This is a genomic window from Pseudomonas allokribbensis (assembly GCF_014863605.1).
GTDB classification, from domain to species: Bacteria; Pseudomonadota; Gammaproteobacteria; order Pseudomonadales; family Pseudomonadaceae; genus Aquipseudomonas; species Aquipseudomonas allokribbensis.
In genome coordinates, this window is sequence record NZ_CP062252.1 from 2,515,978 (window position 1) to 2,572,415 (window position 56,438).

Here is a 56,438-nt window from a genome sequence, read left to right on the forward strand (position 1 = left end):
TCATTCAAAAGTGCGCAACGGCTGGTCAGTGCCGGCCTGAAGTTTCCGGTACCACGCTCGGTGCTGGCCTACAGCCTGGGCAAAGCGGTCAAGGTTACCTATGTCATCGAGCGCAATGGTGTCTCGACCTCATCGCAAGTCTTGCCACTGAATATCCTGCCATTGCCCGCAACGGCGCTGATCCCGCCGAAAATTCTGGAAGCGGATGCTAATAACGTGCTTGACGTTATCGCGCTGGGCACGAAGAACGCCACGATTCACGCCTTGCTCTTTACGCTTATTGCAGATGGCATGCCGTGCTGGCTTTCGCTGGAGGGCAAGAAGGCGGACGGTACGGCGCACAATCTGGTCTTGTGGAATGGCCTGCCGGCGCGGGTCAATCCGACTTGGGTCAGTCAGGGTTTCTGGCCTGCCGCACTGGTGAGCAGTTACCTGAAGCAACTGGGAGATGGCACTTCACTGCGCATCAAGTTTGCGGTGTCGATGGACATGAGCAATGTCAGAGCGACGGCCTTGGAGTTTCCGGATCGGGTCTACAAGGTCAAGGCTGTGGCGCTCGTAGCGCCAACCATCGCCAACGTGAACGAGAACACCGCCACCGGTAAACCTGTTGCGAACACAGGAACCACCACGGCAACCACGCTGGTGATCAGCGGCAAACTGAGCCCCGGCCAGCAGGGCGAGTTGTACGATGGCAGCGGCGCGAGCGCGAAGCCGTTGGGCAAGGTGACCGCCAACGCGGCGGGCGACTATTCGATCACCATCACGGCCGCGCAGGGTGCCCATCGGTTTTACATTCAGTCGCTGTATCACCCCGGGACGGTGTACTCCAATGTCTGGACGTTGACTGTTGTTGCTCTCGTTGTACCGACCATCGCCAACGTGAACGAGAACACCGCCACCGGTAAACCTGTTGCGAACGCAGGATTCACCACGGCGACCACGCTGGTGATCAGCGGCAAGCTGAGCCCTGGCCAGCAGGGCGAGTTGTACGATGGCAGCGGTGCGAGCGCGAAGCCGTTGGGCAAGGTGACCGCCAACGCGGCGGGAGACTATTCGATCACCATCACGGTCGCGCAGGGCGCCCATCGATTTTACATTCAGTCGCTGTATCACCCCGGGACGGTGTACTCCAATGTTCATACCCTGACTGTGGTGGCACTCGTCAATCCAACTATCGAATCGGTGACTACGGAGCCAGGTAAGGTCGAAATTCCGCATAACGGACCAACGATAGCGGACACCGTCAACGTAACCGGTCAAGCAAGCGCAAATCTGCGGGTAGAGATTCTGGTCAATGGCCAATTGAAAGCGACGCTGACAACGAAGCCGGATGGTAGCTACTCCCAAGCATTGTCCGGATTCAATTACGACACGCGAACAGATATTCAGGTCAGAGCGTTATACGCTAACAATCCAGTTTCGGCGATCCGGTCATTTGTGGTTCGTCGCACCCTGCAAATCGATCAAGGCGACATGAACCTGAATGGATATAGAGTTGAAACCCCATGGCAGAAAAACGGCAACGCCTTCCCGGGCAATACTCAGAGACGCGCAGCTGTATACGGTGTGGGCCCTGTCACTTACAGCTCCAATAACCCGGCTGTAGTTGGTGTTAACTCAGCCGGTGACGTTACCGGATATCGTCACGGTAGTGGGGTAATCACGGCCACTGACGGAGTAACATCCCTGAGTTACCGTGTTTTCGTCACTAAAGTGTTCAAGTTGGAGTTCGGCGTTACCAAACTCAATTATTCGGAGTCGCTCAACTGGATAAGAAGCATTCCTGGCGCAGAACCCGTGGTCAACGCCTTGGGGGGCATGTCTGTGGTTTACGGTCCACCGCAATTCTGGCCGCTGCCGGCTGGCGTCGTTTATAGAGTGTGCAGTGATTCGGGGTGCCCGGCCAATACTTGCCAGCTTTGGATCGCTCCGGCAGGAGTCGCTTGTTATGCTGATCTGGATACCCGCTACGATGCATTTATTCTCGTTCCGATTTAGGCCAAAAAGGTGCCAAAAAGGGGACGCATTTATTTACCTGTTTATTTACCTGCAGCAAAGTCATGACCAATGACGTTGCTGATTACCCTTACGGCCCGCAGCGATGCGGGTCGTTTTGTTGTTATCCCCGATACTGTCCCGGCGTCGCCGCCAGATGCTGCTTGAACGCCCGCTGAAAATGCGCCTGATCGGCAAACCCCGCCTCCAGTGCCACATCCGCAATCAAATGCCCGCGACGCAAACACTCGCGAGCGAACTGGATGCGCTGGTTAACCAAAAACGCATGGGGCGTCATGCCGAAGTGCAGTTTGAAGGCGCGGATCAGGTAGGACGGTGACAGCTCGGCAGCGACGCAGATGTCGTCGAGGCTGAGCAGGTCGGTGCAGTGTTGGCGGATGAAGTCGGCGGCGCGTTCGAGTTTGAAGTTCGGTTCGCGCAACGGAGGTTCGATCGGGTTCAGGCGCAGTTGCAGGTCGCTGAAAAACTCCACCGCTGCGCTCTGTTTGCGCAGCACGTCTTGCTGCTCGTCGACCAACACGCCGTACAACGCATTCAAATCGCGAAACAGACGAGCATCATTTAAATGGGTATCGGAAAACCGCCGAAACTCAAGTTCCGCACTGAACCCCAACTGATGCTGCAGATCCGTCAGCCACGGCGTTTCCACATACAACATCAAATACGACCACGGCTGATCGTCGATCGGGTTGCACGCGTGGACGTCCCCCGGATTCATCAGCACCACGGTGCCGGCCGCCACTTCGAACGATGATTGCTCATGCACATAAGTGCTGCGCCCGGCGGTGATCGCGCCGATGGAAAAGTGCGCGTGGGAGTGCCGTGAGTAGCAGACCTCACGCCCATCGGCGATGGCCCGCGCTTCGATGAAGGGCAGGGCGTCGTCGCGCCAGAAGCGCGGGGCTTGTTCGGGGTTCTTGGCGACAGCTTTCATCATTGTGGTTCTCGGCAGGCCAGTGCCCGAGTGTATTAGCTCTGGCCGGCGAAGGCTCGTTCGAGTTCGGCGATGTCGAGTTTTTTCATCCCGAGCATGGCCTGCATCGCCCGTTGGGCCTTGGTCTGGTCGGCGTCGGTCATCATGTGCATGAACGCCACCGGCACGATCTGCCACGACACGCCGAACTTGTCCTTGAGCCAGCCGCACTGTTGGGCTTCCACTGGGCCGCCGGCAGACAGGTTGCCCCAGAAGTGGTCGACCTCTTCCTGGGTCTGGCAATTGACCTGAAACGACACCGCTTCATTGAATTTGAACACCGGCCCGCCATTGAGCCCGGTGAAGCTGTGGCCGTCGAGTTCGAAACTGACGGTCATCACCGAGCCTTCCGGGCGGCCGTGGAATTCCTGGCCGACCTTGCTGTAGTGGGTGAGGGCGGTGATTTTCGAGTGATCGAAGATCGAGCAGTAGAACTTGGCCGCCGCCTCGGCCTGATCGTCGAACCACAGGCACGGGGTCAGCTTCTGAAAGCGTTGCATGGCAGTCATCCTCGGCAGGTTGGACACGCTGGATTAATAGCGTAGTCAGTCTGGGCTCAGCTGGCGGTGCCGTGGATCGAGTGGTTGGCTGTTGTGAGGATGAGGTGTAGTCGTATTGACTTTGATTGGTGTCATAAAGACTCTTTTGTATTTGTGTCAAATTGACTCGTGTTTTCGCAACTGGCTGATATTGCTGGGCTAAAAATCTGGCACGCAAGTTGAATTGTTCAACGTACAAACTGATCCGCTCAGGAGTACGAAACATGTTCACTGTCTTCGAGAGTCCGCTGAACGTTCTGCACCTGTCGAGCAAAGTGCTCGTTGCCGGTCTGGTCATGTTGCTGGCCGGGATTTACGGCGCTTATCTGTATCAGGGCCCTATGCCGATTGCGTTGCTGGTGGCGATGCACGCCATGACCATCGTCGGCCCGACGCTGATCAAGATCGGCTATGTGATGCGCCTGCTGTCGCAGTATCGGTTGGGCCAGTCACCCGCACTGGCGGTGGCCTGAGATGCGCAGACTCGCGGCGGCGCCAGTGTTCAGCCTGGGCTTTCGGCCGCTGTTTCTGGCCGGGGCCGGATTCGCCGCTCTGGCGGTGCTGATCTGGGGCCTGTGGCTTTACGGCCATTGGTTCGATCTGCAACCGGCGGGCGGCATGCTCGCCTGGCATCGGCATGAGATGCCGTTCGGTTTCGCGGCGGCAATCGTTGCCGGGTTTCTGCTGACGGCGGTGCCCAACTGGACCGGGACTCCCGGCGTGCGCGGCGGGGCGTTGATCGCTTTGGTGTCGGCCTGGCTTCTCGGGCGCGTGGCCTGGTGGATGCCGTTGCCCGTTGGATTGATCCTCGCGCTGCAATGGGTTTTTCTGCCGCTGCTGGCGGTGATGCTGGCGCGGGATCTGATCGCCGCGCGCAAACGCGACAACTACCCGATTGTGCTGGTGCTCGCGCTGATGGCGGGTTGTCAGGCGCTGACCTTGATTGGCCTGTTCAACGACGACACCGGTTTGCAGCGCCAAGGCGTGCTGGGCGCGTTGTGGCTGATTGCGGCGCTGATGACAGTGATTGGCGGGCGAGTGATTCCGTTCTTTATCCAGCGTGGCTTGAACCATCCACCCGTGAAGGCTGCCAATCCACTGCCAACACGATTGCTATTGATCGGCAGTCTGCTGACAGCCGTCACTTTTGCAGCTGGTCTCAATGATTCGCCACGACTGTGGCTGGCAGCACTGTTTGCGCTCACCGGCAGTTTGCAAATACTGCGGCTGATCCGCTGGCATGATCGCGGGATCTGGCGCGTGCCGCTGCTCTGGTCGTTGTACCTGGCTTACGGCTGGATGGCATTGGCGATCTGGGCCATGGCGGCTTGGCATCTGGGACTGCTCGGCCAGCAAAGCCTGGCGACTCATGCGCTGGCCGTTGGCGGTGTCGGTGGCTTGATTCTGGCGATGATTGCGCGGGTCAGCCTCGGCCATACCGGGCGACTGTTGCAGCCACCGAAAGCCGTGGTGCTGGGTTTTGCGCTGGTGCTGATCGCGGCAGGTTGCCGGGTGTTGCTGGTGCCGTTTTCGAGTCTTGGCCTCGGCTTGTCTGTGGTGCTCTGGTGCGCGGCTTTTATTCTGTTCTTACGGCATTACACCGGGATTCTGCTCAAGCCAAGGCTGTAGCGTTTCATCCGCGGCGCTCGGCAATCATCAGCAACGACTGTGGCACAGGGCTTTGCGGATGTTGTGGCTCGCGCAGACTGCTCAACTGAAATCCGGCCATGTCCAGCGCATTCAGCCAACTGGACAAGGTGCGGAAATACCACGGCATCGGTTGCCACTGGCCCTTGAAACCGTCGAAGGTTTCCTCGCGCCAGCCATCCTGATAATCACCCGCTGCCACCGACCACGGATGCAGCGTCTGGATCACCAGCGCACCGCCGGGCACGAGCAGGGCGTTCATGGCGGCGAGCAGCGGGATGATGTCCTGATGCAGCAGGGAAAAGTTGGCGCAGATCAGGTTGTAATCGCGGCCGATGTCGACTTTCGCTTCTACCAAATCTTCATAGCTGGCGACCTGCACCGGTGACGATCCTGCCGCTTGCGCTGCCTCCACCAGTGTTGCATCACCGTCCACGCCGACCGCTTCGATCCCGCGTTCGGCCAGCGCCCGCAACAACCAGCCTTCGCCGCATCCCAGATCGAGCACGCGCTCGGGTTGGCGCCCCATGATTGCCAGCAGAATGGCCTGATCGGTGACCTGCCGACGGCTCTCGATGGCGCCGCTGCGCACGGCTTCGGTCCAGGCCAGGGCGTTGTGGTGCCAGCTCTGGAGCAGGGTGGATTCAGGCGAGGGCATGGCGAGCTCCGAGGATGCGGGTGCAGACAAGGATAGGTCAGGTGTAGTCGGCCAGACGAATCCGGTTGCGACCGCCACGCTTGGATAGAGCGCGCTGGTGAGCATCGTGAGGGGATCGAGCGCCATGAACGGACGGGTCTGCCTGGATAGTGGTAATGGGCCACGATTGTAAGCGTTCGCCCAGTGGGCTGCTATTTTCACTCACCGGTTATTCCATTTTCAGGCGAGGTGTTCCATGGACCGGTTTACTGGCGGTTGTCTGTGCGGCGAGGTGCGGATCGAGGCGTCGGGGCGACCTTACCGTGTCGGGATTTGTCACTGCCTCGATTGCCGAAAACACCATGGGGCGCTGTTTCATGCATCGGCGATCTTTCCCGAGGATGCGGTGGCGATCAGCGGCGAAACCCGGGACTATGCCGGGCGACATTTCTGCCCGCGCTGCGGGTCGTCGGTGTTCGGCCGCAGCGGCGATGAAGTCGAGGTGAATCTGGGCGCGCTGGATGCGCCCGATCAATTGCAGCCGACTTACGAACTCTGGACGGTGCGTCGCGAGTCGTGGCTGCCGGCGTTTCCATTGGCCAGACACTATGTGGGTAATCGCGAGGCAACGGGGAGAACCGAAGAGTAGCCGGGGGCAGGTATCGCACCTGACCCCGGCCAATAAAATCAGCCGCGAATAAAGGCCAGCAGATCCGCGTTGATCGTTGGCGCTTCTGTGGTCGGCATCCCGTGAGGGAAGCCCGGATAAATCTTCAGCGTGCTGTTCTTCAGCAATTTCGCTGACAGCACACCGGCGTTTTCATAGGGCACGATCTGGTCGTCATCGCCGTGCATCACCAGCACCGGGATCGAGATGCTTTTCAGGTCGGCGGTGAAGTCGGTCTGCGAGAAAGCAACGATCCCGTCGTAGTGCGCCTTGGCGCCGCCCATCATCCCTTGGCGCCACCAGTTCAGGACTACGGCCTCCGAAGGCTTGGCCCCGGGCCGGTTGTAGCCATAGAACGGACCGGCCGGCACATCGTGATAGAACTGCGCACGATTGGCCGCCAATTGGGCCTGAAGATCGTCGAACACCGACTTTGGAAGACCCCCCGAATTGCTTTCGGTTTTCACCATCAGCGGCGGCACCGCGCTGATGATTGCGGCTTTGGAGACCCGATCCTCGCCATGCCGGGCGATGTAATGGATGACTTCGCCGCCACCGGTGGAGTGGCCGACATGCACGGCTTTCTGCGTCCCCAGATGATTGACCACCGCCGCCACGTCGTCGGCGTAGTGATCCATGTCGTGACCGTCCCAGACCTGGCTCGAACGCCCGTGACCCCGTCGGTCGTGGGCCACGACCCGGAAGCCCTGAGCGAGGAAGAACAGCATCTGCGCATCCCAGTCGTCCGCGCTGAGCGGCCAGCCGTGATGGAAATGGATCACCGGGGCGTCTTTCGGACCCCAGTCCTTGTAGAAGATCTCGACGCCGTCTTTCGTTGTGACATAGCCCATGTTCGCTACTCCTGAAGAATGCGGAACGGAAACGTGAAGGGGTGAAGACAAGCGTTATGAACTCTAGGATTGAAGTGCACTTTAAGGTCAAGCAAGTTCCGAACGGTCATCGCTGGCGTGAATGGTGGGCCATAGCCGTTGTGCGCTTGACCTTAAAGTTTGGTTGAACCTTAGAGTGGCGCTGACCGGCCACCTGCCGGGCCACTCATCGAGAAAGGTCAGCGAACATGAGCAAGCGCTTTACAGAAGTCGAATTCGGATCGCACAAGGTCGAGGTGCCGGAGGGCGGCTACTACGACCGTTTTCGTATGAACCCCAATCTCGACGAAGTGGCCCGGGACAAGGCTGCCGGCAATATCGACTTCTTCCGGCGCATTCCCAAGCAGCAGGTCGCTTCGAGAGTCGGCCCGACCTGGGCGCCGAACTTCTATTACCGTTCCGGCAGCGTGCAGTTGCTGTTCCTGGCGCCGCTGGACCGTCTGCGCGCTACCTTGCCTGCGCCGCTTGAACCGCTGCGGGCATTTCCCGGTTATGGGCTGGTGGCGCTGACATTTTTCTCCTACTCGGTTTGCGACAACGACCCGTACGACGAAGTCTCCGTGGCGATTGTCGTGCGCCGCCCCGGTGCCCAAGGCTCCCACGCGCTGGAACTGATGGACGCCATGCGCCGGCGCAGCTTCACCGCCCATGTGCTGGCGCTGCCGGTGAACACCGAAATCGCCCGGGTGCGCGGCGTGCACGGCTATCAACTGCCCAAGTGGCGCGCCGACATCAACGTGAACATCGGCACCAGCGTCAGCGCCCGTATTGACGGGCCCAAGGGCCTGCCGGACCTGGTCCTGAAAGCGCCGCTGCCGACCCTGAAAAACGTTACGCCGCAATCGCGCATGAGCACCGCCACCATGATTCATCAGGTCGATGGCCTGTGGCATCAGAGCGTGGTGCAGAGCAACACACTATCCTTTGCCCAACGCCTGTTTCCGCGCGATGTGCAGCTGGATCGCAACGGCGGCCCCCTGAGCCAGTTGCTCGATGGCCTCGGGGCTTCGCGGATCCTGCGTCTGGACGTGATCAAGGACGCCCAGATCGTGCTCAACCTGCCCGTGCCGCTGACGGCGTTCGGTCAGGTCGGTGTCACCCCAAGAGAGGCTGCCAAATGACACGTCGAATCCTGCACGTCGTGACCAATGTCGCCCACTATGTCGACCCGACCGAACCCACCGGGTTATGGCTCGGGGAGTTGACCCATGCCTGGCAGGTGTTCGCGGAAAAAGGCTTCGAGCAGCGACTGGTCAGCCCCAGGGGCGGGCGGAGTCCACTGGAGCCTCGGGCATTGAAGTGGCCGATGCTCGACCGCTCGGCCAAGGCCTGGCTGAACGATCCGGCGAGCATGGCGCTGCTGGCGAACACCGCCAGCCCGGAGCAGATCGACAGCGCGGATTACGACGCCATCTATTTCACCGGCGGGCACGCGGTGATGTGGGACTTTCCCGACGACCCCGGCCTGCAACGGCTGACCCGGGAGATCTTCGAGCGCGGCGGGATCGTTTCGTCGGTCTGTCATGGTTATTGCGGGTTGCTCAATACGCGGTTGTCGGACGGCAGCCTGCTGGTGGCGGGGCGCAAGGTCACCGGTTACTCGTGGATGGAAGAAGTGCTGGCCGGTGTCGCGAAAAAAGTGCCGTACGACTCCGAGCAACAGATGAAGGATCGCGGGGCGCGCTACGAAAAGGCGTTTCTGCCATTCACCTCGAATGTGGTGACCGACGGCAAACTGGTGACCGGACAGAACCCGCAATCGGCCAAAGCCACGGCGCAACAAGTAGCCGCGATGCTGTAGATCCATGACCGGTGGTCGCGGCGGCTGGTCGTCGGGGCAAAATGCGCTTAGCTGAAAGGGATAAGTCGAGGTGTGCACGGCATCGAATGCTGTCGCAACGCCCCTTCAGAACACCGTGAGTCTGAGGAAATTCCCGATGCTGACCTTGAACATCAATGGCAAGGATCAGGAGCTCGATGTCCCCGCGGACATGCCGTTGCTCTGGGTTCTGCGCGATGTCGCGCACCTGACCGGCACCAAGTTCGGTTGCGGCATGGCCCAGTGCGGGGCCTGCACCGTGCATGTCGATGGCGCACCGCTGCGCTCGTGCATCACGCCGGCCACCGCCGTCGCCCATGGCCAGAAAATCCTCACCATCGAAGGTCTTTCGACCGACGGCTCGCACCCGGTGCAACAGGCCTGGGCCGAACTGGACGTGGTGCAGTGCGGTTACTGCCAGTCCGGGCAGATCATGTCCGCCGCCGCGTTGCTGGCGAAGATCCCAAAACCCACCGACAGCGATATCGATCAGGCGCTCTCCGGCAACATCTGCCGTTGCGGTACCTACCCGAGAATCCGCGCGGCGGTCAAACGTGCCGCTGAAATCGGTTAAGCGAGGGGAGGTGAGTGATGAACAGTCCTGTATCCCGTCGCGGATTTCTCAAGGGCAGTGCCGTGCTTGGCGGTGGTCTCGTCGTGGCGTTCGTGGTGCCCGGTGGCAACCGGTTTGCCACAGCGGCGGAAAATGAAGGCAAGGCATTTGCGCCGAACGCGTTCCTGCGGATTGCGCCGGACAACAGCGTCACCGTGCTGCTCGGCCATTCGGAAATGGGCCAGGGCATCTGGACCGGCCTGACCATGCTGATCGCCGAAGAGCTGGACGCCGACTGGTCGAAGATCCGCGTCGAGCACTCGCCGGCCTCGGCTGCCGATTACGGCATGCCGGCGTTTGGCGGGATGCAGATCACCGGCGGCTCCACTTCAACCTGGATGGAATTCGACCGTTACCGACTCGCAGGCGCTACGGCGCGGCAGATGCTGATCGAGGCGGCGGCCAAGCGTTTCAACGTGGCGCCGTCGACGATCCGCACCGAATCCGGCGTGGTGATTGCCGGCGACAACCGCGCCACTTACGGCGAACTGGCGGACGCCGCCGGGCAACTGCCGGTGCCGGATCCGAAGTCGATTACCTTCAAGGAAGCCAAGGACTGGAAAGTCATCGGCAAACCCACCAGACGCCTCGACACCCCGGAGAAAATCACCGGCCGTGCGAAGTTCGGCATGGACGTGCAGTTCGACGGACTGATGACGGCGATGGTCGCGCGCGCCCCGGTGTTCGGCGCCACGGTGAAATCCTTTGAAGGTGCGCAGGCACTGGCCGTTCCCGGCGTGCACAAAGTGGTGCAGGTGCCGACCGGCGTGGCGGTGATCGCCGATCATTACTGGGCGGCGAAACTGGGGCGCGATGCGCTGAAGGTTGACTGGGATCTGGGGCCGCACGCGGATCTCAGCAGCGAAAAGCTGCTGGAGAGCTTCCGCAAACTCGCCGCCACACCGGGTATTTCCGCCAGTCAGGCCGGTGATGCCAAGGGCGGCTTTGGCAAAGCAGCGAAGAAAATCGATGTCGAGTACAGCGTGCCTTATCTGGCTCATGCGCCGATGGAACCGCTGAACTGCACGGTGAAGATCAGCGCCGACAAGTGCGAGATCTGGACCGGCACCCAGTTTCAGACGCTGGACCAAATGGTTGCCGGCAAGATCACCGGATTGAAACCGGAGCAGGTGGAAATTCATACCGAATTCCTTGGCGGTGGTTTCGGTCGGCGGGCCAACCCGACGTCGGACTTTGTCGCCGAAGCGGTGCAGGTGGCGAAGGCCGCCGCGATGCCGGTGAAAACCGTGTGGTCGCGGGAGGATGATATCCGGGGCGGTTATTACCGTTCGGCGTTTTTGCATCGGGCCAGGATTGGGCTGGGAGCCGATGGCATGCCGCTGGCGTGGCAGCATGTGCTGGTCGGGCAGTCGATCATGGCCGGCACCATGCTGGAAAAAACCATGGTCAAGAACGGCGTCGATCAGACGTCGGTCGAGGGTGTGTCTGACAGTCCGTACATTACAGGCCTCGCCAATCATCAGGTCGATCTGCATTCGCCAACCACCGGGATCAACGTGTTGTGGCTGCGCTCCGTGGGTCATAGCCACACGGCGTTTGTCATGGAATCGCTGATCGATGAAATGGCCGCGGCGGCGGGCAAGGACCCGGTGGAGTACCGGCGAACCTTGCTCAAGGATCACGCCCGGCATCTCGGCGTGTTGAATCTGGCGGTGGAAAAGGCCAACTGGAAAGCGCCGCTGCCGGACGGGCATGCATTGGGCGTGGCGGTGCACGAGTCGTTCGGCAGTTACGTGGCGCAAGTCGCCGAGGTGTCGCAGGACAATCTGAAGATCCGCGTGCACCGGGTGGTGTGTGCGGTGGATTGCGGGATTGCGGTCAACCCGCAGAGCATCGCGGCGCAGATGGAATCGTGCATCACCTTCGGCCTGGGCATGGCGTTGCACAGCAAGCTGACGCTCAAGGACGGCCGTGTCGTGCAGTCCAACTATCACGACTATCAAGTGCTGCGCCTGAACGAGATGCCGGTGGTCGAAGTGCACATCGTGCCGAGCACGGACAAGCCCGGCGGCATCGGCGAGGCCGGTGTGCCGCCGACTGCACCAGCGGTGGCCAACGCGGTGTTCGCCCTGACCGGGCAGCGTCTGCGGGAACTGCCGCTGCAACTGTCGGGGGTGTGAGATGAAACGACATCTGTTGTTGGGCGCTGTGATGCTGGTCGGGCTGGGCGGCTATGCATCGGATCTGTTCGCCGACGATCAGGAGGCCTTGAAAGCCTTCGGCACGGTGCAGAAAGTCTTCCAGAGCCCGCGCTGCCAGAACTGCCACATTCCTGGCGATTCGCCGTTGCAGTTCGACGCCGGCACGCCCCACGCGATGAACGTGGTGCGCGGCATGGACGGCAAGGGCGCCGCTGGTTTGCCGTGTGCCACCTGCCACGCCGAAAGCAATCCGCCGGCCAGTTATGGCCCCCACGCGCCACCGGGTGCGCCGCACTGGAGCCTGCCGCCGGCCTCGCACAAGATGGCCTGGATCGGCCTGCCGCCGGATCGCTTGTGCGCGATGATCAAGGACCGCAGCAGCAACGGCGACCGGGACTTCGCCGCGCTGATCAAGCACGTCAGTGAGGACAAACTGGTGCTCTGGGGCTGGAATCCCGGGCCGGGGCGGCAACCGGTGCCGGTGCCCCACGACATCTTCGTCAGTCAGTTCAAGCTCTGGGCGGACGCGGGTGGGCCGTGTCCGGTGGCCGGCGGATGAGCATTTGAGTCATCGCCAATCAGGGCTACGCTGAAGGTCACTGATAACAAGGGAGTGTGTGATGCTGGTGCCAGGCAAACCCGTCAATGAAGCGGCTCGAGTGCAAGCGCTGTATGGATTGAACCTCCTCGATTCCGCCCCCGAAGAACGCTTCGATCGTCTGACTCGATTGGCCAGGCGGCTGTTCAACGTACCGATCGCGCTGGTGACGCTGGTGGACAAGGATCGGCAGTGGTTCAAGTCCTGCGTAGGCCTGGACGCGACCGAAACCCCACGGGACGTTTCGTTCTGCGGCCATGCGATTCTCAAGGATGAATTGCTGCTGGTGCCCGATGCCCGTCAGGACGTGCGTTTTCACGACAATCCTTTGGTGATCGGCGACCCGAATATCCGCTTCTACGCCGGTTATCCGCTGACCGTGCCCAACGGCAACAAGATGGGCACCTTGTGCCTGATCGACACCAAGCCCCGGGAACTCGACGACGAAGAGCGTGACTTGCTGCGCGATCTCGCCGGGATGGCCGAGCAGGAGCTGATGGCCGTGCAGATGGCGAGCATGGACGAGCTGACGCTGTTGTCCAACCGACGCGGGTTCATGATGCTGGCCCAGCATGCGCTGGATGCCTGCGCACGGATGGGTAAGCCGGCGACGCTGCTGTTTTTCGACCTCAACGACTTCAAGCAGATCAACGACCTCTACGGTCATGCCGAGGGCGACAGCGCGCTCAAGACCTTCGCCGATGTGTTGCGTATTGCCTTTCGTGAGAGCGACGTGGTCGGGCGGTTGGGAGGCGATGAGTTCGTGGCGCTGCTGACCGGTTCCAGCCACATCGAAACCACGGCGATCATGGCGCGACTCAAGGAAATCCTCGAAGAGCGCAATGCCACGTTGCATAGGGGTTATGCGATTCGCTTCAGTGTCGGCCAGATCGAGTACGACCCACGGCGGCATGACACCGTGGATAAGCTGCTGGCGGATGCGGATGGGGCGATGTATGCCCACAAGCAAGCCCTGAAGCGAATCTGACGCTTATTTGGCAAACAACTGTCCGATGTCCTTGAACGCCTTGAACTCCAGGGCGTTCCCGCAGGGGTCGAACAAAAACATCGTGGCCTGTTCGCCCACCAATCCCTGAAAACGAATCCCCGGCTCGATCACGAACCGCGTGCCCAGTGATTTCAGGCGTTCGGCCAGGGCGTGCCATTCCTCCATCCCCAGCACCACACCGAAATGCGGCACCGGGACGTCGTGTCCGTCCACGGCGTTGGTGTGGGCGGCTTCCTGCGAGGCGTTTTTCGGCGCCAGGTGAATCACCAGTTGATGGCCGAAGAAGTTGAAATCGACCCAGTGATCGCTGGAACGACCCTCTTCGAGGCCAAACACTTCACGGTAAAAATGCCGGGCGGCGGCGAGGTCATACACGGGAATGGCCAGATGGAAGGGGCTGAGTGGCATGGAGTTGGTCTCGATCAACGGTTGGGTGAATCCAGTCTAGCGCTGTGCATTTCGATTGAAAGACGATAGTTTTTGCGCCGAGCTCAAATTATTTCGATCAGTCGAGGTGCCCATGCTGCGTGAACTCAAGACCTTTCTGGCGGTGGCGCAGCACGGTACGTTTGCCGCGGCGGGCTTGCATGTCGGCCTGACGCAATCGGCGGTCAGCGCGCAGATCCGCAATCTGGAACAGACTTTGGGTGTGCGCCTATTTGATCGCACCGGCCGTCAGGCAATTCTCAATCCGGCAGGGCAGCGCGCCGTACCGATGGCGCAGGAAATGCTCGCCACCTTCAGCCGCATGGCGATCAGTGAGGACGCCAGCGAGTTTCGCGGCGAGCTGAGAATCGGCGCCGTGGCGACCGCACAGACCGGGCTGTTGCCTCAGGCCTTGCTGCGCTTGCGCCAACAGGCACCGGGCGTGGAGCCGAAACTGGTGCCGGGTGTGTCGTTGAACCTGCTGAGCCAGGTGGATGCCGGGGAGGTCGATCTGGCGATCATGATCAAGCCGCCGTTCGAATTGCCCAAGGAGCTGTCGGCGCAGGTGATGCGGCGCGAGCCGTTCGTGCTGATCGTGCCGCCCGGCGTCGAGGGAAACGATCCGCTGCAACTGCTGGTCGAGCATCCTCACGTGCGTTATGACCGCAACTCGTTTGGTGGACGGCTGGTGACGCGGTTTCTGCGTGAGCAGCGGATAGATGTCCAAGTAGCGCTGGAGCTGGATGAGCTGGAAGCGATCGTGAAGATGGTCGAGTGCGGGCTCGGCGTTTCATTGCTGCCCAAGGCCGGGTTGTGGCTTGAGCATCCGCTGAAGGTGAGGGTGATCGAATTGGGTGAGCTGACGTTCTATCGGGAGATGGTGCTGTTGCAGCGTTATAGCCAGCGCCGTCAGCCGATTCAGCAGTTGTTCGCCCGTTGCCTGGAATCGCAGGCATGAAAAAGCCCGCCAATCGGCGGGCTTTTTATCGGCAGCGCGAAGATTACTCTTCGATATTGCCCATGGCGGTGGTGTTGAAGCCGCCGTCCACGTACATGATTTCACCGCTGATGCCCGACGCCAGGTCGGAGCACAGGAAGGCGCCGGCGTTGCCGACTTCTTCGATGGTGACGTTGCGGCGCAGTGGGGTTTGCGCTTCGTTGGCGGCCAGCATCTTGCGGAAGTTCTTGATGCCCGAAGCGGCCAGGGTGCGGATCGGACCGGCCGATACGCAGTTGACGCGGGTACCGTCCGGGCCCAGGGAGCCGGCCAGGTAACGGACGCCGGCTTCCAGCGAAGCCTTGGCCATGCCCATCACGTTGTAGTTAGGCATGGTGCGCTCGGCGCCCAGGTACGACAGGGTCAGCAGGCTGCCGTTGCGGCCTTTCATCATTTCGCGACCGGCCTTGGCCAGGGCCACGAAGCTGTAGGCGCTGATGTCGTGAGCGATGCGGAAACCTTCGCGGGTGGTGGCTTCGGTGAAGTCGCCATCCAGTTGGTCGCCCGGTGCGAAGCCGACGGAGTGCACGATGCAGTCCAGGCCGTCCCACTTCTTGCTCAGTTCTTCGAAGACCTTGGCGATTTCTTCATCGCTGGCCACGTCGCACGGGAAGCACAGCTCAGGGCTCGAGCCCCAGCCCTGTGCGAATTCTTCGACACGACCTTTCAGTTTGTCGTTCTGATAAGTGAAGGCAAGCTCAGCGCCCTCGCGATGCATGGCGGCAGCGATGCCGGATGCGATGGACAGCTTGCTGGCGACACCGACGATCAGTACGCGCTTACCGGCGAGAAAACCCATGTGTTGCTCCTCTTTCAGGTTATTGCGCAGTGGCTGGTGCCAGAAAAGCGGCTTCCAGCAACTGCTGTGTATACGGATGTTGGGGAGCGGCAAAGATTGCTTGCGCGTCTCCCTGTTCGACCACTTGGCCATGCTTGACCACCATCAACTGGTGGCTCAGCGCTTTCACAACAGCCAGATCATGGCTGATGAACAAATACGTCAGGTTGTACTTGGCTTGCAGTGAACGCAACAGCTCCACCACTTGCCGCTGCACCGTCCGGTCGAGCGCCGAAGTCGGCTCGTCCAGCAGGATCAGCGCCGGTTTGAGCACCAAAGCCCGGGCAATGGCGATACGCTGCCGCTGCCCACCGGAAAATTCATGGGGGTAGCGGTGCCGGGTTTCCGGATCCAGACCTACCTCCTTCAATGCCGCAATAATCGCCGCTTCCTGCTCGGCGGCGGTACCCATCTTGTGGATCCGCAAGCCTTCGCCAACGATGTCGCTCACGCACATCCGCGGGCTCAGGCTGCCAAACGGGTCCTGAAACACCACCTGCATCTCCCGACGCAACGGGCGAACCTCGTTCTGCGTCAGGCAGTCTAGCTGCTTGCCTTCAAAACGGATCGCGCCTTTGCTGCCGATGAGCCGCAAAATCGCCAAGCCCAGAGTGGACTTGCCGGAACCGCTTTCTCCCACGATCCCCAGGGTCTGACCCTGAGGCAGGCTGAAATTGATGCCGTCCACTGCCTTGACGTGATCCACCGTGCGCTTGAGCAGGCCTTTCTTGATCGGGAACCAGACTTTCAAGTCCTCGACCTGCAACAGCGGCGCCCCGATTTTATTGCTCGCCGGGCCTCCGCTGGGCTCCGCCGCCAGCAGCTCCCGAGTGTACGGATGCTGCGGAGAACGGAACAGCTCTTCGCACGATGCCTGTTCGACGATGCAACCGCGCTGCATGACACATACGCGATGCGCAATTCTTCGCACCAGGTTCAAATCGTGACTGATCAGTAGCAGCGCCATGCCCAATCGAGCCTGCAATTCCTTGAGCAGGTCGAGGATTTTCAGCTGAACGGTCACGTCCAGCGCGGTGGTCGGCTCGTCGGCGATCAGCAGTTCCGGCTCGTTGGCCAGGGCCATGGCGATCATCACCCGCTGGCGCTGACCGCCGGACAATTCGTGGGGCAGGGCCTTGAGGCGCTTGTGCGGCTCGGGGATGCCGACCATCTCCAGCAACTCCAGCGTACGCTTGGTCGCGACTTTGCCGGTCAGGCCCTTGTGGATGCCGAGCACTTCGTTGATCTGCTTTTCGATCGAGTGCAGCGGGTTGAGCGAGGTCATTGGCTCCTGGAAGATCATCGCGATCCGGTTGCCGCGGATGTGGCGGATGGTCTTTTCGCTCAGTTCCAGCAGGTTCTGCCCGGAATAGGTGATGCTGCCCGCAGGATGACGGGCCAGCGGGTAGGGCAGCAGGCGCAGGATCGAGTGCGCCGTCACCGACTTGCCCGAGCCGGACTCGCCGACCAGGGCCAGGGTTTCGCCGCGCTTGATGTCGAAGCTGACGCCCTCGACCACTCGGTGCGAGCGCTCGCCCGTGCCGAATTCGACGGCGAGGTCGCGCACTTCGATCAGATTGTCCTGATTCATTTCACTTCCTCGGGTCGAAGGCATCGCGAGCGGACTCGCCGATAAACACCAGCAGACTCAACATCAGCGCCAGCACCGCAAACGCGCTCATGCCCAGCCACGGCGCCTGCAGGTTGGATTTGCCCTGGGCCACCAGTTCGCCCAGCGACGGACTGCCGGCCGGCAAGCCGAAGCCGAGGAAGTCCAGCGCGGTGAGGGTGCCGATGGCGCCGGTCAGGATGAACGGCATGAAGGTCATGGTCGAGACCATGGCGTTGGGCAGAATGTGGCGGAACATTATTGCGCCGTTCTGCATCCCCAGCGCCCGGGCCGCACGCACGTATTCGAGGTTGCGCCCGCGCAGGAACTCGGCGCGCACCACGTCCACCAGACTCATCCACGAGAACAGCAGCATGATCCCCAGCAGCCACCAGAAATTCGGCTGGACGAAACTGGCGAGAATGATCAGCAGGTACAGCACCGGCAAGCCCGACCAGATCTCCAGGAAGCGCTGGCCGGCCAGATCGACCCAGCCGCCATAGAAGCCCTGCAAGGCCCCGGCGATCACACCGATAATCGAGCTGAGCACGGTCAGTGTCAGGGCGAACAGCACCGAAATCCGGAAACCGTAGATCACCCGCGCCAACACATCGCGGCCCTGATCGTCGGTGCCCAGCAGGTTATCCGCTGACGGCGGGGCAGGGGCCGGGACTTTCAGGTCGTAGTTGATGCTCTGGTAGCTGAACGGAATCGGTGCCCACAGTACCCACGCGTCCTTGGCCTTGAGCAGTTCCTGGATGTACGGGCTCTTGTAGTTGGCTTCCAGAGGAAATTCGCCGCCGAAGGTGGTTTCCGGGTAACGCTTGACCGCCGGGAAGTACCAGTTGTTGTCGTAGTGCACCACCAGCGGCTTGTCGTTGGCGATCAGTTCGGCGCCGAGGCTCAGGCCGAACAGGATCAAAAACAGCCACAGCGACCACCAGCCACGCTTGTTGGCCTTGAACAGTTCGAAGCGCCGGCGGTTGAGAGGGGACAGGTTCATCTCAATGCTCCCGGCTGGCAAAGTCGATGCGCGGATCGACCAGGGTGTAGGTGAGGTCGCCGATCAGTTTCACCACCAGCCCCAGCAGGGTGAAGATGAACAGGGTGCCGAACACCACCGGGTAATCGCGGTTGATCGCCGCCTCGAAACTCATCAGGCCGAGGCCGTCGAGGGAGAAGATCACTTCCACCAGCAGGGAGCCTGTGAAGAAGATCCCGATGAACGCCGACGGGAACCCGGCGATCACCAGCAGCATCGCGTTGCGGAACACATGACGGTAGAGCACGCGGTGACGGGTCAGGCCCTTGGCCTTGGCGGTGACCACGTACTGCTTGTTGATCTCGTCGAGGAAGCTGTTTTTGGTCAGCAGGGTCATGGTTGCGAAGTTGCCGATTACCAGCGCGGTCACTGGCAGCGCCAGGTGCCAGAAGTAATCGAGGACCTTGCCGCCCAGGCTCAGCTCGTCGAAGTTGTTCGAGGTCAGGCCGCGTAAAGGAAACCAGTCCAGATAACTGCCACCGGCAAACACCACGATCAACAGGATCGCAAACAGAAACGCCGGAATCGCATAACCGACGATGATCGCCGAACTGGTCCAGACGTCGAAATGACTGCCGTGTCGCGTGGCCTTGGCGATCCCCAGCGGGATCGACACCAGGTACATGATCAGCGTGCTCCACAGCCCCAGCGAGATCGATACCGGCATCTTCTCCTTGATCAGGTCGATGACCTTGGCGTCGCGGAAGAAGCTGTCGCCGAAGTCCAGGGACGCATAGTTCTTGACCATGATCCACAGCCGTTCCGGCGCCGACTTGTCGAAACCGTACATGTGCTCGATTTCCTTGATCAGCGCCGGGTCCAGGCCTTGCGCGCCGCGATAGGCCGAGCCGGCCACCGACACTTCGGCGCCGCCGCCAGCGATGCGGCTGGTGGCGCCTTCGAAGCCTTCGAGCTTGGCGATCATCTGCTCCACCGGCCCGCCGGGCGCGGCCTGGATGATCACGAAGTTGATCAGCAGAATGCCGAACAGGGTCGGGATGATCAGCAACAGTCGCCGAAAAATATACGCCAGCATCTGATTACTCCGTGCCCACAGGGTCGGCTTGCAGTTGGGTTTGCACTTCTACCGCAGGTTTTGTGTCGGGTTTGACCCACCAGGTGTTAATGCCGATGTCGTACTTGGGGGAGACTTTCGGGTGGCCGATGTGGTTCCAGTACGCCACGCGCCAGCTCTTGATGTGCCAGTTGGGGATCACGTAGTAACCCCATTGCAGCACGCGGTCGAGAGCGCGGGCGTGGGCCACCAGGCTTTTGCGCGAATCGGCGTTGATCAGGTTCTCCACTAGATGATCGACCACCGGGTCCTTCAGGCCCATCGAGTTGCGGCTGCTCGGCTTGTCGGCGGCGGCGCTCATCCAGAATTCGCGTTGCTCGTTACCGGGTGAGTTGGACTGCGGAAAGCTGCCGACGATCATGTCGAAGTCCCGCGAACGCACACGGTTGACGTATTGCGAGACGTCGACGCGGCGGATCACCAGATCGATGCCAAGGTCCGCGAGGTTGCGTTTGAATGGCAGCAGCACCCGTTCGAATTCGGTCTGGGCCAGCAGGAATTCGATGACCACCGGTTTGCCGGTGGCGTCGACCATTTTGTCGTCGACGATCTTCCACCCGGCCTCTTGCAGCAGTTGATAGGCCTCGCGTTGCTGCAGGCGGATCATGCCGCTGGCGTCGGTCTTCGGGTTCTCGAAGGCTTCGCTGAACACCTGCGCCGGGAGCTGGCGGCGGAACGGGTCGAGGATCGCCAGTTGATCGGCGTCCGGCAGGCCGGTGGCGGCCATTTCCGAGTTCTCGAAGTAGCTGCGGGTGCGCACGTAGGCGCTGTTGAACAGTTGCTTGTTGGTCCATTCGAAGTCAAGCAACAGACCCAGTGCCTGACGCACGCGAAAGTCCTGGAACACCGGGCGACGCAGGTTGAAGACGAAGCCTTGCATGCCGGTCGGGTTGCCGTTGGGGATCAGTTCCTTGACCAGTCGGCCCTCGGTGACGGCCGGGATGTTGTAGGCGTTGGCCCAGTTCTTCGCGGTCATTTCCAGCCAGTAGTCGAACTGCCCGGCCTTCAGCGCTTCCAGTGCGACGGTGTTGTCGCGGTAATAGTCGGTGGTCAGCACGTCGAAGTTGTAGAACCCGCGATTGACCGGCAGGTCCTTGCCCCAGTAATCCTTGACCCGCTCGTAACGCACCGAGCGTCCGGCCTTCACTTCGGCGACCTTGTACGGGCCGCTGCCCAGCGGGATTTCCAGATTGCCCTTGTTGAAGTCGCGACTGGCCCACCAGTGTTTCGGCAGCACCGGCAACTGGCCAAGGATCAGCGGCAGCTCGCGATTGTTGTTGTGCTTGAACTTGAACAGCACCGTGAGCGGGTCTTCGGCGACGGCTTCTTCGACGTCGCTGTAGTAGCCGCGAAACATCGGCGAGCCTTCCTTGGTCAGGGTCTCGAAGCTGAACACCACGTCTTCGGCGCGCACCGGGTGACCGTCGTGGAAGCGCGCTTCGGGGTGCAAGTAGAAGCGCACCCAGCTGTTGTCCGGGGCCTTTTCGATCTTGCTGGCGATCAGGCCGTATTCGGTGAACGGCTCGTCGAGGCTGTGCTTGGTCAGGGTGTCGTAGATCTGCCCGACATCGTCCGCCGGCACGCCTTTGCTGATGAATGGATTGAGGCTGTCGAAGCCGCCAAAACCGGCCTGACGGAAAATCCCGCCCTTGGGCGCGTCGGCGTTCACGTAATCGAAGTGCTTGAAGTCGGCGGGGTATTTCGGCGGCTCGTTGTACAGCGTCACGGCGTGTTGCGGGGCGGCGCAGGCCAGCCCGGCGAACAACAGGCCGCAAGCCTGCACGAGCAGGGTGCGAACGGCGTTCATTGACCTTTCTCCGAAGATTTCAGCCACCACGCGCTCAGGCCCAGGGTGTAGGGCGGCGTGCTGACGAAGGCGAACCGGTTGCGGTACGCCAGACGGTGATAATTGAGGTACCAGTTGGGAATGCTGTAGTGCTGCCAGAGCAGCACGCGGTCCAGCGCCTTGCCGGCGGCGACCTGTTCGTCGCGGGTGCGGGCGGCGAGCAATTGCTCGAGCAGATGATCGACCACCGGGTTGGCGATGCCCGCGTAATTCTTGCTGCCCTTGACCCCGACCTGGCTGGAATGGAAGTACTGCCACTGTTCCAGACCCGGGCTGAGGGTCTGGTTGAGGGTCATGAGGATCATGTCGAAATCGAACTGATCCAGGCGTTGTTTGTACTGGGCGCGGTCCACCGTGCGCAGGCGTGCGTCGATGCCGATGCTGTTGAGGTTTTCAATGTACGGTTGAAGGATCCGCTCAAGGTTCGGATTGACCAGCAGCAGTTCGAAACTCAGCGGTTGGCCGGCAGCGTTCTGCAAGCGCTGGCCATTGAGCTTCCAGCCAGCCTCGGCCAGCAATGCGAGGGCCTTGCGCATGGTTTCACGGGGAATGCCGCGCCCGTCGGTCTGCGGCAGCGTGAACGGCTCGGTGAACAGTCGGGCCGGCAATTGATCCTTGTACGGTTTGAGCATCAGCCATTCGTGACCGACCGGCAGACCGCTGGCGCTGAATTCGCTGTTGGGGTAGTAACTGGTGGTGCGCTTGTAGGCGTCGCTGAACAGCGCGCGGTTGGTCCACTCGAAGTCGAACATCAGGCCCAACGCCTCACGAACCTTCACCTCGGCGAAAGTCGGGCGGCGGGTGTTCATGAACAAGCCCTGGCTCTGGGTCGGGATCTGGTGCGGGATCTGCGCCTTGATCACATCGCCACGACGGATCGCCGGGAAGTTGTAGCCGTTGGCCCAGTTCTTCGCCTGATGCTCGATGTAGATGTCGAACTCACCGGCCTTAAAGGCTTCGAAGGCCACGTCGCTGTCGCGGTAGAACTCGACTTCCATGCGATCGAAGTTGTACTTGCCGCGATTGACCGGCAAATCCTTGCCCCAGTAATCCTTGACCCGCTCGAACACCAGTTGCCGCCCCGGCGTCACCGAGGTGATGCGGTACGGTCCGCTGCCCAGCGGCGGTTCGAACGTGGTGGCCTTGAAGTCGCGGCCCTTCCAGTAATGCTGGGGCAGCACCGGCAACTCGCCCAGACGCAGGATCAGCAGCGGGTTGCCCGAGCGTTTCATCACGAAACGAATGCGCTGCGGGTTGAGGATGTCGACCCGCAACACTTCCTGAAGGGCGGTGCGATACAGCGGATGACCTTCCTTGAGCAACAGGCGATAGGAGAACGCCACGTCGTAGGCGGTGATCGGCGTGCCGTCGTGGAAACGTGCTTCGGGGCGCAGGTTGAACACCACCCAGCTGCGGTCTTCGCTGTATTCCACCGATTGAGCGATCAGGCCATAGCTGGAGGCCGGTTCATCGCCGGAAGGCGAATACTGGCCGGTGCCGACCATCAGCGGCTCGTTCAGCTCGTTGATGCCGTATTGCAGGAAATTCGGGGTGGTGACCGGGCTGGTGCCCTTGAAGGTGTAGGGATTCAGCGTATCGAAGGTGCCAAACGCCATCACCCGCAAGGTGCCGCCCTTGGGCGCTTGCGGGTTGACCCAGTCGAAGTGGGTAAATCTGGCCGGGTACTTGAGCGTGCCGAACTGCGCATAACCGTGACTTTCGGTGATCGTCGCGCTGACGGGGGAGCTCAAGGCCAGGCTGATCAGGAGCAGGAGGAGGGGACGCTTCAAGTCAGATCCGATCCAGGCGGCTTGGGCTTTGTGGGCCGTACAGTAACAGCTTGTATGGACAGGAAAAAGACAGGGGGGTAATGCGCGCTTAATTGTGGGAGTCGCTGGCGGCGAAGGCAAAAAATGACAGGCAAAAAAAGCCCCTGAAATTCAGGGGCTCTTTATCAGTGCGGCTGGTAAACCGTGAGCATCTGCCCAGGCTTGAGCGCCTTGCCAGCGCCCGGGTTCCAGCGCTTGAGATGCTGCATCTCGACGTTGAAACGCTTGGCCACCACGTACAGCGTGTCGCCTTGCTTGACCTTGTATTGGGTCTGTTTCTGGTTGTCGGTCTTGCTGCTGGTCTTGCTGTTGGCGGCCAGCACCGTGTTGATGCGTCCGCCGCTGGTGTTGCGGGCCGGCGTGCGCTTGGTGGTGTCCTGCATGACCAGGGTCTGGCCGACCTTGAGGTTCTTGCCGGTCATCTTGTTCCAGCGTTGCAGGTCCTTGACGTCGACCTTGTTGGCCTTGGCGATGGACGCGAGGTTGTCACCGCGTTTGACCCGGTAGGCACGCTTGAGCTTCGCGACTTCGGTCGGATCGGCGCCTTCGAAGACCGGTTTCAGCGATCGAGGGCTGATCAGTTCTTCAGGACGCATGGTCTGCAGGCTGGCGGTCAGCAGCTGCGCCTTCGAGGTCGGCACCAGCAGGTGCTGCGGGCCGTCGATGGTGGTGCGCTGCTTGAAGGCCGGGTTGAGCTGGAACAGCTCGTCTTCGTCGATGTTGGCCACCGCTGCAACCTTGGACAGGTCCATGCGCTGGTTGATTTCGACGACCTGGAAATACGGTTCGTTGGCGATCGGGTTGAGGTTCACCCCGTAGGCTTCCGGCGACAGCACCACTTGCGACAGCGCCAGCAGTTTCGGCACGTAGGCCTGGGTTTCTGCCGGCAGCGGCAGGTTCCAGTAGTCGGTCGGAAGACCCAGTCGCTCGTTGCGTTCGATGGCGCGGCTGACTGTGCCTTCGCCGGCGTTGTAGGCCGCCAGGGCCAGCAGCCAGTCACCGTTGAACATGTCGTGCAGACGGGTCAGGTAATCCATCGCTGCCGTGGTCGAGGCAGTGATGTCGCGACGGCCGTCGTAGAAACGGGTCTGGCGCAGGTTGTAGTAACGCCCGGTGGAAGGGATGAATTGCCAGAGACCCACCGCGTCGGCCCGGGAATAGGCCATCGGGTTGTAGGCGCTTTCAATCACTGGCAGCAGCGCCAGTTCCAGCGGCATGTTGCGTTCTTCGAGGCGCTCGACGATGTAATGAATGTAGAGGCTGCCGCGTTCCCCGGCGTTCTCGAGAAAGGAAGGGTTACTGGCGAACCACAGGCGCTGTTGCTCAATGCGCGGGTTCACGCCCAGGCCTTCCTGGAGCTGGAAACCACCGCGCATGCGCTCCCAGATGTCCTGGGGCACCTGCGGGCTGGGCTTCTCGGACAACCAGATGGGCTTCTGCTTGGCTCGCGCAGCAATGTTCGGCGTATGGGTCGCTTCAGTCTGCGGAGCATGGCTGGAACAGCCCGCCAGCGTGGCGGACACAGCCACCGCGATGGCTTGCGCCAGGCGGGTCAATGCGTCTGAATTGACGGACTTACGTATGGATGACGACATTGGCTGGAAGTAAGTTCCGGGCAAAAATGTCGGGGGATTCTAGAAAGCGCACCCCCTGCGGTCAACCATTCAGAGTTTTTGTACCAAGTGGTGAACGGCTTAGAACTTATCTTTCCAAGCCCGCAGAGCCGCAAAAACCTCACTCGGCGCCCGGTTTTGAGCGCCATTCCGTTCGTCCACTTTTTGTTTAACTAATGTTTCACCGGTACGCAAAAACGGGTTTGTGAGCTTTTCCAGGGCCAGGGTCGAGGGCAGGGTCATGACGCCGTTCTGCCGTTGCTGGGTGACTTTTTCCAGACGGGCGGCAATGTTCGGGTTGCCCGGTTCCACGGCGGCGGCAAATTTCAGGTTGCTCAGGGTGTATTCGTGAGTGCAGTAGACCAGCGTGTCCTCGGGCAGCGACGCCAGACGACCGAGCGAATGGTGCATTTGCTCCGGCGTGCCTTCGAACAACCGGCCGCAACCGGCGGCGAACAGGGTGTCGCCGCAGAACAGCAGGCCGTGGTGGTAATAGGCGATGTGCCCCAGGGTATGGCCGGGAACGGCGTAGACATCGAAATCCCAGCCGAGCACACGCACCTTGTCGTTGTCCTTGAGCGCCACATCACGCCCGGGAATGCTTTCGCTGGCCGGCCCGTAGACCGTGGCATCGGTTGCCTGCTTCAGCGTTTCGACGCCGCCGACATGATCATGGTGATGATGAGTGATCAGAATATCGGCGAGCACCCAGCCCGGATGCGCAGCGAGCCATGCCTGCACAGGGGCGGCATCCCCCGGATCGACCACCGCGCAACGCTGGGTGGCATGATCCTGTAACAACCAGATGTAGTTGTCGGTGAAGGCGGGCAGGGCACTGATCTGTATCATCTTCGGATTCGCCAAGCAGGTAACATTGGCGCATCTTAGAGGTTCCTGGCGTGTTGGAGAATGCAATGATCGATAAAGCGTTCGCTCAGGCCGATCCTGACTGGCTCGCCCTGATCGGTGCGGCCCGTGAGTGGCTGTCCGGCCCCCTCGGGCAATTTCTGCTGGACGAAGAGCGCCGCATGCTCGAAGACGAGCTCGGCCGGTTCTTCGGCGGCTATCTGGTGCATTACGGCCCGTCCGCCGAAACGCCGCCGTCGGCGCCGCAGGTGCAGCGCAACGTGCGGCTTGGCGCACCATTGCCCGGTGTCGAGATCGTCTGCGAGGAACAGGCCTGGCCGTTGAGCGAGCACGCCGCCGACGTGGTGGTGTTGCAGCATGGCCTGGATTTCTGCCTGTCGCCCCACGGTTTGCTGCGTGAAGCGGCCAGCAGCGTGCGCCCCGGCGGGCATCTGCTGATCGTCGGCATCAACCCCTGGAGCACCTGGGGCCTGCGTCATGTGTTCGCTCATGACGCCTTGCATCAGGCGCGCTGCATCTCGCCGTCACGGGTCGCCGACTGGCTCAACCTGCTGGGCTTCGCGCTGGAGAAACGCCGCTTCGGGTGCTATCGTCCGCCGCTCGCGTCACCCAAGTGGCAGGCCCGTCTGGCCGGCTGGGAACGCAAGGCCGGCGACTGGCAACTGTCGGGCGGCGGCTTCTATCTGCTGGTTGCGCGCAAGATCGTGGTCGGCCTGCGTCCGGTGCGCCAGGAGCGCCGCGAGCCGATGGGCAAGCTGATTCCGCTGCCGATGGCCAAGGTCAATCGCCGCCGTATCGAACCGTAAACCTTCTTTTATTTGTGGCCGGGTCTGTCCCGGCCTCGGCCATCGTCGATCCGTGATCGACGGGGCAACGCATTTTTTCTGGATAGATTGGCATGAGCGAAAGCGTCGATAGCGTAGAACTGTTCACTGATGGCGCCTGCAAGGGCAACCCCGGCCCCGGCGGCTGGGGCGCCTTGCTGGTGTGCAAGGGCGTCGAAAAGGAACTGTGGGGCGGCGAAGCCAACACCACCAACAACCGCATGGAACTGCTCGGTGCGATCCGCGGCCTGGAAGCCCTCAAGCGTCCGTGCGAAGTGCTGCTGGTGACCGACTCGCAATACGTGATGAAAGGCATCAACGAGTGGATGGCCAACTGGAAGAAGCGCGGCTGGAAAACCGCCGCCAAAGAGCCTGTGAAAAACGCCGACCTGTGGAAAGAGCTGGACGAGCAGGTCAATCGCCACAAAGTCACCTGGAAATGGGTGCGCGGCCACATCGGCCACCACGGCAACGAACGCGCCGACCAGTTGGCCAACCGTGGTGTGGATGAGATTCGCGGCTACAAGCAGGACTGATCAGAGCATCAAAATGGCGCCGGCCAGTTGCAGGTCGGTGGCGGGCAGTTCCGGCAACAGGCTGCGAATCCGCTGGAACGCCGCTTCCATCTGCGCGCCGCGAATGTCCCCGTTGCTGGCAACAAAGGCCGCTGCATCATCCTTGGAGGCCAGCACGATTTTGTCGTCCTTGAACGAACCGCTGGTGCCTTTGCTGGAGCTGAGCGTAAGGCTCAGGGTGATGTCGGTGCTGATGACGAAGCTAGTGGCGTGGGCGTCAGCTATCAGCAAACAGCCGCCGAGCAGTAAAATCCGTGCAGTCTTCATGAGGTGCCTGAGTCCGTGAGAAACAAGCCGCGCACGCTAACAAGCCGGTTTCCCCCAGACTTTATGAACATTGCTAATGATTGTTAAAAACTGCATGAGCGCCGATCACCAGAGCGTGGGCGACGCGCGCCACGGGCGTGTTAACATCGCCGTTTTTGCACGATTGACCCGTTGAGAGCTGAACACTGATGGCCACCAGATCCGTTGTACTCGATACCGAAACCACCGGCATGCCGGTGACCGATGGTCACCGGATCATTGAAATCGGTTGCGTCGAGCTGATCGGTCGGCGCCTGACGGGCCGGCACTTTCACGTTTACCTGCAACCGGACCGCGAGAGTGACGAAGGCGCGATCGGCGTCCATGGCATCACCAACGAATTTCTGGTCGGCAAGCCGCGTTTTGCCGAAGTGGCCGATGAGTTCTTCGAGTTCATCAACGGCGCGCAACTGATCATCCATAACGCGGCGTTCGACGTTGGCTTCATCAACAACGAATTCGCCCTGATGGGTCAACAGGATCGTGCCGACATCACGCAGCACTGCTCGATCCTCGACACCCTGATGATGGCCCGGGAACGTCACCCGGGTCAGCGCAACAGCCTCGATGCCCTGTGCAAACGTTACGGCGTCGACAACTCCGGCCGTGAGCTGCACGGCGCATTGCTCGACTCGGAGATTCTCGCCGACGTCTACCTGACCATGACCGGTGGCCAGACCAGTCTGTCGCTGGCCGGTAACGCCTCCGACGGCAACGGAACCGGCAACGGTGCGGATAACTCCGCCACCGAAATCCGCCGTTTGCCGGCGGATCGTCAGCCGGGGCGGATCATTCGCGCCACCGAAGCCGAGCTGGCCGAACACCAGGTGCGCCTGGAAATCATCGCCAAGTCGGCCGGCGCACCGGCGCTGTGGACTCAGCTGCTGGAAGCCGAAGCCCAGGCGTAAAGCACAAAGGATCGTCCGAGCGCTCTGGCCGCGTTCGGACGATCCTTTGTTTTTGGCAGTACTGACAACTGGCCACCCTCGCCACATCCGCTCCGACCCTCTACCCTGAGGACATTGGCAGATCACTCTCCGCCGCCTCAGGACACTGAGCCCCATGTACAAAGATCTGAAGTTCCCGGTGTTGATCGTTCACCGCGACATCAAGGCCGATACGGTTGCCGGCGAACGCATTCGCGGCATCGCCCATGAACTGGAGCAGGAAGGTTTCAGCATCGTTTCGGCCACGGACTACACCGAGGGCCGGCTGGTGGCATCGACTCATCATGGTCTGGCGTGCATGTTGATCGCCGCCGAAGACGCGAGCACCAATTCCCATTTGTTGCAGAACATGGCCGAACTGATCGGTCTGGCCCGGGTGCGGGCGCCGGACTTGCCGATCTTCGCGCTCGGTGAGCAGGTCACTTTGGAGAACGCCCCGGCCGATGCCATGGCCGAGCTCAATCAGTTGCGCGGCATTCTCTATCTGTTCGAAGACACGGTGCCGTTTCTCGCCCGCCAGGTGGCGCGGGCAGCGCGCAAGTATCTGGACGGGCTGTTGCCACCGTTCTTCAAGGCGTTGGTGCAGCACACCGCCGATTCCAACTATTCCTGGCACACCCCCGGCCATGGCGGCGGCGTTGCGTATCACAAAAGCCCGGTAGGGCAGGCGTTTCACCAGTTCTTCGGTGAAAACACCCTGCGTTCGGATTTGTCGGTGTCGGTGCCGGAGCTGGGTTCGCTGCTCGATCACACCGGGCCGTTGGCCGAAGCAGAAGCGAGGGCTGCGCGCAATTTCGGCGCCGATCACACCTTTTTCGTGATCAATGGCACCTCGACCGCCAACAAGATCGTCTGGCATTCCATGGTCGGGCGCGATGATCTGGTGCTGGTGGATCGCAACTGCCACAAGTCGGTGTTGCACGCGATCATCATGACCGGTGCGATTCCGCTGTACCTGTGCCCGGAGCGCAACGAGCTGGGGATCATCGGCCCGATTCCGTTGAGCGAGTTCAGCCGCGAATCGATCCAGGCCAAGATCGATGCAAGCCCGCTGACCAAGGGCCGCGAGCCGAAAGTCAAACTGGCGGTGGTCACCAACTCCACCTATGACGGCCTCTGTTACAACGCCGAACTGATCAAACAGAGCCTGGGCAACAGCGTCGAAGTCCTGCATTTCGACGAAGCCTGGTACGCCTACGCGGCGTTTCACGAATTCTTTGCCGGACGCTACGGCATGGCCACCTCGCGCAGTGCCGACAGTCCGCTGGTCTTCACTACCCATTCCACGCACAAATTGCTGGCAGCGTTCAGCCAGGCTTCGATGATTCATGTGCAGGACGGTGGTGCGCGGCAACTGGACCGTGACCGGTTCAACGAGGCGTTCATGATGCACATCTCGACGTCGCCGCAGTACAGCATCATCGCCTCGCTGGACGTGGCCTCGGCCATGATGGAAGGCCCGGCCGGTCGTTCGCTGCTTCAGGAAACCTTCGATGAAGCCCTGAGCTTTCGCCGGGCGCTGGCCAATCTGCGTGGGCACATCGACGCCAACGACTGGTGGTTCTCGATCTGGCAGCCGCCGGGTGTCGAGGGCATCGATCGGGTGCAGACCGAAGACTGGCTGCTGAAACCCGAAGCGGACTGGCACGGCTTCGGCGAGGTCAGCGATGACTACGTGCTGCTCGATCCGATCAAGGTCACCCTGGTGATGCCAGGCCTGACCGCTGGCGGCGCGCTGAGCGACAAGGGGATTCCGGCGGCGGTGGTCAGCCGTTTCCTCTGGGAGCGCGGGCTGGTGGTGGAGAAAACCGGTCTGTATTCGTTCCTCGTGCTGTTCTCGATGGGCATCACCAAGGGCAAGTGGAGCACGCTGTTGACCGAACTGCTGGAGTTCAAGCGCAGCTACGACGCCAACGTCAGTCTCGACACCTGCCTGAAGTGTGTCGCCCAGGAAGCTCCAGCGCGCTATCGCGGCATGGGCCTGCGCGATCTGTGTGATCAGCTCCACGCCTGTTACCGCAGCAACGCCACCGCCAAACACCTTAAACGCATGTACACCGTGCTGCCGGAAATCGCCATGAAACCGGCCCATGCCTACGATCAACTGGTGCGCGGCGAAGTCGAGGCGGTGCCGATCGATGAGCTGGACGGCCGGGTTGCGGCGGTGATGCTGGTGCCGTATCCGCCGGGAATTCCGTTGATCATGCCCGGCGAACGTTTTACCGAATCCACTCGGTCGATCATCGATTACCTGAAATTTGCCCGCACGTTCGATGCGAGTTTTCCGGGATTTGTGGTCGATGTGCACGGACTGCAACACGAAGATGAGGGCAATGGACGGCACTACACCGTCGATTGCGTCAAGGAATGAGGGCGTTTCCCAGTATGCAACCGGTCATGAATCCAAAATACCCAGGGCTGTCGGTGCGCGTCGCCGACGATGGCTTTGCCGCTTATATCTGGGGCAGTGATTTCAGTTTTGAGGTCGCCGCCTATGGCGCAGCCGAAATCGGCAAGCCCGTCGCGCAGTGGGGCGTGACGCCCATTGTGCCGTACCGCAAGTGCTACGGCATCGATCCCGAGGAGTTCAGCAGTTTTCGCGATGCCGCCGACAGTGCGATTTTCATGGCGTATCTGGAAGATCAGCCGGTGGGGCATCTGGTGATCAGCACCAACTGGAACGGTTTCGCTCACATCGATGAACTGGCGGTGCATGCGCCGGCTCGGCGTCACGGTGTGGCCAAGGCATTGCTGGATGTGGCGCAGTTCTGGAGCCGCAAGAAAAAACTGCCGGGGATCATGCTCGAGACCCAGAACAACAACCTCGGTGCCTGTCGTTTATATGAGCGTTGCGGTTATGCGGTCGGTGGCATCGACCATTTGCGTTATCGCGGGATCGACCCGAACACCGCCGAAGTGGCGTTGTTCTGGTATCGAATATTCGATAATCCGCTGGAAAACCTAGTCAGCTCGCCAGCATCGCCGCGGCTTGTTCCGTGACAATGCCGAGCAGGGTCTGGACGGATGTTGGCGGCGTTGCGTGTTTGAAGGTCAGCGCATAAAGACTGATCGGCACCGCCGGTGACAGCGGGCAGACATCGAGGCCGCCGGCACGGGCGCCGAGTGCGGTGAACGGGTCGACGATGGCCAGGCCTTCACCGGCCTCGACCATGCTGCGCATCATCTGATGGGTCTGCACCCGGGTCTGAATGCTCGGCGCCGGGCGCAAGGCCTGGAGCTTGTGCTCCAGCGCCGGGCTCAACGGGTCCTGGCCTTCGAGGCCGACCATCGCCTGGCCTGCCAGGTCCTGCAGCGAAATGTACTTCTGCTTCGGTTGCAGCCAGCCGTGGGGCGCGAGCAATTGCAGCTTGCCTTGCGCCAGCACCTGGCAATCGATATCGGGGTGTTCAGGGTCGTGCAGGCTCAGGCCCAGATCGCTCTCGCGCAGCAACAGGCTGCGAACGATGTGGCGGGTGGGTTCGCTGAGCAGGGTGCAGGGGACGTCCGGAAGTCGTCGGCGCAATGCGGCGAGGCTTTGCGGCAACAGCTGCTGTGCCAGCGGCGGGGTGCCGATGATTCGCAGAGGTGGGGCGAGGTATTGCTTGAGGCTGCTGGCCAGCCGTTGCACTGGCTCCAGCGCGTCATAGATGTGGGCGATTTCGACTTGCAGCGCACGGGCTTCGGCCGTGGCCTGAAGCCGTCCGCGTACGCTGGCGAACAGCATGAACCCCAGCTGACTCTCGGCTTCGCGCAACCGCTCCTCGACATCGCCCGTCGGCAATTGCAGCCATTCGGCGGCGGTGCCCACGTGACCCGTCTGTAAAAGCGCCTGAATCACCTCGATATGACGTAAACGCATGCGTGAAGTCCATGTCCGGCCGTTGGGGTCAGTGGCTGAATCCTACCCCAACTCGGCGCGGATGACTTCTGCTCATAACAATCGGTTATGAAGCGACAGTCGGCTCGGGTTCGCGAATCAACGTGATGCCCGACTGAACCAGCAGGAACTCGTTGTCATCGACTTTGTTGACGCGATCGCCAATCGCCAGTTTGTAGGTTGTAACGGGCTCCATGCCGGTGAAACCGTCTGCCGACGGGTTGGATTCCTGGAACTCATGCACGGAATAAACGCGGCCTTCCGCATCTCTTGCATGGAACTGACCGACGAGTACTGCTGCCATCTGCTTAGAACCTCTGGAGATAAAACGCTTGATTTGCGGCTTGGTAGACCGTCATCGAGCTCGGTAAGTTTTCCTACAGGAAAAAAATAATCCGGACGCGGGAAATATCCCTCGTCGTCTGGTGGAATCGTCGCCGGATCATCTATAACTACAGGCTCCTCCCACGGACAGTCGAGAGTCTTCACATGAGCAATGTCTATAACGTCGCTGTAGTCGTCGGCAGCCTGCGCAAAGCCTCGATCAATCGCAAGGTCGCCCTGGCGCTGGCGGAACTGGCGCCGGCCAACCTCAAGCTGAACATTGTCGAAATTGGCGATCTGCCACTCTATAACGAAGACATCGACGGCGATTCACCGCCGGCAGCCTACAGCACTTTCCGTCAAAAAGTGGGTTCATCCGACGCGGTGCTGTTTGTCACGCCGGAGTACAACCGTTCGGTACCAGCACCGTTGAAGAACGCGATTGACGTCGGCTCGCGGCCTTATGGCAAGAGTGTCTGGGGCGGCAAACCGGGCGCAGTGATCAGCGTTTCGCCGGGTGCCATCGGCGGTTTTGGCGCCAACCAGCATTTGCGCCAGTCCTTCGTTTTCCTCAACGTGCCGTGCATGCAGCAGCCGGAAGCCTACCTGGGCGGTGCCGGCACCGCGTTCGATGAGGCGGGCAAGTTGAACGAATCGGTGAAACCGTTCCTGCAAAGTTTCATCAACGCCTATGGGCAGTTTGTGGAACAGCACAAGAAAGTCTGAAGCCTTCAATTCCGCCTCAGACCATGATCGGTCACGCCTCGATGGTGTTTTCATCGGGGCGCATGGCCCGTGACGTTTGCGCCCCCGCCACTCTACGCAGCAGGAATCCGAGCGATGCAAAGTCCGATCACTGTCACGCGACTGGTGACCCGTAAAAGTGCACTCGACCAGAGCCGAATCGAGCAGGAACAGCGCAGTTCAGTGGCGGCGGACGGCGAAGTGATTTTGAAAGTCGATCGTTGCGCCCTGACCACCAACAACATTACCTACGCCGCGTATGGCGACTCGATGCATTACTGGGCGTTCTTTCCGACAGGGCTGGCTGAATGGGGCCACATTCCAGCCTGGGGTTTCGCCGATGTGATTGCTTCCAGCGTCGAAGGCGTGGCGGTCGGCGAGCGTTTTTATGGTTACTTGCCGCTGGCCAGTCATCTGTGGGTGCGCCCCGAGCGGGTCACCGGGCGTGGTTTCCATGACGGCACGGAGCACCGGCAGACGCTGAGCTCGGTTTACAACCAATACACCCGCTGCAGCAAAGACACGTATTACCGCCCAGCGACAGAAAACCTGCAGATTCTGCTCAAGCCGCTGTTCTTGACGTCGTTGATGTTGGCGGATTTCCTTCAGGACAATCGGTTCTTCGGCGCAAGCCGTGTGGTGTTTTCCAGTGCTTCGAGCAAAACCGCCTACGGTACGGCGGTGTGTCTGGCCGGCCATCCGAGGCTCGAATGTGTGGCATTGACGTCGGCCGGTAACAAGGTCTTTGTCGAAAGCCTGGGCTGCTATGGCCGGACGCTGTCTTACGCAGAGTTGTCGGCGCTGGCCAATGATCGTTCGACGCTTTATGTGGATTTTTCCGGCGACCTGGGTTTGCGCGAGCGGGTGCATCAGCATTTCGCCGATCACCTCGTCTACAGCTGTTTTGTTGGCTCATCGCACACTACCGATGAAGCAGAACTGGGCGCCGTCGAAGGGCTGCGACCGGTGTTTTTCTTTGCCCCGATCCAGATTCGCAAGCGCAGCGTCGAATGGGGAGCGGAGCGCGTGAACCGGTACGTCGGCGAAGGTTTGCAGCGGTTTTATCGCCAGGTCAGCGCACCGACTGACCCTCTGTTGCAGGTCGTGGAGAGTCACGGCCTTGAGGCAGCACAGAGCGTGATTTCTCGTCTGTTTCATGGTCATATCGCACCGGTGGAGGGGCACGTGATTCGACTGTGAGTTGACGGACGGGCAGGGTGCGCTTCCTCGATACCCATTCTGCCCCTGATCGAAGGTCGCTCTGCATGCTCACGGCTTCACTGATTTTCCTGCTGACCATCACCCTGGTGATCTGGCAACCCAAAGGCCTCGGGGTCGGCTGGAGTGCGACGTTCGGCGCGATTCTGGCGCTTATTTTCGGTGTAGTGCACCTGAGCGATATTCCGCTGGTGTGGCAGATTATCTGGAACGCCACCGGCACTTTCGTGGCGCTGATCATCATTAGCCTGCTGCTCGACGAAGCGGGGTTCTTTGCCTGGGCTGCGTTGCACGTGGCGCGGTGGGGGCGGGGCAGCGGGCGCAAGCTGTTTGCCTTCATGGTGTTGCTCGGTGCGCTGGTGTCGGCGTTGTTCGCCAATGACGGCGCGGCGTTGATCCTCACGCCCATCGTGATTTCCATGCTGCTGGCGCTGCGTTTCTCCCCGGCGGCGACCCTGGCGTTCGTCATGGGCGCCGGTTTTATCGCCGACACCGCGAGCCTGCCGCTGGTGGTGTCGAACCTGGTCAACATCGTCTCGGCAGACTTTTTTCACATCGGTTTCAATCGCTATGCGGCGGTGATGGTGCCGGTCAATTTCGTCAGCGTCGCCGCCACGCTGGCGGTGTTGTTATGGTTTTTCCGCCGCGACATCCCGAAAGACTACGACCCTGAACAGCTCGAACATCCGGAATCGGCGATTCACGACAAAGCCACGTTCTACGCCGGTTGGGCGGTGTTGCTGATTTTGCTGGTGGGCTGTTTTGCCCTGGAGCCGTTGGGCATTCCGATCAGTGCGATTTCGGCCGTGTGCGCGGCATTGCTGCTGGGCATTGCCGCTCGCGGGCACAAGATCTCCACGCGCAAGGTGATGAAAGAGGCACCGTGGCAGATCGTGATTTTCTCGCTGGGCATGTATTTGGTGGTCTACGGACTGCGCAACGCCGGGCTCACGGATCATCTGGCCGGCTGGCTGGATGTCTTTGCCGGGTACGGCGTCTGGGGCGCAGCCATGGGCACTGGTGTGCTGACGGCGCTGTTGTCGTCGATCATGAACAACCTGCCGACGGTGCTGATCGGGCTGTTGTCGATCGATGCCAGCCAGGCGACCGGTGTCGTGAAAGAGGCGATGATCTACGCCAACGTGATCGGCAGCGACCTGGGGCCGAAGATCACCCCGATCGGCAGTCTGGCGACCTTGCTCTGGCTGCATGTGCTGGAGCGCAAGGACATCCGGATCGGCTGGGGGTATTACTTCAGGGTCGGGATTGTGCTGACGGTGCCGGTGTTGCTGGTGACGTTGGCCGCGCTGGCGCTGCGGTTGACCGTCTAACTCTGCCCGGGCACGTTCGGCCACAGATCCGAAACCAGGAACAGCCGTTCGGCCTCTTCCCAGTCACCCCGGGCATTTTCGGTCAAGCGCACCATCAACTGCGCCGGGGCCAGCGGTTCGAGTTCATCGAGCCAGGCCTGTAAATGCTCGTGGCTCCAGGTCTGATCCGCCGGGTAATGCGCCGGCGCCAGCCACGCATGGCGGGGCAGGGGTTGCCAGCGTCCGGCCGGGCGCTGGGCGACAAATGCCGGCCAATCCTTTTGATGCAACCAGCTTCCGCGCAGGTGCTGCGGATGGGCGCCGCTCGGCGGTTCGGATTGCCCGGGCCACGGGTACAACAGATAACCGCCCAGCCACAATTGCGCACTGAACGTCCCGACATCCAGCGCCGCCAGGGCTTCGCGGCTTTCCGGGCGGGCGGAAATCGGCAACTGATGTTCGCTCAGGTGGGCCAGTTTGCGGTCCAGCCGATCATGGCAGCCGGGGCCGAGCCATTGCGCCGGATCACGGCCGTCGCCGTTCTGCGGGCCGAGGTAGAGTTTGATCGCCAGCTCCAGGTGATGCACGCCGTCGCGGTCGCGCAGCAGCATGTCGAGTTCGCCGAGGGTGTGGCCCTCGCGGCGGATCGGCAGGTTGGCGGCGATCAGTTCGATCCCCGGCGCATGCTCGACGGCGAACTGCCAGAGCCGTTCGTAATACAGGCCCAGACGCCGGGTGCGGGCCTGGGACAGCCAGTGGAGCAGGCCGTAGCTGTCGCGGTCGAGTTCATGCAGCCAATGCGCCAGCCGTTCGGGATCGCGCACCCAATCGCTGCCGGCCAATGGATGGCGTTGTGGCCACGGCGTGGCGGCGAGCATCGGCGGGGCGAGGATCACCCACGCCAGATCGCGCACCTCAGGGTGACGCAATTGGTGGGGCAACTGGAGCAAATCGGGAAATAGGATCATCTTGCGAGCATAGCCTCAAACACGGTCGCCCCCTCGGGGCTGAAAGGATTTTGTCTATCCGGCGCTTTCGCCCATAATCGTCGTTTTCGCCGTTGCAGCCCCCCGCAGGAGTCCCATGGAGCAATTTCGTAATATCGGCATCATCGGTCGCCTGGGCAGTTCCCAGGTGCTGGATACCGTCCGCCGACTGAAACGGTTTCTGCTCGATCGTCACCTGCATGTGATCCTCGAAGACACGATCGCCGAAGTCCTGCCCGGTCATGGCCTGCAAACTTCCTCGCGCAAGATGCTCGGCGAAGTCTGCGACATGGTCATCGTCGTCGGCGGTGACGGCAGCCTGCTCGGCGCCGCCCGGGCGCTGGCCAAACACAATATTCCGGTACTGGGCATCAACCGTGGCAGCCTTGGCTTTCTGACCGATATACGTCCCGATGAGCTGGAAGTCGAAGTCGCCAAGGTGCTTGACGGCCATTATCTGGTGGAAAACCGCTTCCTGCTGCAAGCCGAAGTTCGCCGCCACGGCGAAGCCATCGGCCAGGGCGACGCGCTGAACGACGTGGTGCTGCACCCCGGCAAGTCGACACGGATGATCGAATTCGAGCTGTACATCGACGGGCAGTTCGTCTGCAGTCAGAAAGCCGACGGCCTGATCGTCGCCACACCGACCGGTTCCACGGCGTATGCGCTGTCGGCCGGTGGCCCGATCATGCATCCCAAGCTCGACGCCATTGTGATCGTGCCGATGTATCCCCATATGTTGTCCAGCAGGCCGATTGTGGTCGATGGCAACAGTGAGCTGAAGATCGTCGTGTCCAAAGATATGCAGATTTACCCGCAAGTCTCCTGTGACGGGCAGAACCACTTTACCTGCGCGCCGGGCGACACCATCACTGTCAGCAAGAAAGCGCAGAAGCTGCGGCTGATCCATCCGCTCGACCACAACTATTACGAAGTGTGCCGTACCAAGCTCGGCTGGGGCAGCCGCTTGGGGGGTGGAGGCGAGTGATGCTCGATCCCGCGCGTGGTTACGATCTGATCGGTGACGTGCACGGTTGCGCTCTGACCCTTGAGCACCTGCTCGACCGGCTCGGCTATCACAAACAGGCAGGCGTCTGGCGGCACCCCTCGCGTATGGCGGTGTTCGTCGGCGACATCATTGACCGCGGCCCGCGGATTCGCGAGGCGCTGCACATCGTCCACGACATGGTCGAGGCCGGTCAGGCGCTGTGCATCATGGGCAACCACGAGTTCAACGCGCTGGGCTGGAGCACGTCGGCGCCTCCGGGCAGCGGCAAACAGTTCGTGCGTGAACACACGCCGCGTCACGCCCGGTTGCTGCATGAAACCCTGACCCAGTTCGAAGGCCATCCTGGCGACTGGCACGACTTCCAGCAGTGGTTCTACAAACTGCCGCTGTTCGTCGATGCCGGACGCTTCCGGGTGGTGCATGCCTGTTGGGATGCCGGCCTGATCGAGCCTTTGCGCGCGCTGTTCCCCGACGGCTGCATCGATGAACACTTCCTCCAGGCGTCGGCCGTGCCGGGCAGTTTCGCCTGCACTGTGTTCGATCGCCTGCTGCGTGGCACCGACATGCGCCTGCCCGATGGCCTGACCATGACCAGCGGCGACGGTCTGGTGCGTTCATTCTTCCGCACCAAGTTCTGGGAAGACGACCCGCAAACCTACGGCGACATCGTGTTCCAGCCTGACGCCTTGCCGGAGCCGGTGGCGCAGAAGCCGCTGACCTCCAGCGAAAAGAATTCCCTGCTGCGCTACGGCGTCGAAGAGCCGTTGCTGTTCGTCGGCCACTACTGGCGCAGCGGCAAACCGGCGCCGATCCGCCCGAACCTCGCGTGCCTGGATTACAGCGCCGTGCTTTACGGCAAACTGGTGGCTTATCGTCTGGATCAGGAAACCCGCCTCGATCCGCATAAATTTGTCTGGGTCGATGTCGAGCGGCCGGAGGTGCTGCGATGAGCGCGGTAGCGGTATTGCGTCTGCCACTGGCGGCGGACCTGAGCGGTTTCGTCAAACTGCTGCAACGGATGCAGGTGCCTCACCGCGTCAGCGAAGAGTCGGGCGAGCAGGTGTTGTGGGTGCCGTCGGAAATCAGCGACGACGTGCGTTCACTGTACGAGCGCTTCCCGGCAGGTGACCCGGAGCAGCAACTGGATATTCCGGTGGCGCCGACGTTCAAGCGTCCGAGCTTCGCCGAGCAACTGAAACATGCCAAGGCCACCGGGTTCATTCTGTTGCTGAGCCTGCTGGTCGGCGGGCTGACGTATCTGGGCGACAACCTCGACACGATGCGCTGGCTGACCTTCCTCGATTTCCGCGTAATCGGCGACTACATCCACTTCACGCCATTGGCCGACAGCCTGGCGGCGGGGCAGTGGTGGCGTCTGTTCACGCCGATGCTGATTCACTTCGGCATCCTGCACCTGGCCATGAACGGCATGTGGTACTGGGAACTGGGGCGGCGCATCGAGTCGCGCCAGGGCAGCGTCAACCTGATCGGCCTGACGTTGCTGTTCAGCCTGGTGTCGAACTATGCGCAGTTTGCGTGGAGCGGCCCGAGCCTGTTCGGCGGTCTGTCCGGCGTACTTTACGGGTTGCTCGGTCACTGCTGGATCTTCCAGTTGCTGGCGCCAAACCCGGCCTATCGCCTGCCGCGCGGCGTGCTGGTGATGATGCTGGTGTGGTTGCTGGTGTGCATGTCCGGGCTGATCTCGATGATCGGTTTCGGCGAAATCGCCAACGCCGCCCACGTCGGCGGGTTACTCATCGGATGCTTCACCGGTTTGTTGGGCGGTTTGTATAACCGCCGTAAACTGGCCGCCTGAATTTTTTGGATAAAGAGCACGGAGACCCTGATGTCCTCTTTTAACGACCTGATCAAGAACATCACCCCGGATATCTACCAGAGCCTGAAACTGGCCGTAGAGATCGGCAAATGGTCCGACGGCGGCAAACTCACCGCCGAGCAGCGTGAACTGTCGTTGCAGGCAATGATCGCCTGGGAAATGCAGAACCTGCCCGAGGAAGAACGCACCGGTTACATGGGCCCGCAGGAGTGCGCGTCGAAGTCGATCGAAGTGCCGAACATCCTGTTCAAGTCGGACGCCATCCATTGATCGAGATTGGCCGCGGTGCAATCAGCAAAATGTCGGCGCGCCTGGACGGGCCGAACGTGCAATACGCGTTTCGTCTGGATGACGTCGAGGTGCCGGTCAACCCGTTGATCGGCACGACGGTGCGTCTGGAATATCTGGGAGCGATTCACTGCACCCATTGCGGGCGCAAGACCAAGACCAGTTTCAGTCAGGGTTATTGCTACCCGTGCATGACCAGACTGGCCCAGTGCGACGTGTGCATCATGAGTCCGGAGCGCTGCCACTTTGACGCCGGTACCTGCCGGGAACCGGAGTGGGGCGAGAAGTTCTGCATGACCGACCACGTTGTCTACCTGGCCAATTCGTCGGGGATCAAGGTCGGCATCACCCGCGCCACCCAGCTGCCGACCCGCTGGCTCGATCAGGGCGCCAGTCAAGCGCTGCCGATCATGCGCGTCGCCACGCGGCAGCAGTCCGGTTTCGTCGAAGACCTGTTCCGCAGTCAGGTGGCCGACAAGACCAACTGGCGCGCCTTGCTCAAGGGCGATGCGGCAGCGGTGGATCTGGCACAGGTGCGCGATCAGCTGTTCGACAGCTGCGCCGAAGGTCTGCAAGGCTTGCAGGAACGTTTCGGTCTGCAGGCGATTCAGCCGGTGACCGACGTCGAGCCGCTGGAAATCCGTTACCCGGTCGAGCAGTACCCGGCCAAGATCGTCAGCTTCAACCTGGACAAGAACCCGATTGCCGAAGGCACGCTGTTGGGGATCAAGGGTCAGTACCTGATCTTCGACACCGGCGTGATCAACATTCGCAAGTACACGGCCTATCAGCTCGCCGTGCATCAATAAGGACTTCAGCATGCGCACCGAACAACCGAAGATGATTTACCTGAAGGACTATCAGGCGCCCGAGTACCTGATCGATGAAACACACCTCACCTTCGAGTTGTTCGAGGACCACAGTCTGGTCCACGCGCAACTGGTGATGCGCCGCAACCCGGCCCGTGGCCCGGGCCTGCCGCCGCTGGTGCTCGATGGCCAGCAGCTGGAGCTGCTCTCGGTGACCCTGGCAGACCAGGAGCTGAGCGCCGACGACTACCAACTGACCGAGAACCAACTGACCCTGCAACCGGCCAGCGAAACCTTCACGGTCGACACCAGCGTCAAGATCCACCCGGAAACCAACACCGCACTGGAAGGCCTGTACAAGTCCGGCACGATGTTCTGCACCCAGTGCGAGGCCGAAGGTTTCCGCAAGATCACCTATTACCTCGACCGCCCGGACGTGATGAGCAAGTTCACCACCACCGTGGTGGCCGAGCAGCACAGCTATCCGGTGCTGCTGTCCAACGGCAACCCGATCGCCAGCGGTCCCGGCGAAGACGGCCGGCACTGGGCGACCTGGGAAGACCCGTTCATGAAACCGGCCTATCTGTTCGCGCTGGTGGCCGGTGACTTGTGGTGCGTTGAAGACAGCTTCACCACCATGACCGAGCGCAACGTGGCGCTGCGCATCTATGTCGAGCCGGAAAACATCGACAAATGCCAGCACGCCATGAACAGCCTGAAGAAGTCGATGCGCTGGGACGAAGAGGTCTACGGTCGCGAGTACGATCTGGACATCTTCATGATCGTCGCCGTGAACGACTTCAACATGGGTGCGATGGAGAACAAAGGCCTCAACATCTTCAACTCCAGCGCCGTGCTGGCCCGTGCCGAAACCGCCACCGACGCCGCGCACCAGCGGGTCGAGGCGATCGTCGCCCACGAATACTTCCACAACTGGTCGGGCAACCGCGTGACCTGCCGCGACTGGTTCCAGCTGTCGCTGAAAGAAGGCTTCACCGTATTCCGCGACGCCGGTTTCTCCTCCGACATGAACTCGGCCACGGTCAAGCGCATTCAGGACGTGGCGTACCTGCGTACCCACCAGTTCGCCGAAGATGCCGGCCCGATGGCCCACGCCGTGCGTCCGGACAGCTTCATCGAGATTTCCAACTTCTACACCCTGACCGTGTACGAGAAGGGCTCGGAAGTGGTCGGCATGATCCACACCCTGCTGGGCGCCGAAGGCTTCCGCAAGGGCAGCGATCTGTACTTTGAACGTCATGACGGCCAGGCCGTGACCTGCGACGACTTCATCAAGGCCATGGAAGATGCCAACGGCGTCGACCTGACCCAGTTCAAGCGCTGGTACAGCCAGGCCGGTACGCCGCGTCTGGCGGTGAGCGAGTCGTACGATGCCGCCGCGAAAACCTACAGCCTGACCTTCCGTCAGAGCTGCCCGGAAACCCCGGACAAGGTTGAAAAGCTGCCGTTCGTGATCCCGGTGGAACTGGGTCTGCTCGACAGCAAGGGTAATGAAATCGCCCTGCGTCTGGCTGGTGAAGCCTCGGCCCAAGGCACTACCCGAGTGATCTCGGTAACCGAAGCCGAGCAGACTTTCACCTTCGTTGACATCGCCGAACAGCCGCTGCCGTCCTTGCTGCGTGGTTTCTCGGCGCCGGTGAAACTGAGCTTCCCGTACAACCGCGACCAATTGATGTTCCTGATGCAGCACGACAGCGACGGTTTCAACCGCTGGGATGCCGGTCAGCAACTGTCGGTGCAGGTGCTGCAAGAGTTGATCGGCCAACAGCAGAAGGGCGAAAGCCTGGTGCTCGATCCACGTCTGATTTCCGCTCTGCGCACTGTGCTGGCTGACCAGACGCTGGATCAGGCGATGGTCGCGGAAATGCTCTCGCTGCCGAGCGAGGCGTACCTGACCGAAATCAGCGAAACCGCCGATGTCGAGGCGATCCACACCGCTCGCGAATTTGCCCGTCAGCAACTGGCGGACAATCTGTTCGATGCCTTGTGGCAGCGTTATCAGGCCAACCGCGAGCTGTCGAAAAAGACCCCGTACGTGGCCGAAGCCGAGCATTTCGCCCGTCGCGCGCTGCAGAACATCGCGCTGTCGTACCTGATGCTCAGCGGCAAGCCCGAAGTGCTGGCGGCAACACTGGAGCAGTTCGACGCCTGTGACAACATGACCGAGCGCCTCACCGCGCTGGCGGTGCTGGTCAACTCGCCGTTCGAAGACGAGAAGGCCAAGGCGCTGGCCAGTTTCGCCGAGCACTTCAAGGACAACCCGTTGGTCATGGATCAGTGGTTCAGCGTGCAGGCCGGCAGCACCTTGCCGGGCGGTCTGGCACGGGTCAAAGCCCTGATGCAGCACCCAGCGTTCAACATCAAGAACCCGAACAAGGTGCGTGCACTGGTCGGCGCTTTCGCCGGGCAGAACCTGATCAACTTCCACGCGGCGGATGGTTCGGGCTATCGCTTCCTCGCGGATCTGGTGATCGAGCTGAACGGCTTCAACCCGCAGATCGCTTCGCGCCAATTGGCGCCGTTGACTCGTTGGCGCAAGTACGACAGCGCTCGTCAGGCGTTGATGAAAGCGGAGCTGGAGCGGATTCTGGCGTCGGGTCAGTTGTCCAGCGATGTGTACGAGGTGGTCAGCAAAAGCCTTGCCTGAAGTCTTTTCAGGGCAATAAAAAACGCCGCTCAATGAGCGGCGTTTTTGTGGGTGGGTAAAAAGCCCTTATTGGCGCAGATCAAACCGATCCAGGTCCATCACTTTCGCCCACGCGGCAACGAAGTCGTTGACGAACTGTTCCTTCGCATCGGAACTGGCATACACCTCCGCCAGTGCGCGCAGTACCGCGTTGGAACCGAACACCAGATCGACCCGGGTTGCCGTCCATTTCACGCCGCCGGTCTTGCGATCGCGACCTTCGAACTCATCCGCCGCTTTGGACGTTGGTTTCCACTCCACGCCCATGTCCAGCAAGTTGCGGAAGAAGTCGTTGGTCAGGGTGCCGGGTTTGTCGGTGAACACCCCGTGCTTCGTCTTGCCGACGTTGGTGTCCAGCACGCGCAGGCCACCGACCAGTACCGTCAGTTCCGGCGCCGAGAGCGTCAGCAGTTGTGCCTTGTCGATCAGCAACGCTTCGGCCGGTACGCGGTAAGTGTTGGCGGCGTAGTTGCGGAAGCCGTCGGTGTGCGGTTCAAGGAAGCCGAACGACTCGACGTCGGTCTGCTCCTGAGTCGCATCGGTACGGCCGGGCGAGAAGGGCACCGTGACCGAATGGCCGGCGTTTTTCGCGGCCTGTTCGACCCCGGCATTGCCGGCCAGCACGATCAGGTCCGCCAGCGAGACTTTCTTGCCTGACGCCCCGGTGTTGAACTCGTTCTGAATGCCTTCGAGGGCTTTGAGCACCTTGTCCAGTTGTTCGGGTTGGTTGGCCTGCCAGAAGCGTTGCGGTGCCAGACGCAGACGTCCGCCGTTGGCGCCGCCGCGTTTATCCGAACCACGGAAGGTGGACGCGGACGCCCAGGCGGTGGAGACCAGTTCCGAAACGGACAGCCCCGACGCCAGCACTTTGCCTTTCAGTGCCCTGATATCGCTGTCGTCGACCAGTGGATGGTTGGCCTCGGGGATCGGGTCTTGCCACAGCAACTCTTCCTGCGGCATTTCCGGGCCGAGATAGCGTGACAGCGGGCCCATATCGCGGTGGATCAGCTTGTACCAGGCGCGGGCGAAGGCGTCGGCCAGTTGGTCGGGATTGGCCAGGAAGCGCCGTGAGATCTTCTCGTAGGCCGGGTCGAAACGCAGGGCCAGGTCGGAGGTGAGCATGGTCGGGTCGATGCGTTTGTTCGGGTCATGAGCATGGGGAATGGTGCCGGCCCCGGCGCCGTTTTTCGGTTTCCACTGGTGGGCGCCGGCCGGGCTCTTGGTCAGTTCCCACTCGAAGCCGAACAGGTTTTCCAAGTAGTTGTTGCTCCATTTGGTCGGGGTGGTGGTCCAGGTCACTTCCAGGCCGCTGGTGATGGTGTCGCCACCCTTACCGGTGCCGAAGGTGCTTTTCCAGCCCAGGCCTTGTTCTTCCAGGCCGGCGGCTTCCGGTTCCGGCCCGACGTTATCGGCAGGGCCGGCGCCGTGGGTCTTGCCGAAGGCGTGGCCACCGGCGATCAGGGCGACGGTTTCTTCGTCGTTCATGGCCATGCGGGCGAAGGTTTCGCGGATGTCTCGGGCCGAGGCCACCGGATCGGGATTGCCTTCGGGGCCTTCCGGGTTCACGTAGATCAGGCCCATCTGCACGGCGGCGAGCGGGTTTTCCAGATTGCGTTCGCCCTGGTTGGTGCGGCTCTGTTCATGGCCGTGCTCGGCGGGTTCGGCGACCAGCGTGCCGTCGCCCGGATCCTGCATGGCTTCGGGGTGTTTGCCGTAACGGGTGTCACCGCCCAGCCATTTGTTTTCCGAACCCCAGTAGACGTCTTCGTCCGGCTCCCACACGTCGGGCCTGCCACCCGAGAAACCGAAGGTCTTGAAGCCCATGGATTCCAGCGCGACGTTGCCGGTGAGGACGATCAGGTCGGCCCAGGAAATGTTGCGGCCATATTTCTGTTTGATCGGCCACAGCAGGCGCCGGGCCTTGTCGAGGCTGACGTTGTCCGGCCAGCTGTTGAGCGGGGCGAAGCGTTGCTGGCCGGAGCCGGCGCCGCCACGGCCGTCAGCGGTGCGATAGGTGCCGGCACTGTGCCAGGCCATGCGGATGAAGAGCGGGCCGTAGTGGCCGAAGTCGGCAGGCCACCAGTCCTGGGAGTCGGTCATCAGCGCCGTCAGGTCGCGTTTCAGGGCCTGGAAATCCAGGCTTTTGAAAGCCTTGGCGTAGTCGAAGTCCTGGCCCAGCGGATCGGAGGCGGGCGAGTGCTGACTCAGGATTTTCAGGTTCAGTTGATTCGGCCACCAATCGCGGTTCGTCGTGCCACCGCCGGCGGCGTGATTGAACGGGCATTTCGATTCATTTGCCATGTTCGGGTCCTTATCAGGTCTTCTGCGGCCGGCTCGTGCCGACTTCGGATTAGTAAGGCTAGACCCGACTGGGAATGTCAGCTAATAGGCCGACTATTGGTGCCTGATAGGTAAAGTCTTTTACCGGTTGCTTCGACGGATTTGCTACTACGCTGATATCAGCAAGACGCAGCGCGGTTCGGGACACCCGACGTGATGACCAGGAGGTTCGCATGATGCTCTCTGCCCGTCCTTTGATCGGCCCACCGGGGATATTCCGGGTCTGGGTGGGTGCCTTTGGCGTAATCAATCCGCCGGTTCCCCGATTCACCATCGACGGTACGCCGGCTGCGACGGTGGGCCCGGCGGTGTTCTTCGAGGTGCGCGACAAGCAGCGCCAGGCCGGTTCCGGCAACAGTCCAGCCAATCATCAGGGCGTTTTCGAATTGCAATCGCCGGGGCCCGGGGATCATGTGGTGGTTGTCAGCCTGGCGGGAGAAACGTCGTCCGTTCGCTTGCGGGAGATGCCCGCCCGGGTGACCGAACCGTTTGCCGGCGGTTTCACAATGCTGCTGGCCTCCTGTTATTACCAGAAGAACGACAAAGGCGCGCTCGCCAGCCTGCAATCGCGCCTCAAATCGCGCCCGGACATGGTGTTGCTGGCCGGTGATCAGGTGTACCTGGATTTGCCGCTTCACGAAGACCTTCCGGGAAACGAACCGGCGCTCTCGCGGATGCTGGGCGACAAGTACGCTAAGCACTGGCTCTCGAGGGAAAAGCAGATCAACGGGCTGGACCCGCTGTTGCAACTGGCGCCCACGGCCTGCATTCCCGACGATCACGAATACTGGAACAACGCGCCGCATTTCTCGCCATGGCTGCCTTGCACCTATACCGCGCAGAGCCGGCAGATGCTCGCCAGTGCCGGGCGCAATCTGTATGAGGACTTTCAACTGGGCGGTGACCCCGCATCCCATCAGGGCGCGCAGCGAATCGAGGTCGATCCGCTGCGCATGATTTTGCTCGACACTCGTTCGGATCGCGATCCGGGCGGGGCTTACGATGGCCGGTACGGTTTGATGAGCAAGGCCACCGAAGACGATCTGGTGCAGTGGCAAAACGACCTGCTGAACGATCACCGCGCCGGCAAACTGACCATCGGCGTACTGGCCGCCGGACAGACGCTGTTTTCCAAGGCGCCGCCCTGGTACTCCGAGTGGGCGGACTCGGATCTGCAGAGCTACGCGCAGTTCGGCATCATCCTTCGGGTGCTGCGCACGGTCTGCGAGGCGGGCATCCCGGTGGTGTTTCTCAGTGGCGATGTGCATTACAGCACCATCTCCAGGGCGACCTGGACCAAGACCGGACAGGAATGCCTGTTTGAAGTGGTCAGCTCGCCGGTTTGCCAGATCGATGGACCGCCGACCAAGGCCGACCCACCGGTTACGGATCTGGACGCCAAACGCTTCCAGACGAAATGGGTCGACCATTACTCAGGCAACGTCGTTCTGACGATCAACTTTTTGCGGGGAGGTGGCAGTGTCGACATGAACATCACCTTGTACCCGCTGGATGGCGGCCACCTGTCGCCTCGCGCTCTGGAGACGATTCGTCTCACCCCTCGGCATTGACCACGTTTTGCACAGGTTCGACTCAAGAGGTAAAAACCATGTTGAAAAATCGCAGTGGAAGCGGACGCAACCCGGAGATCGTCGAGCAGGAGCGCCGCCGGAGTGAGAGTAACGATGGATGGCTGGAGCGTGCGTTCAAGGACCTCGGCCAGCCGGATCTGAAGAAAACCACCTTGCTCGTGCTGGCCGGGGGCAAGGATCAACTGGCCACGCGGGTGCGCATTGCCCAGTCGGCCCTGCGTAATGACCGGTTGCCGTCCTATTGGTCCGACTGCTTTCTGCTCAAGATCAAGGATGACGGCTTGTCAGGCGCCAAGGTCTTTCACGTGCCTTTGATCCAGCCGGCCAGACCGTTCGCGACCGAGCGCAACGGTGTGGTGGAGGAGGATCTGGCGTTTCTGTCGAACAAGGACGAATGGCCGAATCTGGCGTTGCTGGCGTTTCCGGTCGATCAGCGCGACGTGGTGTCGAAGCTGAAAAGGTTCATGATCGATCGCAACAGCCTCGATGCCCTGGAGCACATTCTCAAATGGCTGGCGTATGCCTGGGGTGTTTCGCGAACCCCCAATCCGGTGCACGAAGACATGGGTTTCCCCTCGGCGTGCATGCTGGAGGTGGCGTTTTCCGCCGCTCAACTTGACCTGACGCCGGGCCTGGCTTCAAAGGTTTCCTGCCCCGAAGCGATCTGGAGCACGGCCTGTTACTGGCAGAAATACTACGAGCAGAGTCGTGGCGCGGTGCCCTTGGGACGGTACGTGATCGGGCACACCTACGACATCGATGACGGCAGACCGAAACGGGGGAAATGACCGGGCGCTCCTTTGGAAGACCCGTGTTTGAGCGGTTGTTGTAAGCATTGAGGCAAGAATCGTGATGGTCATTGGAAATGTTATTGTATAACATAAAAATGATTTCATCTGATCGATGTCACTGACCTGTCCGTGTGGCAGTGGCATCGATCCTTACTTTTCTGCCTTACGGAATTTAGAAATGCCTTCCCGTTACCACTCCTTCCAGCCAAGCCTGTTGGCGGCTGCGCTGCTGATCACGTCCCCCGCATTCGCCGCCGAACCCCTCGAACTGCAACCGCAAGTCATCACCGGCAATCCGCTGGGCAGCCAGAGCCTGGCTTCGCCCTCGACGGTGTTGAGCGGCGATGAGCTGACGCTGCAGCAGAAGGGCAGCCTGGGCGAAACCCTGAACAAACAGCCGGGCGTGTCGTCGTCCTACTTCGGGCCGGGCGCCAGTCGCCCGATCATTCGTGGGCAGGACGGCGATCGCATTCGCATTCTGCGCAACGGCGTCGGCGCGCTCGACGCCTCGTCGCTGTCCTACGACCACGCCGTGCCGCTGGACCCGGTCAACGTCGAACGCATCGAAATCGTCCGTGGCCCGGCCGCGTTGTTGTATGGCGGCAGCGCCATCGGCGGGGTGGTCAACACCTTCGACAACCGCATCCCGACCGAAGCCATCGACGGCATCCACGGTGCCGGCGAGCTGCGCTACGGCGGCGCCGACACCACCCGCAGCAGCGCGGGGAAACTCGAGGCCGGCAACGGCCAGTTCGCCTTGCACCTGGACGCCAGCGCCCGCGAGTTCAATGACCTGAAAATCCCCGGCTACGCCAAAAGCAGCCGCGAACGGGCGGGCGACGATGGCGATTCCAGCAAGCATCGTCTGGCCAATAGCGACGGTCGTCAGGACGGCGGCGCGGTGGGCGGGTCTTACACCTGGGACGACGGTTATGCGGGGCTGTCGTACAGCAATTACGACTCCAACTACGGCTCGCCGGCCGAAGACGACGTGCGCATTCGCATGCAGCAGGAGCACTACGCGTTCGCCTCGGAAATCCGCAACCTGGAAGGCCCGTTCAGCTCGGTCAAGTTCGACGCCGGCTACACCGATTACCAGCACCGTGAAATTGAAGGCGGTGAGGTCGGCACCACGTTCAAGAACAAGGGCTACGAAGCGCGGGTCGAAGCCCGGCACCAGCCGTTGGGGCCGTTCAACGGGGTGATCGGCGCACAGGTCAGTCGCAATGAATTCTCGGCGCTGGGCGAAGAAGCCTTCGTGCCGCAGACCGACACCAACGCCGGTGCACTGTTCGTTCTGGAAGAGCTGCAAGCCACGGATCGCTTGCTGTTCACCCTTGGTGGTCGCCTGGAGCACACCACGGTCGACCCGGACGCCAAAGGCAACGAGCGCTTTGCCAATGCCGACCGCTCCAGCAGTTTCACCGCCGGCAGCCTGTCGTCCGGCGCGGTGTACACACTGACGCCGATCTGGTCGGTCGCCGCCACGCTGGGCTACACCGAGCGGGCGCCAACGTTCTATGAGCTGTACGCCAACGGCGCCCACGTCGCGACCGGTACGTATGAAGTCGGGGATGCGGGCCTGTCGAAGGAAAAAGCCGTCTCCAGCGATCTGGCGCTGCGCTTTGACAATGGCACGCACAAGGGCAGCGTGGGCGTGTTCTACAGCCACTTCTCCAATTACATCGGCTTGCTCGGCACCGGCCGCACGCTGAATGACGAAGGGGAAGAGGACGCGGGCGGAATTCCCGAATACGCCTATTCCGGTGTCCGTGCGCGCTTCAGCGGTATCGAGGCCCAGGATCGCTGGCAGCTCGGCGAGAGCGCCTATGGCAAGTTCGCGCTGGAATTGTCGGGCGACTACACCCGCGCCAAGAACCTCGACAACGGTCAGGATCTGCCGCGCATTGCGCCGCTGCGGTTGAACACCGGTCTGCTCTGGGAGCTGGATCGCTGGCAGGCGCGGATCGATGTGGAGCACGCCAGCGCTCAGCATCGGGTGCCGGACAATGAAAGCAGCACCGATGGCTACACCACGCTGGGTGCGAATGTGGGGTATCACTTTGACGTCGGCCAGAGCAAATGGCTGGCCTTCGTCAATGCCGAGAACCTGACCAACCAGACTGTGCGCTACGCCAGCTCGATCCTGCGCGACATTGCGCCGGCAGAAGGGCGAAGCATTCAGGTCGGGCTGCGCAGCACGTTCTGATCGTTCCCCGCGATCTTGCGCCAGCGTCCCGCGAATCGCGCGACGCTGGCGTCGACATCAGCTCGACTGAGCGGTGTCGTCTTCCGGGAGTTCCTCCCGCAGATCCTGTTGCCCCGGCAGCTCGGTGATCACGCTGAAGTCCGTGACCTCCACCGCCCCCAGCCCATAACCCAGCAAATGGAACGAGAAGGCCTTGCGCGGTTGCGGGTTGTCGAAGCTGAAATCCATTTCCAGCGGCTGGTCCGCCGTGGCGACCATTTCCGAAGGCAGGCCGAGTTGCACGTCCTGTTCGAATTCCTTGGCCTTGAGCTGGATGTAGGCTGCCTGCTGTGGATCCATCGAGCGCACGGTCAGACGCACGCGGGTGTGCGAGCCCTTGGGCATTTCCAGGTATTGCGCGCCGATCAGGTTGTCGGCCCAGTCATCTTTGATCTGAGCTTGCAGCGGGATGATGTTGTCGCTGCCGAACTGATAGCGCTGGTTCAGCGGGTTGCGCAGCAGCGACAGGTCCAGCGCATCGGCGCGGGCCGCAATCTGCCGGGCATTCTGGCCGCTGGCATTGCCCTTGAACGTGGCGCTTTCGGCGATGAAACCTTCGCTGGCGTAAGCGCGGCAGCGGCGCGGCATGTCGCACTCGGTCAGGATGCCGTGGCCGTCGTGGTAGCGCAGCTTGCCGTTGGTGAACGACATGATTTCGCGACCGGTGTCGTAGTCGCGAAACAGCGAGCGGCCACTGAGTGCTGCCGGGACTGGCAGGTCAAAGTAATCGAGGATCGATGCGCTCAAATCGACATGCCCGTAGACCCCGGCGTTCAGGTGCGGCAACTGGGTCTGCTCCGGTGCGAGGGTCAGGTTGAATCCCCAGGACGACGCCAGTCGCACGCCATCGATGCCATGGGATTCGTCCGAGGTGATCACCACCAGCGTGTCTTTCAGCACGCCCTGACGTTCGAGGCCGCTGAGAAACTGGTCAAGGGCGTCGTCCAGATAGCCGACGGCGGCTTGTTTCGGCGTGTCGTAGCGTTGCAGGTAATCTTCCGGAGCGGAGTAGGGCTGATGGGTGCCGACGGTCAGCAGGGTCAGCATCCACGGCTTTTTCTGTTTCTTCAGTTGGCCGACGTAACCCAGCGCGCCTTCGAAGAACGCCTTGTCGTCCTTGCCCCACGGGAATTCCAGATAGTTGGCGTTGGTGAACCACTCAAGGCCATGGGTCGCATCGAAGCCGATGTGCGGCATGATCTTGTCTTTGGCCATGAAGCGCAGGCCGGCGCCTTGCAGGTAGTGAGTGCTGAAGCCGTTCTGGCGCAACTGGGCCGGCAGGCAGGCCTGGTTGCGTTCGTTCTGGGTCAGCATTTCCACGCCTTTGGGCGTGCCGTTGTTCAACTTGTCGTAATCGCCGCAGAGCATGGCGTACAGGCCGCGAATGGTCTGGTGCGTGTGCAGCACGTAGTCCGGCGTGTTCATGCCGCGCTCGGCCCAGCGGCTGAGCTTGGGCATCAGGTCTTCCTGATAATGGCTGCCGATGGCCTCGCGATTGGCGCGGATGTAGGCGCCGGGAATGCCCTCGACGGTAACGATCAGGACATTGCGCGCCTGACCTTTGGCTGCCAGTAACGAGTGACCATTCAGGTCGAGGTCGGTGAGCCCGGCCATCGAGGGTGGGGGTATTTCGCTACCACCTTCCAGCCATTCCTCGGCCTGCATTTGCGCGTCGGCGACCTGCGCGGCGAGCAACTGATGCGGCAGGTTGTACAGGCGCCATGGGTCGGCGTCGCTCGGCGAAAGGTTTTGTGCGCCCCAATGGGCGGCGAACAGCAACACCGGTGCCGTCCACGCCGCGCGGGGCAGGGCCGGGGCGGGAGTCGCGCGGTTTGCCCACTGCGTCGCCAGCCACAGCAACAGGGCCAGCAGCAATGCGCCGGCCACCGCCGGATGGGCAAAACCGCCGCCGGTGGAGTTCTCCACGAATTGCGGGTCGATCAGGTAATGCAGGTCCTGGGGATTGGGCAGGCGTCCGACCGCGCTGACCAGTTCAGCTGTCGCCACTGCCAGCAAGCCCCAGAACACTAGCACCGGCAGCCCGAGCCACCACGGCCGGCGATGCAGCAGGACCACCAGCAGGCTGCCGATGGCCAGGTCCGAAAGATAGCCGAACAGGCTCGACCAGCCGAGTGCCGCACGCAGGCACACCGGTATGATCAGTACCAGAAAAACCAGAGAGAGAAGACGGGCGTCGGGGTGCCGAAGCCGTTGAAAAAGAGCGCTCACAAAAAAGACCTTCCAGCCATCAAACCGTCATAAAAGTGTGCGCGATGATACCAAGGGTGGGCTGTCTGATCGCCCCTTTAAACGCGAAGCTGATCCGCTGTCGAACGGCTGTGCGATCACGGCGAAATGCCTGAGGCCCAGACCTGCGTTCATGTCAGGGGTGGCGGAGGGCTTTTTCCGGCGTACCGGAGCAGGGGATTAATTGTTTCAGGCTGTTTATTACGCCTTTGATCCCTTTCGGCTGCATTTGCGAAACGTTGCGATTTACAATGCCCGACCTCTGATGGAGACCAGCCTCCGTGGATGTCCTCACGCAACTCAACGCTTATCTGCACCGACTGCTGATCGAGCCGGTCGCCGAGCAGTTCTTCAGCCTGTTCGATCTGAACGGTCGCATTGGCGTGGCGTTTATCTTCACGTCCTATTGCGTGGCCTATGGTCTGTTCCGCTACAGAAAATCCCGAGGCCTGACCGAGGCCCCAACCTTCTGGCAGTTCCTTGGCGGCGGTCGCGTGCATGGGCATCGCTCGGCGTGGCTGGATTATCGCTACTACTTCATCAAGGGCATTCTGCGGGTCGCGCTGGTGTTGCCGGTCGTGGCGCTGGTCGACCCGCATATTCTGCGCTCGGGTGATTACGTGCAGTTTTTCACCCGGCTCTGGGGCGCCCGCGAGCAGGTCTCGGATCACCCCTCGATCGCATTGTTGTACGGCCTCGGCGTATTTGTGTTCAGAGACTTTTTGCACTACTGGATTCACCGCGCCTTTCATTCCCGTTTTCTGTGGGAATTTCATAAGGTCCATCATTCGGCACCGGTGCTGGTGCCGGCCACCGCCAGCCGCATTCACATCGTCGAATCGATCTTCGAACGAGTCGTCATCACCGCCGGCCTTGGCGCTTTTGCCGGCGTGGTCTGGTATGCCTGTGGCGGGGAGGTCAGCCGCTACACGCTATTCGGCGTAACGTGGCTGGCACTGATCATCAACAGCCTGGGGGCCAATCTGCGGCACAGCCATGTCTGGCTGTCGTTCGGGCCGTCGGTGGAACACGTGCTCAACAGCCCGGCCCAGCACCAGATCCACCACAGCGACGCACCGCGACATTTCAACAAGAATTTCGCAATCAACCTGTCGCTGTGGGACTGGATGTTCGGCACGTTGTACGTCACCACTTCAAAACCCGAAGTCTTGCGCTTCGGCACGGGCGAGCAGGACCGCACGCGTTATCTGACGCTGTACAGCCTGATCGTCACGCCGTTTGTGGACACCGCGAAACGCTTGTCGTCGAACGCCGACGGGCTCAGAACCTGGTTCAACCAGCGTACGCCATGAGGGCTTTGCCGAAGGCCTGCGGGGTCGGGCTTTGCGGCCAGCTCGGCAGCCCCTCGGGCAGCGTCAGCCAAGGTTGTTTGTGACTGACCCAGATGTGTGCCATCGGTTGCAGTGAGCGGCTTTCATCGAGCGTGCCGGCGCGCAGAACGCTCATCCCCGGTGCGGCCGTGGTGGTGTTGCACAGACGCGTATGGCAGACACTGCACAGCTGATGTTCGGCGTGTTGCCCATTGAGATCGTAGGCATAAGTGGCCAACGGTCCGGTCAGCGTCAGGGCGTCGGTGGGCAGCAGGGCATGCAGTGCAAAGGCACTGCCGCTCCAGGTCTGGCAATCCGTGCAATGGCAGGCGTAGATGGCCGGCGGCACTTCGGTGTTCAACTGATAACGGACGGCACTGCAGCGACATTGGCCGGTGAGTGTCATGGGCAAGGCTCCTTCAACTGCGGGTTCGATGCCGGGCGCAAGGCCCGTGCGGTATGCTCGCGCAGCATGCCGCAGACCCCGGTGAATGAACATCGGCCAAAACTGCCCAACCGCTCACAGGAAATGTATGAACGCTCCACAACTTCATTGGGAAACCCAGCGCGCCTTTCTCGCGGTACTGCGCACCGGCAGTCTGTCGGGCGCCGCGCGCTTGCTGGGCATTGCCCAGGCCACGGCACGGCGGCGGATCGAGGCGCTGGAGCAGAGTGTCGGCGTCAGCCTGTTCATTCGCTCACCCTCGGGGCTGTTGCCGACCGAGACTGCCAAGGAGTTGATCGGTCACGTCGAAGCCATGGCCCTGGCCGCCAATGCTTTCAACCGCGCCGCTTCCGCTGACGTGGCGCAAACCAGCGGCACCGTGCGCCTGACCGCCGGCAAGCTGTTGGGCGTCGAGATCCTGCCGCCGATGTTGCGCCGCCTGCGTCAGCAACACCCGCAATTGGCGCTGGAATTGAACGTGTCGAATCGTCTGCAAACCCTCTCACAGCAGGAGGCCGACGTAGCCGTGCGCATCCGCCGTCCGACCGAAGCTTCGGTGGTGGCGCGCAAGGTCGGCGATCTGCACGTGGGCCTCTACGCCACACCCGAATTGCTGGCGGAGCAGGGCGTGCCTGAAACGGTTGAGGACTTGCGCCGGCTTCCGCTGATCGGCCCGGATCGTCATGGGGGCGAGATCGAGTTTCTATGTGCGCGCGGCTTCGATTGTTCGGCAGAGCACACGGCCATCCGCACCGATGATCATCTGGCGCAATGGGCGGCGTTGCGCGCGGGTCTGGGGATTGGCGTGAGTTTTCGGCAACTGGCCCAGCGACATGGACTGGTGCGAGTCCTGCCCGGTCAGGTGGACTTTACGGTGGATGTGTGGATTGCAATGCATCAGGACATGCGCCGGGTTCAACGGGTTTCAGCGGTGTTCGATGGCTTGGGAGCGGACTTGCAGGCTTTTCTGGAGGCCTGATTTTCAGATGATATCAATATGCGATAACGGTATTTAAATTTCGTTTTTTATAGCGATAGAGTCCCGCCTCACAGATTTCCCAGAAAATCACTGCGAGGTTGTCATGGCCCTACCGTTCAAACGTTCTGCACTGACGCTGCTGGCGGCTTCGTTGGCTGGCGCTCTGCTCGGCAACACTGCTCAAGCCGAAGGCAAGATCAGCATCGCCCAGCAATTCGGTATCGGTTATCTGATTCTGGATGTGGTGCGCGATCAGCACCTGATCGAAAAGCACGGCAAGGCTCAGGGGCTGGACATCAAGGTCGACTGGAACAGCATTTCCGGCGCTACCGCCATGAACGAAGCGCTGCTGACCGGATCGCTGGATGTGGTCTCGGCCGGCGTGCCACCGATGCTCACTGTGTGGGATCGCACCAAGGGCAAACAGAACGTCAAGGCCATCGCTTCGCTGGGCTCGATGCCCAACTACCTGCTGACCAATAACCCGAACGTGAAAACCCTCAAGGACTTCAGCGACAAGGATCGCATCGCCGTGCCGGCGGCGGGCGTGGGTTTCCAGTCCCGCACTCTGCAGATCGAAACGGCCAAAGAATTCGGTAATGACCAATACAAGAAATTCGACGACATCTCCGTCAGCCTGCCGCACCCGGATGCCACGGCCGCGTTGATCGCCGGCGGCTCGGAAATCAACGCACATTTCTCCAGTCCGCCATTCCAGTACCAGGCGTTGCAGAATCCCAACGTGCATAAAGTGCTGAGTTCCTACGATGTGCTCGGCGGCCAGGCCACCTTCAACGTGCTGTACACCACGGAAAAATTCCACGACGAAAACCCGAAAACCTACAGGGCGTTCTACGACGCACTGGTCGAGGCCGAGCAGATCATCAAGGCCGACAAGCCTGCGGCCGCACAAGCTTACATTCGTGTTGAACAGTCGAAGTTGCCGTTGGCGCTGGTGGAGAAAATCGTTACCGATCCGGAAATCGATT

Annotated in this window: 51 protein-coding genes (2 of these 51 only partly in view); 31 read left to right on the forward strand and 20 right to left on the reverse strand. The window is 61.3% G+C overall.

Annotated elements, in window-relative coordinates; all coding sequences use genetic code 11:
• Positions 1 to 2,001, forward strand: partial view of a hypothetical protein gene (locus IF199_RS11635; protein ID WP_192560451.1) — the 3' portion only. Its footprint begins 846 nt before the window's first position; only the last 2,001 of its 2,847 coding nucleotides appear in the window; its start codon lies beyond the left edge, outside the window; the stop codon is at positions 1,999 to 2,001.
• Between the two features lie 121 nt (positions 2,002 to 2,122).
• Here the strand turns inward: IF199_RS11635 and IF199_RS11640 are convergent, their stop codons facing one another.
• Complete coding sequence (locus IF199_RS11640) at positions 2,123 to 2,956, reverse strand: AraC family transcriptional regulator (RefSeq protein ID WP_192560452.1); 834 nt, start codon at positions 2,954 to 2,956, stop codon at positions 2,123 to 2,125.
• 32 nt (positions 2,957 to 2,988) lie between these two features.
• On the reverse strand, positions 2,989 to 3,492 hold the full coding sequence (locus tag IF199_RS11645; protein ID WP_192560453.1) for a VOC family protein: 504 nt from the start codon (positions 3,490 to 3,492) through the stop codon (positions 2,989 to 2,991).
• Between the two features lie 263 nt (positions 3,493 to 3,755).
• Here IF199_RS11645 and IF199_RS11650 point away from each other — a divergent pair, with 263 nt between their 5' ends.
• Together IF199_RS11650 and IF199_RS11655 are read left to right on the forward strand one after the other, a co-directional pair.
• On the forward strand, positions 3,756 to 4,004 hold the full coding sequence (locus IF199_RS11650; RefSeq protein ID WP_192560454.1) for a transmembrane sensor/regulator PpyR: 249 nt from the start codon (positions 3,756 to 3,758) through the stop codon (positions 4,002 to 4,004).
• A 1-nt stretch (position 4,005) separates the two neighbouring features.
• Entirely contained in the window at positions 4,006 to 5,160 is a 1,155-nt protein-coding gene (locus tag IF199_RS11655; RefSeq protein WP_192560455.1) for an NnrS family protein, read from the forward strand.
• 4 nt (positions 5,161 to 5,164) lie between these two features.
• On the opposite strand, the gene IF199_RS11660 is transcribed toward IF199_RS11655, so the two are convergent.
• Positions 5,165 to 5,836, reverse strand: a complete 672-nt coding sequence (locus tag IF199_RS11660; RefSeq protein WP_192560456.1) for a class I SAM-dependent methyltransferase — start codon at positions 5,834 to 5,836, stop codon at positions 5,165 to 5,167.
• A gap of 235 nt (positions 5,837 to 6,071) precedes the next feature.
• Here IF199_RS11660 and IF199_RS11665 point away from each other — a divergent pair, with 235 nt between their 5' ends.
• On the forward strand, positions 6,072 to 6,464 hold the full coding sequence (locus tag IF199_RS11665; RefSeq protein WP_192560457.1) for a GFA family protein: 393 nt from the start codon (positions 6,072 to 6,074) through the stop codon (positions 6,462 to 6,464).
• A gap of 38 nt (positions 6,465 to 6,502) precedes the next feature.
• Here IF199_RS11665 and IF199_RS11670 read toward each other — a convergent pair whose 3' ends face one another.
• Positions 6,503 to 7,333 carry an alpha/beta fold hydrolase gene (locus IF199_RS11670; RefSeq protein ID WP_192560458.1) on the reverse strand — a complete coding sequence of 277 codons (831 nt, stop codon included), beginning with the start codon at positions 7,331 to 7,333 and terminating at the stop codon, positions 6,503 to 6,505.
• A 227-nt stretch (positions 7,334 to 7,560) separates the two neighbouring features.
• Here IF199_RS11670 and IF199_RS11675 point away from each other — a divergent pair, with 227 nt between their 5' ends.
• The 6 genes from IF199_RS11675 (at position 7,561) to IF199_RS11700 (ending at position 13,552) form a co-directional block, all read left to right on the forward strand.
• The gene (locus tag IF199_RS11675) at positions 7,561 to 8,493 is read left to right on the forward strand and encodes an acetoacetate decarboxylase family protein (RefSeq protein ID WP_192560459.1); all 933 of its coding nucleotides are present in this window, start codon (positions 7,561 to 7,563) and stop codon (positions 8,491 to 8,493) included.
• Complete coding sequence (locus IF199_RS11680; protein WP_096820523.1) at positions 8,490 to 9,173, forward strand: type 1 glutamine amidotransferase domain-containing protein; 684 nt, start codon at positions 8,490 to 8,492, stop codon at positions 9,171 to 9,173. Before IF199_RS11675 ends, IF199_RS11680 begins: the two co-directional genes overlap by 4 nt.
• 136 nt (positions 9,174 to 9,309) lie before the next feature.
• Entirely contained in the window at positions 9,310 to 9,765 is a 456-nt protein-coding gene (locus tag IF199_RS11685) for a (2Fe-2S)-binding protein (RefSeq protein ID WP_010459764.1), read from the forward strand.
• Between the two features lie 17 nt (positions 9,766 to 9,782).
• Positions 9,783 to 11,945 (forward strand): xanthine dehydrogenase family protein molybdopterin-binding subunit, encoded by a 2,163-nt coding sequence (locus IF199_RS11690; protein WP_192560460.1) that lies wholly within the window; start codon positions 9,783 to 9,785, stop codon positions 11,943 to 11,945.
• Position 11,946: 1 nt separating this feature from the next.
• Positions 11,947 to 12,525, forward strand: coding sequence for a hypothetical protein (locus IF199_RS11695; RefSeq protein WP_096820525.1), 579 nt, complete (start codon positions 11,947 to 11,949; stop codon positions 12,523 to 12,525).
• Between the two features lie 61 nt (positions 12,526 to 12,586).
• A complete protein-coding gene (locus tag IF199_RS11700; protein WP_102621896.1) occupies positions 12,587 to 13,552 on the forward strand; it encodes a sensor domain-containing diguanylate cyclase in 966 nt (321 codons plus the stop codon).
• Between the two features lie 3 nt (positions 13,553 to 13,555).
• On the opposite strand, the gene IF199_RS11705 is transcribed toward IF199_RS11700, so the two are convergent.
• A complete protein-coding gene (locus tag IF199_RS11705) occupies positions 13,556 to 13,981 on the reverse strand; it encodes a VOC family protein (RefSeq protein ID WP_192560461.1) in 426 nt (141 codons plus the stop codon).
• A 112-nt stretch (positions 13,982 to 14,093) separates the two neighbouring features.
• On the opposite strand from IF199_RS11705, the gene IF199_RS11710 reads away from it, so the two are divergent.
• Positions 14,094 to 14,957, forward strand: coding sequence for a LysR family transcriptional regulator (locus tag IF199_RS11710; protein WP_192560462.1), 864 nt, complete (start codon positions 14,094 to 14,096; stop codon positions 14,955 to 14,957).
• A gap of 43 nt (positions 14,958 to 15,000) precedes the next feature.
• On the opposite strand, the gene fabI is transcribed toward IF199_RS11710, so the two are convergent.
• The 8 genes from fabI to gloB form a co-directional block, all read right to left on the reverse strand.
• Positions 15,001 to 15,795, reverse strand: coding sequence for an enoyl-ACP reductase FabI (gene fabI / locus IF199_RS11715; RefSeq protein WP_003202751.1), 795 nt, complete (start codon positions 15,793 to 15,795; stop codon positions 15,001 to 15,003).
• Between the two features lie 19 nt (positions 15,796 to 15,814).
• Positions 15,815 to 17,425, reverse strand: coding sequence for an ABC transporter ATP-binding protein (locus IF199_RS11720; RefSeq protein WP_192560463.1), 1,611 nt, complete (start codon positions 17,423 to 17,425; stop codon positions 15,815 to 15,817).
• A gap of 1 nt (position 17,426) precedes the next feature.
• Positions 17,427 to 18,446, reverse strand: a complete 1,020-nt coding sequence (locus IF199_RS11725; protein WP_096820530.1) for an ABC transporter permease — start codon at positions 18,444 to 18,446, stop codon at positions 17,427 to 17,429.
• Position 18,447: 1 nt separating this feature from the next.
• The gene (locus IF199_RS11730; protein ID WP_192560464.1) at positions 18,448 to 19,521 is read right to left on the reverse strand and encodes a microcin C ABC transporter permease YejB; all 1,074 of its coding nucleotides are present in this window, start codon (positions 19,519 to 19,521) and stop codon (positions 18,448 to 18,450) included.
• A 4-nt stretch (positions 19,522 to 19,525) separates the two neighbouring features.
• Positions 19,526 to 21,367 (reverse strand): extracellular solute-binding protein, encoded by a 1,842-nt coding sequence (locus tag IF199_RS11735; protein WP_192560465.1) that lies wholly within the window; start codon positions 21,365 to 21,367, stop codon positions 19,526 to 19,528.
• Complete coding sequence (locus IF199_RS11740) at positions 21,364 to 23,196, reverse strand: extracellular solute-binding protein (protein WP_096820532.1); 1,833 nt, start codon at positions 23,194 to 23,196, stop codon at positions 21,364 to 21,366. The genes IF199_RS11735 and IF199_RS11740 overlap by 4 nt, the downstream gene beginning before the upstream one ends.
• 164 nt (positions 23,197 to 23,360) lie before the next feature.
• Positions 23,361 to 24,830 carry a transglycosylase SLT domain-containing protein gene (locus tag IF199_RS11745; protein ID WP_096820533.1) on the reverse strand — a complete coding sequence of 490 codons (1,470 nt, stop codon included), beginning with the start codon at positions 24,828 to 24,830 and terminating at the stop codon, positions 23,361 to 23,363.
• Between the two features lie 99 nt (positions 24,831 to 24,929).
• Positions 24,930 to 25,697: a hydroxyacylglutathione hydrolase gene (gene gloB / locus IF199_RS11750; RefSeq protein ID WP_192560466.1), complete on the reverse strand. Its 768-nt coding sequence runs from the start codon at positions 25,695 to 25,697 to the stop codon at positions 24,930 to 24,932.
• 65 nt (positions 25,698 to 25,762) lie between these two features.
• Here gloB and IF199_RS11755 point away from each other — a divergent pair, with 65 nt between their 5' ends.
• Together IF199_RS11755 and rnhA are read left to right on the forward strand one after the other, a co-directional pair.
• On the forward strand, positions 25,763 to 26,521 hold the full coding sequence (locus tag IF199_RS11755) for a methyltransferase domain-containing protein (RefSeq protein ID WP_011333614.1): 759 nt from the start codon (positions 25,763 to 25,765) through the stop codon (positions 26,519 to 26,521).
• A 92-nt stretch (positions 26,522 to 26,613) separates the two neighbouring features.
• A complete protein-coding gene (gene rnhA, locus IF199_RS11760; protein WP_096820534.1) occupies positions 26,614 to 27,075 on the forward strand; it encodes a ribonuclease HI in 462 nt (153 codons plus the stop codon).
• On the opposite strand, the gene IF199_RS11765 is transcribed toward rnhA, so the two are convergent.
• Positions 27,076 to 27,381: a DUF2388 domain-containing protein gene (locus IF199_RS11765; RefSeq protein WP_192560467.1), complete on the reverse strand. Its 306-nt coding sequence runs from the start codon at positions 27,379 to 27,381 to the stop codon at positions 27,076 to 27,078.
• Between the two features lie 188 nt (positions 27,382 to 27,569).
• Between IF199_RS11765 and dnaQ the strand changes: the two genes are divergently transcribed.
• The 3 genes from dnaQ to IF199_RS11780 all read left to right on the forward strand — a co-directional run bounded on the left by dnaQ (position 27,570) and on the right by IF199_RS11780 (position 31,367).
• Positions 27,570 to 28,328, forward strand: coding sequence for a DNA polymerase III subunit epsilon (gene dnaQ, locus IF199_RS11770; protein WP_096820536.1), 759 nt, complete (start codon positions 27,570 to 27,572; stop codon positions 28,326 to 28,328).
• 154 nt (positions 28,329 to 28,482) lie between these two features.
• Positions 28,483 to 30,738, forward strand: a complete 2,256-nt coding sequence (locus tag IF199_RS11775) for an Orn/Lys/Arg family decarboxylase (RefSeq protein WP_096820537.1) — start codon at positions 28,483 to 28,485, stop codon at positions 30,736 to 30,738.
• A gap of 14 nt (positions 30,739 to 30,752) precedes the next feature.
• Entirely contained in the window at positions 30,753 to 31,367 is a 615-nt protein-coding gene (locus IF199_RS11780; RefSeq protein ID WP_192560468.1) for a GNAT family N-acetyltransferase, read from the forward strand.
• Here the strand turns inward: IF199_RS11780 and IF199_RS11785 are convergent.
• Positions 31,333 to 32,226: a LysR substrate-binding domain-containing protein gene (locus IF199_RS11785; protein ID WP_102621887.1), complete on the reverse strand. Its 894-nt coding sequence runs from the start codon at positions 32,224 to 32,226 to the stop codon at positions 31,333 to 31,335. The genes IF199_RS11780 and IF199_RS11785 overlap by 35 nt on opposite strands.
• A gap of 85 nt (positions 32,227 to 32,311) precedes the next feature.
• A complete protein-coding gene (locus tag IF199_RS11790) occupies positions 32,312 to 32,548 on the reverse strand; it encodes a hypothetical protein (RefSeq protein WP_085733066.1) in 237 nt (78 codons plus the stop codon).
• A 185-nt stretch (positions 32,549 to 32,733) separates the two neighbouring features.
• Here IF199_RS11790 and IF199_RS11795 point away from each other — a divergent pair, with 185 nt between their 5' ends.
• The 3 genes from IF199_RS11795 (at position 32,734) to IF199_RS11805 (ending at position 35,861) form a co-directional block, all read left to right on the forward strand.
• Complete coding sequence (locus IF199_RS11795) at positions 32,734 to 33,294, forward strand: NADPH-dependent FMN reductase (protein WP_096820540.1); 561 nt, start codon at positions 32,734 to 32,736, stop codon at positions 33,292 to 33,294.
• A 114-nt stretch (positions 33,295 to 33,408) separates the two neighbouring features.
• Positions 33,409 to 34,512, forward strand: a complete 1,104-nt coding sequence (locus IF199_RS11800; protein ID WP_192560469.1) for a DUF2855 family protein — start codon at positions 33,409 to 33,411, stop codon at positions 34,510 to 34,512.
• A gap of 65 nt (positions 34,513 to 34,577) precedes the next feature.
• Complete coding sequence (locus tag IF199_RS11805) at positions 34,578 to 35,861, forward strand: arsenic transporter (RefSeq protein ID WP_192560470.1); 1,284 nt, start codon at positions 34,578 to 34,580, stop codon at positions 35,859 to 35,861.
• On the opposite strand, the gene IF199_RS11810 is transcribed toward IF199_RS11805, so the two are convergent.
• Positions 35,858 to 36,808 carry a DUF1853 family protein gene (locus IF199_RS11810; RefSeq protein WP_096820543.1) on the reverse strand — a complete coding sequence of 317 codons (951 nt, stop codon included), beginning with the start codon at positions 36,806 to 36,808 and terminating at the stop codon, positions 35,858 to 35,860. The two genes, IF199_RS11805 and IF199_RS11810, sit on opposite strands and share 4 nt — an antisense overlap.
• Positions 36,809 to 36,923: 115 nt before the next feature.
• On the opposite strand from IF199_RS11810, the gene IF199_RS11815 reads away from it, so the two are divergent.
• The 6 genes from IF199_RS11815 to pepN are packed head-to-tail and all read left to right on the forward strand — an operon-like array spanning position 36,924 to position 43,437.
• Positions 36,924 to 37,814: an NAD(+) kinase gene (locus IF199_RS11815; RefSeq protein ID WP_085733063.1), complete on the forward strand. Its 891-nt coding sequence runs from the start codon at positions 36,924 to 36,926 to the stop codon at positions 37,812 to 37,814.
• Positions 37,811 to 38,785 carry a metallophosphoesterase gene (locus tag IF199_RS11820; RefSeq protein ID WP_425220381.1) on the forward strand — a complete coding sequence of 325 codons (975 nt, stop codon included), beginning with the start codon at positions 37,811 to 37,813 and terminating at the stop codon, positions 38,783 to 38,785. The genes IF199_RS11815 and IF199_RS11820 overlap by 4 nt, the downstream gene beginning before the upstream one ends.
• Complete coding sequence (locus tag IF199_RS11825) at positions 38,782 to 39,651, forward strand: rhomboid family intramembrane serine protease (protein ID WP_102621882.1); 870 nt, start codon at positions 38,782 to 38,784, stop codon at positions 39,649 to 39,651. Before IF199_RS11820 ends, IF199_RS11825 begins: the two co-directional genes overlap by 4 nt.
• 30 nt (positions 39,652 to 39,681) lie before the next feature.
• Complete coding sequence (locus tag IF199_RS11830; protein ID WP_007956913.1) at positions 39,682 to 39,942, forward strand: YeaC family protein; 261 nt, start codon at positions 39,682 to 39,684, stop codon at positions 39,940 to 39,942.
• A complete protein-coding gene (locus IF199_RS11835) occupies positions 39,939 to 40,769 on the forward strand; it encodes a DUF2797 domain-containing protein (RefSeq protein ID WP_192560472.1) in 831 nt (276 codons plus the stop codon). Before IF199_RS11830 ends, IF199_RS11835 begins: the two co-directional genes overlap by 4 nt.
• 10 nt (positions 40,770 to 40,779) lie before the next feature.
• Entirely contained in the window at positions 40,780 to 43,437 is a 2,658-nt protein-coding gene (pepN, locus tag IF199_RS11840) for an aminopeptidase N (protein ID WP_192560473.1), read from the forward strand.
• A 66-nt stretch (positions 43,438 to 43,503) separates the two neighbouring features.
• Here pepN and katG read toward each other — a convergent pair whose 3' ends face one another.
• A complete protein-coding gene (gene katG, locus IF199_RS11845) occupies positions 43,504 to 45,777 on the reverse strand; it encodes a catalase/peroxidase HPI (protein WP_192560474.1) in 2,274 nt (757 codons plus the stop codon).
• 212 nt (positions 45,778 to 45,989) lie between these two features.
• Between katG and IF199_RS11850 the strand changes: the two genes are divergently transcribed.
• The 3 genes from IF199_RS11850 to IF199_RS11860 all read left to right on the forward strand — a co-directional run bounded on the left by IF199_RS11850 (position 45,990) and on the right by IF199_RS11860 (position 50,408).
• On the forward strand, positions 45,990 to 47,387 hold the full coding sequence (locus IF199_RS11850) for an alkaline phosphatase D family protein (protein WP_102621878.1): 1,398 nt from the start codon (positions 45,990 to 45,992) through the stop codon (positions 47,385 to 47,387).
• A gap of 38 nt (positions 47,388 to 47,425) precedes the next feature.
• Complete coding sequence (locus IF199_RS11855) at positions 47,426 to 48,196, forward strand: hypothetical protein (protein WP_096820550.1); 771 nt, start codon at positions 47,426 to 47,428, stop codon at positions 48,194 to 48,196.
• Between the two features lie 181 nt (positions 48,197 to 48,377).
• Positions 48,378 to 50,408 (forward strand): TonB-dependent receptor, encoded by a 2,031-nt coding sequence (locus IF199_RS11860; protein ID WP_192560475.1) that lies wholly within the window; start codon positions 48,378 to 48,380, stop codon positions 50,406 to 50,408.
• 57 nt (positions 50,409 to 50,465) lie between these two features.
• On the opposite strand, the gene IF199_RS11865 is transcribed toward IF199_RS11860, so the two are convergent.
• Positions 50,466 to 52,676, reverse strand: a complete 2,211-nt coding sequence (locus tag IF199_RS11865) for an LTA synthase family protein (protein WP_192560476.1) — start codon at positions 52,674 to 52,676, stop codon at positions 50,466 to 50,468.
• 299 nt (positions 52,677 to 52,975) lie between these two features.
• Here IF199_RS11865 and IF199_RS11870 point away from each other — a divergent pair, with 299 nt between their 5' ends.
• Positions 52,976 to 54,007 (forward strand): sterol desaturase family protein, encoded by a 1,032-nt coding sequence (locus IF199_RS11870; protein ID WP_192560477.1) that lies wholly within the window; start codon positions 52,976 to 52,978, stop codon positions 54,005 to 54,007.
• On the opposite strand, the gene IF199_RS11875 is transcribed toward IF199_RS11870, so the two are convergent.
• Positions 53,988 to 54,431 (reverse strand): GFA family protein, encoded by a 444-nt coding sequence (locus tag IF199_RS11875; protein WP_192560478.1) that lies wholly within the window; start codon positions 54,429 to 54,431, stop codon positions 53,988 to 53,990. The two genes, IF199_RS11870 and IF199_RS11875, sit on opposite strands and share 20 nt — an antisense overlap.
• Before the next feature lie 127 nt (positions 54,432 to 54,558).
• Between IF199_RS11875 and IF199_RS11880 the strand changes: the two genes are divergently transcribed.
• Positions 54,559 to 55,449, forward strand: a complete 891-nt coding sequence (locus tag IF199_RS11880; protein ID WP_192560479.1) for a LysR family transcriptional regulator — start codon at positions 54,559 to 54,561, stop codon at positions 55,447 to 55,449.
• Between the two features lie 103 nt (positions 55,450 to 55,552).
• Positions 55,553 to 56,438, forward strand: partial view of an ABC transporter substrate-binding protein gene (locus IF199_RS11885; protein WP_102621872.1) — the 5' portion only. It continues 128 nt past the right edge of the window; 886 of the gene's 1,014 nt are visible here — the first part of the coding sequence; the start codon lies at positions 55,553 to 55,555; its stop codon lies beyond the right edge, outside the window.

What these genes read in the sequence shown, in the direction of transcription:
- IF199_RS11670 (WP_192560458.1), bottom strand. Translation starts at nt 7,333, where the DNA reads ATGGGCTATGTCACAACGAAAGACGGCGTCGAGATCTTCTACAAGGAC.
- IF199_RS11880 (WP_192560479.1), top strand. Translation starts at nt 54,559, where the DNA reads ATGAACGCTCCACAACTTCATTGGGAAACCCAGCGCGCCTTTCTCGCG.
- IF199_RS11765 (WP_192560467.1), bottom strand. Translation starts at nt 27,381, where the DNA reads ATGAAGACTGCACGGATTTTACTGCTCGGCGGCTGTTTGCTGATAGCT.
- IF199_RS11705 (WP_192560461.1), bottom strand. Translation starts at nt 13,981, where the DNA reads ATGCCACTCAGCCCCTTCCATCTGGCCATTCCCGTGTATGACCTCGCC.
- IF199_RS11790 (WP_085733066.1), bottom strand. Translation starts at nt 32,548, where the DNA reads ATGGCAGCAGTACTCGTCGGTCAGTTCCATGCAAGAGATGCGGAAGGC.
- IF199_RS11785 (WP_102621887.1), bottom strand. Translation starts at nt 32,226, where the DNA reads ATGCGTTTACGTCATATCGAGGTGATTCAGGCGCTTTTACAGACGGGT.
- IF199_RS11685 (WP_010459764.1), top strand. Translation starts at nt 9,310, where the DNA reads ATGCTGACCTTGAACATCAATGGCAAGGATCAGGAGCTCGATGTCCCC.
- IF199_RS11645 (WP_192560453.1), bottom strand. Translation starts at nt 3,492, where the DNA reads ATGCAACGCTTTCAGAAGCTGACCCCGTGCCTGTGGTTCGACGATCAG.
- katG (WP_192560474.1), bottom strand. Translation starts at nt 45,777, where the DNA reads ATGGCAAATGAATCGAAATGCCCGTTCAATCACGCCGCCGGCGGTGGC.
- IF199_RS11690 (WP_192560460.1), top strand. Translation starts at nt 9,783, where the DNA reads ATGAACAGTCCTGTATCCCGTCGCGGATTTCTCAAGGGCAGTGCCGTG.
- IF199_RS11680 (WP_096820523.1), top strand. Translation starts at nt 8,490, where the DNA reads ATGACACGTCGAATCCTGCACGTCGTGACCAATGTCGCCCACTATGTC.
- IF199_RS11655 (WP_192560455.1), top strand. Translation starts at nt 4,006, where the DNA reads ATGCGCAGACTCGCGGCGGCGCCAGTGTTCAGCCTGGGCTTTCGGCCG.
- IF199_RS11795 (WP_096820540.1), top strand. Translation starts at nt 32,734, where the DNA reads ATGAGCAATGTCTATAACGTCGCTGTAGTCGTCGGCAGCCTGCGCAAA.
- IF199_RS11755 (WP_011333614.1), top strand. Translation starts at nt 25,763, where the DNA reads ATGATCGATAAAGCGTTCGCTCAGGCCGATCCTGACTGGCTCGCCCTG.
- gloB (WP_192560466.1), bottom strand. Translation starts at nt 25,697, where the DNA reads ATGATACAGATCAGTGCCCTGCCCGCCTTCACCGACAACTACATCTGG.
- IF199_RS11710 (WP_192560462.1), top strand. Translation starts at nt 14,094, where the DNA reads ATGCTGCGTGAACTCAAGACCTTTCTGGCGGTGGCGCAGCACGGTACG.
- IF199_RS11665 (WP_192560457.1), top strand. Translation starts at nt 6,072, where the DNA reads ATGGACCGGTTTACTGGCGGTTGTCTGTGCGGCGAGGTGCGGATCGAG.
- IF199_RS11860 (WP_192560475.1), top strand. Translation starts at nt 48,378, where the DNA reads ATGCCTTCCCGTTACCACTCCTTCCAGCCAAGCCTGTTGGCGGCTGCG.
- pepN (WP_192560473.1), top strand. Translation starts at nt 40,780, where the DNA reads ATGCGCACCGAACAACCGAAGATGATTTACCTGAAGGACTATCAGGCG.
- IF199_RS11730 (WP_192560464.1), bottom strand. Translation starts at nt 19,521, where the DNA reads ATGCTGGCGTATATTTTTCGGCGACTGTTGCTGATCATCCCGACCCTG.
- IF199_RS11695 (WP_096820525.1), top strand. Translation starts at nt 11,947, where the DNA reads ATGAAACGACATCTGTTGTTGGGCGCTGTGATGCTGGTCGGGCTGGGC.
- IF199_RS11810 (WP_096820543.1), bottom strand. Translation starts at nt 36,808, where the DNA reads ATGATCCTATTTCCCGATTTGCTCCAGTTGCCCCACCAATTGCGTCAC.
- IF199_RS11650 (WP_192560454.1), top strand. Translation starts at nt 3,756, where the DNA reads ATGTTCACTGTCTTCGAGAGTCCGCTGAACGTTCTGCACCTGTCGAGC.
- IF199_RS11735 (WP_192560465.1), bottom strand. Translation starts at nt 21,367, where the DNA reads ATGAACGCCGTTCGCACCCTGCTCGTGCAGGCTTGCGGCCTGTTGTTC.
- IF199_RS11700 (WP_102621896.1), top strand. Translation starts at nt 12,587, where the DNA reads ATGCTGGTGCCAGGCAAACCCGTCAATGAAGCGGCTCGAGTGCAAGCG.
- IF199_RS11745 (WP_096820533.1), bottom strand. Translation starts at nt 24,830, where the DNA reads ATGTCGTCATCCATACGTAAGTCCGTCAATTCAGACGCATTGACCCGC.
- IF199_RS11825 (WP_102621882.1), top strand. Translation starts at nt 38,782, where the DNA reads ATGAGCGCGGTAGCGGTATTGCGTCTGCCACTGGCGGCGGACCTGAGC.
- IF199_RS11640 (WP_192560452.1), bottom strand. Translation starts at nt 2,956, where the DNA reads ATGATGAAAGCTGTCGCCAAGAACCCCGAACAAGCCCCGCGCTTCTGG.
- fabI (WP_003202751.1), bottom strand. Translation starts at nt 15,795, where the DNA reads ATGGGTTTTCTCGCCGGTAAGCGCGTACTGATCGTCGGTGTCGCCAGC.
- IF199_RS11850 (WP_102621878.1), top strand. Translation starts at nt 45,990, where the DNA reads ATGATGCTCTCTGCCCGTCCTTTGATCGGCCCACCGGGGATATTCCGG.
- dnaQ (WP_096820536.1), top strand. Translation starts at nt 27,570, where the DNA reads ATGGCCACCAGATCCGTTGTACTCGATACCGAAACCACCGGCATGCCG.
- rnhA (WP_096820534.1), top strand. Translation starts at nt 26,614, where the DNA reads ATGAGCGAAAGCGTCGATAGCGTAGAACTGTTCACTGATGGCGCCTGC.
- IF199_RS11815 (WP_085733063.1), top strand. Translation starts at nt 36,924, where the DNA reads ATGGAGCAATTTCGTAATATCGGCATCATCGGTCGCCTGGGCAGTTCC.
- IF199_RS11875 (WP_192560478.1), bottom strand. Translation starts at nt 54,431, where the DNA reads ATGACACTCACCGGCCAATGTCGCTGCAGTGCCGTCCGTTATCAGTTG.
- IF199_RS11775 (WP_096820537.1), top strand. Translation starts at nt 28,483, where the DNA reads ATGTACAAAGATCTGAAGTTCCCGGTGTTGATCGTTCACCGCGACATC.
- IF199_RS11660 (WP_192560456.1), bottom strand. Translation starts at nt 5,836, where the DNA reads ATGCCCTCGCCTGAATCCACCCTGCTCCAGAGCTGGCACCACAACGCC.
- IF199_RS11725 (WP_096820530.1), bottom strand. Translation starts at nt 18,446, where the DNA reads ATGAACCTGTCCCCTCTCAACCGCCGGCGCTTCGAACTGTTCAAGGCC.
- IF199_RS11675 (WP_192560459.1), top strand. Translation starts at nt 7,561, where the DNA reads ATGAGCAAGCGCTTTACAGAAGTCGAATTCGGATCGCACAAGGTCGAG.
- IF199_RS11780 (WP_192560468.1), top strand. Translation starts at nt 30,753, where the DNA reads ATGCAACCGGTCATGAATCCAAAATACCCAGGGCTGTCGGTGCGCGTC.
- IF199_RS11830 (WP_007956913.1), top strand. Translation starts at nt 39,682, where the DNA reads ATGTCCTCTTTTAACGACCTGATCAAGAACATCACCCCGGATATCTAC.
- IF199_RS11720 (WP_192560463.1), bottom strand. Translation starts at nt 17,425, where the DNA reads ATGAATCAGGACAATCTGATCGAAGTGCGCGACCTCGCCGTCGAATTC.
- IF199_RS11805 (WP_192560470.1), top strand. Translation starts at nt 34,578, where the DNA reads ATGCTCACGGCTTCACTGATTTTCCTGCTGACCATCACCCTGGTGATC.
- IF199_RS11855 (WP_096820550.1), top strand. Translation starts at nt 47,426, where the DNA reads ATGTTGAAAAATCGCAGTGGAAGCGGACGCAACCCGGAGATCGTCGAG.
- IF199_RS11800 (WP_192560469.1), top strand. Translation starts at nt 33,409, where the DNA reads ATGCAAAGTCCGATCACTGTCACGCGACTGGTGACCCGTAAAAGTGCA.